Source organism: Streptomyces sp. NPDC046261 (genome assembly GCF_040646235.1).
Classification (GTDB): Bacteria; Actinomycetota; Actinomycetes; order Streptomycetales; family Streptomycetaceae; genus Streptomyces.
In genome coordinates, this window is sequence record NZ_JBEYZU010000006.1 from 236142 (window position 1) to 293270 (window position 57129).

Annotated in this window: 49 protein-coding genes and 1 tRNA gene (2 of these 50 running past the window's edge); 39 read left to right on the forward strand and 11 right to left on the reverse strand. The window is 73.1% G+C overall.

What is annotated here, in order from left to right; translation table 11 throughout:
- Positions 1–2024, forward strand: partial view of a penicillin acylase family protein gene (locus ABZ956_RS14385; protein WP_361892035.1) — the 3' portion only. 895 nt of this gene lie to the left of the window's left edge; the window shows 2024 of its 2919 coding nt (coding positions 896–2919); its start codon lies off the left edge, out of view; the stop codon is at positions 2022–2024.
- A gap of 7 nt (positions 2025–2031) precedes the next feature.
- Here the strand turns inward: ABZ956_RS14385 and ABZ956_RS14390 are convergent, their stop codons facing one another.
- Positions 2032–2646 carry a 5-formyltetrahydrofolate cyclo-ligase gene (locus tag ABZ956_RS14390; RefSeq protein WP_361892038.1) on the reverse strand — a complete coding sequence of 205 codons (615 nt, stop codon included), beginning with the start codon at positions 2644–2646 and terminating at the stop codon, positions 2032–2034.
- An 81-nt stretch (positions 2647–2727) separates the two neighbouring features.
- Between ABZ956_RS14390 and galU the strand changes: the two genes are divergently transcribed.
- The 9 genes from galU to ABZ956_RS14435 all read left to right on the forward strand — a co-directional run bounded on the left by galU (position 2728) and on the right by ABZ956_RS14435 (position 10685).
- On the forward strand, positions 2728–3630 hold the full coding sequence (galU, locus tag ABZ956_RS14395) for a UTP--glucose-1-phosphate uridylyltransferase GalU (RefSeq protein WP_361892040.1): 903 nt from the start codon (positions 2728–2730) through the stop codon (positions 3628–3630).
- 4 nt (positions 3631–3634) lie between these two features.
- The gene (glp, locus tag ABZ956_RS14400) at positions 3635–4948 is read left to right on the forward strand and encodes a gephyrin-like molybdotransferase Glp (RefSeq protein WP_361892042.1); all 1314 of its coding nucleotides are present in this window, start codon (positions 3635–3637) and stop codon (positions 4946–4948) included.
- Between the two features lie 65 nt (positions 4949–5013).
- Entirely contained in the window at positions 5014–5517 is a 504-nt protein-coding gene (gene moaC, locus ABZ956_RS14405; protein WP_361892045.1) for a cyclic pyranopterin monophosphate synthase MoaC, read from the forward strand.
- Complete coding sequence (locus ABZ956_RS14410) at positions 5514–6041, forward strand: MogA/MoaB family molybdenum cofactor biosynthesis protein (RefSeq protein WP_361892048.1); 528 nt, start codon at positions 5514–5516, stop codon at positions 6039–6041. The genes moaC and ABZ956_RS14410 overlap by 4 nt, the downstream gene beginning before the upstream one ends.
- Complete coding sequence (locus tag ABZ956_RS14415; RefSeq protein WP_361892051.1) at positions 6038–6688, forward strand: GNAT family protein; 651 nt, start codon at positions 6038–6040, stop codon at positions 6686–6688. The genes ABZ956_RS14410 and ABZ956_RS14415 overlap by 4 nt, the downstream gene beginning before the upstream one ends.
- A 146-nt stretch (positions 6689–6834) precedes the next feature.
- Positions 6835–7908, forward strand: a complete 1074-nt coding sequence (gene glpR, locus ABZ956_RS14420) for a gephyrin-like molybdotransferase receptor GlpR (RefSeq protein ID WP_361892054.1) — start codon at positions 6835–6837, stop codon at positions 7906–7908.
- Between the two features lie 111 nt (positions 7909–8019).
- Positions 8020–8093: transfer RNA gene (locus ABZ956_RS14425), tRNA-Ala, on the forward strand.
- 256 nt (positions 8094–8349) lie between these two features.
- The gene (locus ABZ956_RS14430; RefSeq protein WP_361892057.1) at positions 8350–8934 is read left to right on the forward strand and encodes a dihydrofolate reductase family protein; all 585 of its coding nucleotides are present in this window, start codon (positions 8350–8352) and stop codon (positions 8932–8934) included.
- A 290-nt stretch (positions 8935–9224) separates the two neighbouring features.
- Positions 9225–10685, forward strand: coding sequence for a hypothetical protein (locus tag ABZ956_RS14435; RefSeq protein WP_361892060.1), 1461 nt, complete (start codon positions 9225–9227; stop codon positions 10683–10685).
- A 75-nt stretch (positions 10686–10760) separates the two neighbouring features.
- Here the strand turns inward: ABZ956_RS14435 and ABZ956_RS14440 are convergent, their stop codons facing one another.
- A complete protein-coding gene (locus ABZ956_RS14440; protein WP_361892063.1) occupies positions 10761–12950 on the reverse strand; it encodes an alpha-N-acetylglucosaminidase in 2190 nt (729 codons plus the stop codon).
- 252 nt (positions 12951–13202) lie between these two features.
- Between ABZ956_RS14440 and ABZ956_RS14445 the strand changes: the two genes are divergently transcribed.
- The 3 genes from ABZ956_RS14445 to ABZ956_RS14455 all read left to right on the forward strand — a co-directional run bounded on the left by ABZ956_RS14445 (position 13203) and on the right by ABZ956_RS14455 (position 15505).
- Positions 13203–13640 carry a hypothetical protein gene (locus ABZ956_RS14445; protein ID WP_361892065.1) on the forward strand — a complete coding sequence of 146 codons (438 nt, stop codon included), beginning with the start codon at positions 13203–13205 and terminating at the stop codon, positions 13638–13640.
- A gap of 97 nt (positions 13641–13737) precedes the next feature.
- Positions 13738–14967, forward strand: a complete 1230-nt coding sequence (locus ABZ956_RS14450; RefSeq protein WP_361892068.1) for a HAMP domain-containing sensor histidine kinase — start codon at positions 13738–13740, stop codon at positions 14965–14967.
- A 37-nt stretch (positions 14968–15004) separates the two neighbouring features.
- The gene (locus tag ABZ956_RS14455) at positions 15005–15505 is read left to right on the forward strand and encodes a DUF1269 domain-containing protein (RefSeq protein WP_361892071.1); all 501 of its coding nucleotides are present in this window, start codon (positions 15005–15007) and stop codon (positions 15503–15505) included.
- 7 nt (positions 15506–15512) lie between these two features.
- On the opposite strand, the gene ABZ956_RS14460 is transcribed toward ABZ956_RS14455, so the two are convergent.
- Positions 15513–15995 (reverse strand): GNAT family N-acetyltransferase, encoded by a 483-nt coding sequence (locus ABZ956_RS14460; protein ID WP_361892074.1) that lies wholly within the window; start codon positions 15993–15995, stop codon positions 15513–15515.
- Positions 15996–16063: 68 nt separating this feature from the next.
- Here ABZ956_RS14460 and ABZ956_RS14465 point away from each other — a divergent pair, with 68 nt between their 5' ends.
- Entirely contained in the window at positions 16064–16855 is a 792-nt protein-coding gene (locus ABZ956_RS14465; RefSeq protein ID WP_361892077.1) for an exodeoxyribonuclease III, read from the forward strand.
- Positions 16856–16930: 75 nt separating this feature from the next.
- Here ABZ956_RS14465 and ABZ956_RS14470 read toward each other — a convergent pair whose 3' ends face one another.
- Positions 16931–17119 carry a hypothetical protein gene (locus ABZ956_RS14470; protein ID WP_361892080.1) on the reverse strand — a complete coding sequence of 63 codons (189 nt, stop codon included), beginning with the start codon at positions 17117–17119 and terminating at the stop codon, positions 16931–16933.
- 97 nt (positions 17120–17216) lie between these two features.
- Positions 17217–18431 carry a helix-turn-helix transcriptional regulator gene (locus ABZ956_RS14475; RefSeq protein ID WP_361892083.1) on the reverse strand — a complete coding sequence of 405 codons (1215 nt, stop codon included), beginning with the start codon at positions 18429–18431 and terminating at the stop codon, positions 17217–17219.
- A gap of 219 nt (positions 18432–18650) precedes the next feature.
- Between ABZ956_RS14475 and ABZ956_RS14480 the strand changes: the two genes are divergently transcribed.
- Positions 18651–19292: a hypothetical protein gene (locus ABZ956_RS14480; protein WP_361892086.1), complete on the forward strand. Its 642-nt coding sequence runs from the start codon at positions 18651–18653 to the stop codon at positions 19290–19292.
- Between the two features lie 7 nt (positions 19293–19299).
- On the opposite strand, the gene ABZ956_RS14485 is transcribed toward ABZ956_RS14480, so the two are convergent.
- A complete protein-coding gene (locus ABZ956_RS14485; RefSeq protein WP_361892468.1) occupies positions 19300–19992 on the reverse strand; it encodes a MerR family transcriptional regulator in 693 nt (230 codons plus the stop codon).
- Positions 19993–20184: 192 nt separating this feature from the next.
- Here ABZ956_RS14485 and ABZ956_RS14490 point away from each other — a divergent pair, with 192 nt between their 5' ends.
- The 3 genes from ABZ956_RS14490 to ABZ956_RS14500 all read left to right on the forward strand — a co-directional run bounded on the left by ABZ956_RS14490 (position 20185) and on the right by ABZ956_RS14500 (position 22846).
- Positions 20185–21705 carry an NAD(P)/FAD-dependent oxidoreductase gene (locus ABZ956_RS14490; RefSeq protein WP_361892089.1) on the forward strand — a complete coding sequence of 507 codons (1521 nt, stop codon included), beginning with the start codon at positions 20185–20187 and terminating at the stop codon, positions 21703–21705.
- Positions 21702–22586 (forward strand): SDR family oxidoreductase, encoded by an 885-nt coding sequence (locus tag ABZ956_RS14495; RefSeq protein WP_361892092.1) that lies wholly within the window; start codon positions 21702–21704, stop codon positions 22584–22586. The genes ABZ956_RS14490 and ABZ956_RS14495 overlap by 4 nt, the downstream gene beginning before the upstream one ends.
- Before the next feature lie 77 nt (positions 22587–22663).
- Positions 22664–22846 (forward strand): hypothetical protein, encoded by a 183-nt coding sequence (locus ABZ956_RS14500; RefSeq protein ID WP_361892095.1) that lies wholly within the window; start codon positions 22664–22666, stop codon positions 22844–22846.
- 90 nt (positions 22847–22936) lie between these two features.
- On the opposite strand, the gene ABZ956_RS14505 is transcribed toward ABZ956_RS14500, so the two are convergent.
- Entirely contained in the window at positions 22937–26266 is a 3330-nt protein-coding gene (locus tag ABZ956_RS14505) for a S41 family peptidase (RefSeq protein ID WP_361892097.1), read from the reverse strand.
- A gap of 119 nt (positions 26267–26385) precedes the next feature.
- On the opposite strand from ABZ956_RS14505, the gene ABZ956_RS14510 reads away from it, so the two are divergent.
- The 3 genes from ABZ956_RS14510 (at position 26386) to ABZ956_RS14520 (ending at position 30660) form a co-directional block, all read left to right on the forward strand.
- Positions 26386–26985 (forward strand): TetR/AcrR family transcriptional regulator, encoded by a 600-nt coding sequence (locus ABZ956_RS14510; RefSeq protein ID WP_361892100.1) that lies wholly within the window; start codon positions 26386–26388, stop codon positions 26983–26985.
- A gap of 110 nt (positions 26986–27095) precedes the next feature.
- Positions 27096–29315 carry an MMPL family transporter gene (locus tag ABZ956_RS14515; protein WP_361892102.1) on the forward strand — a complete coding sequence of 740 codons (2220 nt, stop codon included), beginning with the start codon at positions 27096–27098 and terminating at the stop codon, positions 29313–29315.
- Between the two features lie 148 nt (positions 29316–29463).
- The gene (locus tag ABZ956_RS14520; RefSeq protein ID WP_361892105.1) at positions 29464–30660 is read left to right on the forward strand and encodes a MarP family serine protease; all 1197 of its coding nucleotides are present in this window, start codon (positions 29464–29466) and stop codon (positions 30658–30660) included.
- Positions 30661–30676: 16 nt separating this feature from the next.
- On the opposite strand, the gene ABZ956_RS14525 is transcribed toward ABZ956_RS14520, so the two are convergent.
- A complete protein-coding gene (locus tag ABZ956_RS14525) occupies positions 30677–31753 on the reverse strand; it encodes a DUF1524 domain-containing protein (RefSeq protein WP_361892108.1) in 1077 nt (358 codons plus the stop codon).
- A gap of 117 nt (positions 31754–31870) precedes the next feature.
- Positions 31871–33907: an MDR family MFS transporter gene (locus ABZ956_RS14530; protein ID WP_361892111.1), complete on the reverse strand. Its 2037-nt coding sequence runs from the start codon at positions 33905–33907 to the stop codon at positions 31871–31873.
- A 255-nt stretch (positions 33908–34162) separates the two neighbouring features.
- On the opposite strand from ABZ956_RS14530, the gene ABZ956_RS14535 reads away from it, so the two are divergent.
- The 7 genes from ABZ956_RS14535 (at position 34163) to ABZ956_RS14565 (ending at position 42380) form a co-directional block, all read left to right on the forward strand.
- The gene (locus tag ABZ956_RS14535; protein WP_361892114.1) at positions 34163–35206 is read left to right on the forward strand and encodes an energy-coupling factor ABC transporter permease; all 1044 of its coding nucleotides are present in this window, start codon (positions 34163–34165) and stop codon (positions 35204–35206) included.
- A 1-nt stretch (position 35207) separates the two neighbouring features.
- Positions 35208–35972, forward strand: coding sequence for a cobalt ECF transporter T component CbiQ (cbiQ, locus tag ABZ956_RS14540; protein WP_361892117.1), 765 nt, complete (start codon positions 35208–35210; stop codon positions 35970–35972).
- Entirely contained in the window at positions 35957–36727 is a 771-nt protein-coding gene (locus ABZ956_RS14545) for an ABC transporter ATP-binding protein (protein WP_361892119.1), read from the forward strand. The genes cbiQ and ABZ956_RS14545 overlap by 16 nt, the downstream gene beginning before the upstream one ends.
- An 82-nt stretch (positions 36728–36809) precedes the next feature.
- Entirely contained in the window at positions 36810–37982 is a 1173-nt protein-coding gene (locus ABZ956_RS14550) for a serine hydrolase domain-containing protein (RefSeq protein ID WP_361892122.1), read from the forward strand.
- Between the two features lie 10 nt (positions 37983–37992).
- On the forward strand, positions 37993–38775 hold the full coding sequence (locus ABZ956_RS14555; RefSeq protein WP_361892124.1) for an SDR family oxidoreductase: 783 nt from the start codon (positions 37993–37995) through the stop codon (positions 38773–38775).
- Positions 38776–38865: 90 nt separating this feature from the next.
- A complete protein-coding gene (locus tag ABZ956_RS14560) occupies positions 38866–40638 on the forward strand; it encodes a phospholipid carrier-dependent glycosyltransferase (protein WP_361892127.1) in 1773 nt (590 codons plus the stop codon).
- A 116-nt stretch (positions 40639–40754) separates the two neighbouring features.
- Positions 40755–42380, forward strand: a complete 1626-nt coding sequence (locus ABZ956_RS14565; RefSeq protein WP_361892129.1) for a penicillin-binding transpeptidase domain-containing protein — start codon at positions 40755–40757, stop codon at positions 42378–42380.
- Between the two features lie 74 nt (positions 42381–42454).
- On the opposite strand, the gene ABZ956_RS14570 is transcribed toward ABZ956_RS14565, so the two are convergent.
- The gene (locus ABZ956_RS14570; RefSeq protein WP_361892132.1) at positions 42455–42949 is read right to left on the reverse strand and encodes a hypothetical protein; all 495 of its coding nucleotides are present in this window, start codon (positions 42947–42949) and stop codon (positions 42455–42457) included.
- A gap of 198 nt (positions 42950–43147) precedes the next feature.
- Here ABZ956_RS14570 and ABZ956_RS14575 point away from each other — a divergent pair, with 198 nt between their 5' ends.
- From ABZ956_RS14575 to ABZ956_RS14610, 8 genes are all read left to right on the forward strand, one after another.
- A complete protein-coding gene (locus ABZ956_RS14575) occupies positions 43148–43999 on the forward strand; it encodes a DMT family transporter (RefSeq protein WP_361892134.1) in 852 nt (283 codons plus the stop codon).
- Between the two features lie 134 nt (positions 44000–44133).
- Positions 44134–44622, forward strand: coding sequence for a DUF6299 family protein (locus ABZ956_RS14580; RefSeq protein WP_361892136.1), 489 nt, complete (start codon positions 44134–44136; stop codon positions 44620–44622).
- 35 nt (positions 44623–44657) lie between these two features.
- On the forward strand, positions 44658–45518 hold the full coding sequence (rsmI, locus tag ABZ956_RS14585; RefSeq protein ID WP_361892139.1) for a 16S rRNA (cytidine(1402)-2'-O)-methyltransferase: 861 nt from the start codon (positions 44658–44660) through the stop codon (positions 45516–45518).
- Positions 45519–45699: 181 nt separating this feature from the next.
- Positions 45700–46212, forward strand: coding sequence for a hypothetical protein (locus ABZ956_RS14590; protein WP_361892142.1), 513 nt, complete (start codon positions 45700–45702; stop codon positions 46210–46212).
- Positions 46213–46271: 59 nt separating this feature from the next.
- Positions 46272–47246 carry a TatD family hydrolase gene (locus ABZ956_RS14595; RefSeq protein WP_361892471.1) on the forward strand — a complete coding sequence of 325 codons (975 nt, stop codon included), beginning with the start codon at positions 46272–46274 and terminating at the stop codon, positions 47244–47246.
- Positions 47247–47339: 93 nt separating this feature from the next.
- Entirely contained in the window at positions 47340–48797 is a 1458-nt protein-coding gene (locus ABZ956_RS14600; protein WP_361892144.1) for a ubiquitin-like domain-containing protein, read from the forward strand.
- On the forward strand, positions 48794–49675 hold the full coding sequence (rsmA, locus tag ABZ956_RS14605; protein ID WP_361892147.1) for a 16S rRNA (adenine(1518)-N(6)/adenine(1519)-N(6))-dimethyltransferase RsmA: 882 nt from the start codon (positions 48794–48796) through the stop codon (positions 49673–49675). Before ABZ956_RS14600 ends, rsmA begins: the two co-directional genes overlap by 4 nt.
- Positions 49672–50580, forward strand: a complete 909-nt coding sequence (locus ABZ956_RS14610; protein ID WP_361892150.1) for a 4-(cytidine 5'-diphospho)-2-C-methyl-D-erythritol kinase — start codon at positions 49672–49674, stop codon at positions 50578–50580. The genes rsmA and ABZ956_RS14610 overlap by 4 nt, the downstream gene beginning before the upstream one ends.
- An 83-nt stretch (positions 50581–50663) precedes the next feature.
- Here ABZ956_RS14610 and ABZ956_RS14615 read toward each other — a convergent pair whose 3' ends face one another.
- Complete coding sequence (locus ABZ956_RS14615; RefSeq protein WP_361892152.1) at positions 50664–52247, reverse strand: FG-GAP-like repeat-containing protein; 1584 nt, start codon at positions 52245–52247, stop codon at positions 50664–50666.
- A 289-nt stretch (positions 52248–52536) separates the two neighbouring features.
- Between ABZ956_RS14615 and ABZ956_RS14620 the strand changes: the two genes are divergently transcribed.
- From ABZ956_RS14620 to ABZ956_RS14630, 3 genes are all read left to right on the forward strand, one after another.
- The gene (locus ABZ956_RS14620; RefSeq protein WP_361892155.1) at positions 52537–54156 is read left to right on the forward strand and encodes an FG-GAP-like repeat-containing protein; all 1620 of its coding nucleotides are present in this window, start codon (positions 52537–52539) and stop codon (positions 54154–54156) included.
- Positions 54157–54284: 128 nt separating this feature from the next.
- Positions 54285–56087 (forward strand): ABC-F family ATP-binding cassette domain-containing protein, encoded by a 1803-nt coding sequence (locus ABZ956_RS14625; protein ID WP_361892158.1) that lies wholly within the window; start codon positions 54285–54287, stop codon positions 56085–56087.
- Positions 56088–56304: 217 nt separating this feature from the next.
- Positions 56305–57129, forward strand: the beginning of a protein-coding gene (locus tag ABZ956_RS14630; protein WP_361892161.1) for a PQQ-binding-like beta-propeller repeat protein. 1023 nt of this gene lie beyond the right edge of the window; 825 of the gene's 1848 nt are visible here — the first part of the coding sequence; the start codon lies at positions 56305–56307; its stop codon lies beyond the right edge, outside the window.

Genomic DNA, 57129 nt, shown 5'->3' on the forward strand with positions numbered 1-57129 from the left:
CGCTGCTGGGCCCCAGCGGCAACGGCATCGGATCCAACTCCTGGGTCGTCTCCGGTCAGTACACGACCACCGGCAAGCCGCTGCTGGCGAACGACCCGCACCTCGCGCCGCAGATGCCCTCGCTCTGGTACCAGATGGGCCTGCACTGCAACAAGACCAGCGCGCAGTGCCCGTTCGACGTGGCCGGCTACACCTTCTCCGGCATGCCGGGCGTGGTCATCGGCCACAACCAGGACATCGCCTGGGGCATGACCAACCTCGGCGCCGACGTCTCCGACCTGTACCTGGAGAAGGTCACCGCCGACTCCTACCTCTACGACGGCAAGCAGCAGCCCTTCACCATCCGCAAGGAGACCATCAAGGTCGCGGGCGAGAAGAGCCGTGAGATCACCGTCCGCGAGACCAACAACGGCCCGATCGTCTCCGACCGCAACGACGAGCTCGTCAAGGTCGGCGAGAAGGCGCCCGTGAAGGACCCGGCGCCGGACCGCGGCGAGGGCTACGCGGTCGCGCTGCGCTGGACGGCGCTGGACGCCGGCAAGACCATGGACGGCCTCTTCGCGCTGAACCAGGCGAACGACTTCGGCTCCTTCCGCAAGGCCGCGGCCGACTTCGAGGTGCCCGCGCAGAACCTGATCTACGCCGACACCAAGGGCAACATCGGCTACCAGGCCCCCGGCCGCATCCCGGTCCGCGGCAAGGCCGCCAAGGGCGAGGAGCCGGCCGGCCGGACCGGCACCGGCAACACCCCGAAGATCGACGTCAACGGCGACGGCAAGGTCGACGCCAAGGACGAGGCGGCCAGGGCGGACGGCAGGACGGACGGCAAGAACGAGGCCGCCCCCGTCGCAGACGGCCGCTACCCGGCCCCCGGCTGGGACCCCGCCTACCAGTGGACCGACTTCGTGCCGCAGTCCGCGATGCCCTGGGACTACAACCCCAAGCGCGGCTACATCGTCACCGCCAACCAGGCCGTCGCCGACAAGAAGTACCCCTACCTCCTGACGCAGGACTGGGGCTACGGCGCCCGCAGCCAGCGGATCAACGACCTCATCGAGTCGAAGATCAAGGACGGCGGGAAGATCTCGACCGACGACATGCGGAAGATGCAGCTGGACAACAGCAGCGAGATCGCCAAGCTGCTCACGCCCTACCTGCTCAAGATCGACGTCAAGGGCGCCAACGAGCGCGAGACGAAGTACGTCCGCGAGGCGCAGAAGCTGCTGGAGGACTGGGACTACAACCAGGAGGCCGACTCGGCGGCCGCCGCGTACTTCAACGCGGTCTGGCGCAACACCCTCAAGCTGGCCTTCGGCAACAAGCTCCCCAAGGAGCTGCGGGTCAAGGACCAGTGCCTGCGGGTGCGCCCGGCCGACGGCTCCCGCCCCCAGGAGGACCTGGACGGCACCACCCGCCTGGTCGTGGAGTGCGGCGAGCGCGAGCCCGACAACGCCCAGCCCGACGGTGGCGACCGCTGGTTCGAGGTCGTCCGCGGCATCCTCGAAAAGCCCGAGAACGCGTGGTGGAAGACCAACGGCACCCGCGCCAACCCGGACGAGCGCACCCGTAACCGCGACGAGCTGCTGGCCCGCGCGATGAAGGACGCCCGCTGGGAGCTGACCTCCAAGCTCGGCAAGGACGTCACGCAGTGGAGCTGGGGCCGTCTGCACCAGCTGACGCTGAAGAACCAGACGCTCGGCAAGGAGGGCCCGGGCATCGTCAAGTGGATGCTCAACCGCGGGCCCTGGAACCTCGCCGGCGGCGAGGCGGCCGTCAACGCCGCCGGCTGGAACGCGGCGGGTGGCTACGACGTGATCTGGGTGCCGTCCATGCGGATGGTCGTCAACCTCGGCGACCTCGACAAGTCCCGCTGGATCAACCTCACCGGCGCCTCGGGCCACGCCTACAACGCCCACTACTACGACCAGACCGACAAGTGGGCCAAGGGCGAGCTGCTCCCCTGGGCCTACAGCGCGGACGCGGTCAAGAAGGCGGCGGAGGCGACGCTGACGCTCAAGCCGTAACCGGCCCCTACGGCCGGAAGCGGCGCACCCCGCCAGGGGTGACCACCGCGTGCACGGGGTGGTCGTGCGGTTCCTCCGGGACCCGCGCGACCACCTCGTCGTCGTAGAGGAGCACCACCCGCGCCGGGTCGGCCCCGGCCCGGTCCAGGCGGGCCAGCACCCGGTCGTACGAGCCGCCCCCGCGCCCCAGCCGCAGCCCGCGCCCGTCGACGGCCAGCCCCGGCAGCAGGACGGCGTCGGCCCGCGTCACGGCGTCGGGGCCCAGCCGCTCGCCGTCGGGCTCCAGCAGGCCCTTGGTGGCCCGTACGAGGTGGTCGGCGCCCCGGTAGAGCCCCCAGTCGAGATCGTTGTCGGGGAGCAGCACCGGCAGCAGGACCCGCACGCCCCGCGCGCGCAGCGCGTCCAGCAGTGCGCGGGTGCCCGGCTCGCCGCCGACCGAGACGTAGGCGGCCACCGTCCCCGCCCCCGCCAGCTCCGGCAGCTCCAGCGCCCGCCGCCCCAGCGCGGCCTCCGCCGCCCGGATGTCATCCTTGGTCAACCCCGCCCTCACCGCCAGGAGGGCCCGCCGCAAGGCGGCTTTGCTACGGTCGGCGGGGCCGGGTGCGCCGGCGGACTGGATCATTGTTCGTACAAACTCCTTGTCTCGGGTCATACTCGGCGGAGTCACATCTTCCGCTCAATCTCAACGGATAGTGTTCGGCCCATGACTCAATCCCGCCCTCGGATCAGCAAGGCTGTCATCCCAGCCGCCGGGCTCGGAACGCGTTTTCTCCCCGCCACCAAGGCCACGCCCAAGGAGATGCTGCCGGTCGTCGACAAGCCGGCGATCCAGTACGTGGTCGAGGAGGCGGCCCACGCGGGGCTGTCGGACGTCCTCATGATCACCGGCCGCAACAAGCGCCCGCTGGAGGATCACTTCGACCGCAATTACGAGCTGGAAGAGGCCCTGCGCCGCAAGGGCGACGACTCCCGGCTGGCCAAGGTCCAGGAGTCCAGCGACCTGGCCACCATGCACTACGTCCGCCAGGGCGACCCCCGGGGCCTGGGCCACGCCGTGCTGTGCGCGGCCCCGCACGTCGGCGACGAACCCTTCGCGGTGCTGCTCGGCGACGACCTGATCGACTCCCGCGACCCGCTGCTCTCCCACATGGTCGAGATCCAGCGCAAGCACGGCGGCAGCGTGATCGCGCTCATGGAGGTCGAGCACGCCCAGATCGGCCTCTACGGCTGCGCGGCGGTCAAGCCCACCGACACCGACGGCGTCGTCCAGGTCACCGGCCTGGTCGAGAAGCCCGACCCCGACGAGGCGCCCAGCAACTACGCCGTGATCGGCCGCTACGTCCTCGACCCGGCGATCTTCGACGTGCTGCGCGAGACCGAGCCCGGCCGCGGCGGCGAGATCCAGCTCACCGACGCCCTCCAGGCCCTCGCCGCCGAACCCGGCCTCGGCGGCCCCGTGCACGGCGTGGTCTTCAAGGGCCGCCGCTATGACACCGGGGACCGTGGTGACTATCTGCGTGCCATTGTCAGACTGGCATGCGAACGTGAAGACCTGGGCCCCGACTTCCGGGCCTGGCTTCGAAGTTACGTCACCGAGGAGATGTAGCGCTTTGAGCAGGACCGCCGGCACGGCCGCCAGGGGAGACCGCCTCTGGTCGGTGGACGAGCACCTCGACGACATCCTCGGGAAGATCCGCCCGCTGGAGCCGATCGAGCTGCAACTCCTGGACGCCCAGGGCTGTGTGCTGGTGGAGGACGTCACCGTCCCCGCCGCCCTGCCCCCCTTCGACAACAGCTCCATGGACGGCTATGCCGTCCGGGTCGCCGACGTCGAGGGCGCCAGCGAGCAGTTCCCGGCGGTGCTCACCGTGGTCGGCGACATCGCGGCGGGCAGCGGCGAGCTGCCCGCCGTCGGCCCGGGCGAAGCCGTCCGCATCATGACCGGCGCCCCGATGCCGCCCGGCGCCGAGGCCGTCGTCCCCGTCGAGTGGACCGACGGCGGCACGGGCGGCGGCGCCGTCACCGCCATGGCCGCCGGGCCCGGCGCGGACGACGCCGCCGGCGGCGAGGTCCGCGTCCACCGCCCCGTCGCCCCCCGCGCCCACATCCGCGCCCGCGGCAGCGACGTCGGCGCCGGCGAGATCGCCGTACGGGCCGGCACGGTCCTCGGCCCGGCCAGGATCGGCCTGCTGGCCGCCATCGGCCGCGCCACCGTCACCGTCCGCCCGCGCCCGCGCGTGGTCGTCCTGTCGACCGGCAGCGAGCTCGTCCCGCCCGGCGAGAAGCTCGCGGACGGGCAGATCCACGACTCCAACAGCTTTATGCTCACCGCCTGCGCCCGCGACGCCGGAGCCATCGCCTACCGCGTCGGAGCCGTCGAGGACGACCCGCACACCCTGCGCGCCACCCTCGAGGACCAGCTCATCCGCGCCGACGCGGTCGTCACCAGCGGCGGCGTCAGCGTCGGGGCGTACGACGTGGTCAAGGAGACGCTCTCCGGCCTCACCGGCGAGGAGGGCAGCGTGGCCTTCCGGCGGCTGGCCATGCAGCCCGGCAAGCCCCAGGGCTTCGGCCGCATCGGCCCCGACCGCACCCCGCTCTTCGCCCTGCCGGGCAACCCCGTCAGCTCCTACGTCTCCTTCGAGCTCTTCGTGCGGCCCGCCCTGCGCGCCCTGATGGGGCTCGAGCCCTTCGCCGACCGCCAGACCGTGCGGGCGGTGTGCGCCGGGGGCGTCGAGTCCTCGCCCGAGGGGCGGCGCCAGTACCTGCGCGGCCACTACGCGGACGGCACCGTCACCACGGTCGGCGGCGCGGGATCACACCTGGTCAAGGCACTCGCCGACGCCAACGCACTGATCGTCGTCCCCGAGGACGTCACGTCCGTCGCGCCGGGCACCGAACTGGACGTGGTGCTTCTCGACTGACCGGCCGCCCCGCCGGGTACGGTGGCTGCCCACAACCACCGCAGGGGCCCCGCACCGGGAGAACGATGAGCAGCGCGCAGGAGCATCTCACCCACCTCGACGACGCGGGCGCGGCCCGCATGGTCGACGTCTCGGCCAAGGAGATCACCGCCCGCACCGCCCGGGCCAGCGGCCGGGTGCTCGTCGCGCCGCGCGTCGTGGAGCTCCTGCGCGGCGAGGGCGTCCCCAAGGGCGACGCCCTCGCCACCGCCCGCATCGCCGGGATCATGGGCGCCAAGCGCACCCCCGAGCTGATCCCGCTCTGCCACCCCCTCGCCCTGTCCGGGGTCACGGTCGACCTCACCGTCGCCGACGACGCCGTCGAGATCCTGGCCACCGTGCGCACCACGGACCGTACGGGCGTGGAGATGGAGGCGCTGACCGCCGTCGGCGTCGCCGCCCTGACGGTCGTCGACATGGTCAAGGCCGTCGACAAGAGCGCCGTCATCACCGACATCCGGGTGGAGGAGAAGACCGGCGGGAAGTCCGGCGACTACGTGCGCTCCGCGCCCGCGGGCGGCGCCGCGTGAGCCCCCGCCCGGACACCGCCGCCGCACCGCAGGCCAGGGCCTACCGCGCGCTCGTGGTGACGGCCTCCAACCGGGCCGCCGCCGGGGTCTACGAGGACAAGGGCGGCCCCCTCCTCGCCGAGGGCCTGACCCGGATGGGCTTCACCGTGGACGGCCCGCGCGTCGTCCCCGACGGCGACCCCGTGGAGGCCGCCCTGCGGGAGGCGGTCGCGGCCGGTTACGACGCCGTCGTCACCACCGGCGGCACCGGCATCTCGCCCACCGACCGCACCCCGGAGGCCACCCGCCGCGTCCTGGACCACGACATCCCCGGCATCCCCGAGGCCATCCGCGCCGAGGGCACGGCCAAGGTGCCCACGGCGGCGCTCTCCCGGGGGCTGGCCGGAGTGGCCGGACGGACGCTGATCGTCAACCTGCCCGGCTCGACGGGCGGGGTGCGCGACGGCCTGGCCGTCCTGGAGCGGCTGCTCGTCCACGCCGTGGACCAGGTGCACGGCGGCGACCACCCACGTAGCCCCGCATGAACATCTGGCCCGTCGAGCTGACGGACGGCGACATCCGGCTGCGCCCGATAAGGCTGCGCGACCAGCGCGCCTGGCGCGAGGTCAACCGGCGCAACCGCGACTGGCTGCGCCCCTGGGAGGCGACCGTCCCCCCGCCGCCGCCCGGCAGCCCGCCCGCCCAGCGCCCCACCTACCGGCAGATGGTCCGCCACCTGCGGGCGGAGGCGCAGGCCGGGCGGATGCTGCCGTTCGTGATCGAGTACCGGGGCGAGCTGGTGGGCCAGCTGACCGTCGCCGGGATCACCTGGGGCTCCATGTGCTCGGCCCACGTCGGGTATTGGGTGGACGAGGCGGTCGCGGGCCGGGGCGTGATGCCGACGGCCGTCGCGCTGGTGGTGGACCACTGCTTCCGCACCGTGGGGCTGCACCGCGTCGAGATCTGCATCCGGCCCGAGAATCTGCCCAGCCGCCGGGTGGTGGAAAAGCTCGGTTTCCGCGAGGAGGGGCTGCGGCCGCGCTATCTGCACATCGACGGCGCCTGGCGCGATCACCTGGTCTACGCGCTGACCGCCGAGGAGGTCCCCGAGGGGCTGCTGAGCCGCTGGCGGCGGTCCCGTCCGGTCGACGGAAGCGGGGCCGGGGCGGGCGGCTCCGCAGAAATAAAATAAACGTTCGAATTTGACTGTCAATTGACGGTATTCGTTGACTTCCGGTCTCAACAATCACAAAAAAAGTTCGAGATATCAGCCGGATCGTGCGACACACCGCGCCAATTGGCGGAATCCGCCGCGCGTCCCCCTCTACCGTTGGACGGGTGAGCAGCAGCGGCCTGATCTACGCAGTCATCGTCGGGGCCTGGGCCGCCTACTTGGTGCCGATGTGGCTCCGTAGGCAGGACGAGCTCAATGAAGCCCGTCCGACGGAACGCTTCAGCACGGCCATCCGGTTGCTGTCCGGACGGGCGGGCATGGAGCGCCGTTACGCCAAGGACCTCGAGGGGCGCGCCCCCGCCGAGGCGCCGGCCTCCACGGAATCCGTGGAGCCGGAGCCGGAGCCCCGCGCGCCCGAGCCGGACGTCGCGACCGAAACGGTCGACGCCCGGTCCTTCGGCGCGCCCGCCCCCGGGGCGGCGCAGGGCCCGGCGGCGGCCTCCGCCCCCGCGCCGGGGTCGGTGTCCGCGCAGACGGCCGCCGAGCGCGCCCGCCGCTCCAAGGTCCTCGCCCGCAGGCGCCGGACCACCGTGCTGCTCTTCCTCGCCTTCACCGTCGGCGCGATCGTCGCGGGCGTGGGCGGCCTGGCCTTCCTGTGGGCGCCCGCCGTCCCGGCGGCGCTCCTGAGCGCCTACATCTGCTACCTGCGCATCCAGGAGCGGCGCCGGTTCGCCTTCACCATGGACCAGCGCCGCGCCGAGCTGGCGGCCCAGCGGCTGCGGGAGGGCCGGCCGCGCCCTCACGCGGCGGCCCCGGAGGAGCGCGAGGGCGGGGCCGCCGCTGACACGGTGATCCACCGCCAGGCGCCCGGCCCCGGCGACGCGTCGCCGCACAGCGCGGGCCGCCGCGCCCTGGTGGAACAGACCGACCACGCGGAGTGGGTCGACCAGCAGCGCGACCGCGGTGCGGGGGAGGGCTGGGAGCCCGTGCCCGTACCGCTGCCGACGTACGTCTCGGCGCCGGTCGCCCCCCGCGCCGGTGCCGGCGTCGACCTGGGCGGCCCGGACACCTGGAGCTCCGCCCGCTCGAGCACCGCCGAGCCGACCGCCGACCACGGGCAGCCGGCCCCCGAGGAGCGCCGCGCGGGCCGCTACCGCCGCCGCCCCCGCGAGCGCGGCCGCACCCCGCTGTTCGACCAGTACGCCGACGACGACCGCCCCCGCGCCGCCAACGAGTGAGCCGGCCGGTCCCGCCGGTCGCACCTGCCCGCACCGCGTCGACCAGCGGCGGGGCAGGGGAGCGGATTTCCGGGCACCCCGATGGGGATGCTAGAGTTTCACTCGTTGCAAGGGCCTGTGGCGCAGTCCGGTAGCGCACCTCGTTCGCATCGAGGGGGTCAGGGGTTCAAATCCCCTCAGGTCCACCGCAACAACTGTTCTTGAGTCAGCTCAGGGATGGTTGACGAGATCCCGTCCGATCATCAGATCGGGCGGGATCTTTGTGTTTCCCGGGGTCGGGCGCCCCGTCGAACTGAAGCCCCCTCAGAGACCTCTTCCGGAATCCCTCTTCTCACTTCTATGCGGGGGCTTGCGTAACCACTACAGGCGGAGCACTATGTGCGAAGTGGTTTCGCCCCCGGGGGCGTGACCGCCCGGACCGCCTAAGAAACGAGGACCACCTTGCGCAAGCTCACCTACTTCGTCGCCTGCTCGATCGACGGCTTCATCGGCGACCCGAGTGGTGACGCATCGTCCATGTTCCAGTTCGTGACCGAGGAGTTTCTGGACTTCCTGAAGACGGAGTACCCGGAGACCATCTCGGCCGAGGGGCGGAAGGTCCTCGGCTGTGAGGGCCTGGGAAGCCGGCACTTCGACACGGTGATCCAGGGGCGGGCCAGTTATCAGCTCGCCCTGGACGTCAACATCACCAGCCCGTACGGGCATCTGCGCGAGTACGTCGCGTCGCGGAGCCTGGAGGAGTCGCCCGACGCGAACGTCCGGCTCGTCTCCGGCGACCTGGTCGGCGCCGTCCGTGAGCTCAAGGCGGAGGACAGCGAGCTCGGCATCTGGCTCTGCGGCGGCTCGCAGCTCGCGGGTGAGCTGATCGACGAGGTCGACGAGCTGGTGATCAAGACCTATCCGCAGGTGTACGGCTCGGGCATGCCGATGTTCGGCACCCACTTCGCGGTCACCGACTTCACGCTGGAGTCCGTCCGCTCGTTCGACAACGGGGTGCTGGTCAGGACGTACAGCCGCAAGCGGTAGTGGTCCGCGTCCGCGCCGCCGTCCCGTCCCGCCCCGCCGGCATCCGTGCCGGCGGGGCGGTTGCGTGCCGGTCCTGGTGCGGACCAATGATCATTTTGTGATCCAGATCATGTTTCCCGGGGCGGTGAAACGGTTCTGCGGATATGTGGGGCCATGACACGATCATGCCGATCGTCTACCTCGGGTAATCCCGCGAGGCGCGATCGCCGCTCTTCCCGTTGCCGTGTGACGCGACCTTGGGGTGTCAACTCCCCCGGGGCGCCCCCACCTCACGCTCCCGAGGATCAACTGTGCGCAATACCACCAGGTATGCCGTTTTACCTGCTCTGACCGCCGCGTCCCTGCTCGCCGTCACGGGGTGTGCCGGTGGGAGCCCGTCCGCCGCCGGTAAGGCCGGGGACGCCGAGCCCGTGGCCGCCAGCTCCGCCGCCGGGGCCTCGCCCCAGCTCGCCGTGGCGGCCGCCCCGGCCGGGCAGGCGGCCCCGAGCGCCGTGGCCTCGCCGGCCAAGGGCACGGGTCCCAAGGCGGCCAAGTCGTCCCTGAAGGTCGCCTCGTTCGACCAGCGCAGCGGACGGGCCGTCATCTCCGGTGCCCCGGCGGCCAAGAAGCCCAAGGGCGTCGCCCCCCGGCCGTCCGGCTCCCCGTCGGCCCCCTCCGACCGGCAGACGAACGTGACCGTCGGCGACGTGATCGCCAGCGCGCCCGCACCCGGCGCTCCCCACGGTGTCCTGGCCAAGGTCACCCAGGTGCTCGGCACGACCGAGCGGGGCACCGAGGTCAACACCGCCCCGGCCACCCTCGACGCGCTGCTCGGGGACTCCGAGGCCAAGGGCAAGGTGGCCGTCGACCCGTCCGCCGTCACCGTGGACCCGCTCGTCGAGGGCGTGAAGGTCTCCTGGGCCAGGCCCGGGGGCGTCCACGTGGGCCCGCAGGGCGCCAAGGTGCCGCTGGGCAACCTGCGGCTCGACGTCGGGGCCTCCATCCCGACGCCCAAGGACTCCCCGGTCCAGGCCGAGGCGTCGGCCCGGGGCTTCGTCCAGCTGGCGCCCGAGGTCGACTTCTCCTACGACGGCAAGGGCTTCGGCTCGGGCCGCGGCCCCGGCACCGCGTCGCTGGCGCTGTCCGGCGAGCTGACCTCCGCGTGGGAGCTCAAGGGCCAGGCGGCGGCGACCACGGCGGACAAGCCGTACCGGCTGCCGTTCGCCAAGCTGCACGCCGATCCGGTCATCCAGGTCGGTCCGGTGCCGGTCGTCGTCAACCTCGACCTCACCTGCTATCTCCAGGTTGACGCCGAGGGCAAGCTCAGCGTCGACGTCAAGCAGGACCTGAAGGGCGACTTCAAGGTCGGCGGCTCCTACACCTGGGGCAAGGGCTGGACCCCCGTCAGCAAGGCCGAGATGAACGCCAGCCCGGTGCGCGCCACGGCGACCGCCTCGGGCAAGGTCAAGGCCGCGCTGGGCGCGGAGGCGTCCGTGGGGCTCTACGGCGCGGTCGGCGTGAGCGCCAACCTCTCGCCGTACCTGCGGGCCGAGGGCGAGGGGACGGCCACGGCCGCCACCGACGGCTCGGCGTCCGCTTCCGGGAAGTGGGCGGCCTACGGCGGCGTGGATCTGACCGGTGCGCTGCAGGCGCAGCTGAAGATCTTCGGTACGCCGTTGTTCGAGCGGCGCCTTCCGTTCGACATCTTCCACAAGGAGTGGAAGCTCGGTGGAGGTGAGGGGGCCGTTTCCGTGCCGCCGAAGAAGCGGTAGGCAAGCCCCCGTTCGCAACGCCCGAACGCCGTACGAGCCGCCCTGCGGCTCGTACGGCGTTCGGGCGTTCGGCGTTCACAGCAGTGACGCCACCGTCCTCGCCACGCGGACGATGTCGCCCGTCGGGCGGGTCCGGGTGGCGGGGGGCCGGCGGGTCCAGCGGTCCTCCAGGGTGTACCAGTCGAGCGGTCTGGGCTTGCGGCCCTCTTCCAGGGCCGCGTCCAGTTCGGCGAAGTAGGTCTTCCAGCGCAGCCGGTAGAGGCCGCCGACCAGGCCGGCCCACTCGCGGTTGGCGTAGTCGTGGAGCTTGCCGGCGTCGGCCGAGGCGCGGGGGCCCCAGACCGTCAGCAGGGACAGGGCGTCGTCCTGCAGCCGGTCGCGTTCGGCGTCCGTCGAGCCCCAGGCGCGGGCGCCGGCGATCCAGCGGCCCAGCAGGTGGCGTTCGTCCGTGGCGACGATCTGCTCGAGCAGGTCCGTCCACTCCAGCCACTGCCGGGTCAACTCGCCGAAGCGGGTGCGGTCCCCGGCGTCGTAGGCCGCCTTGATACGGGGCAGCAGCAGCCGGCTGCGGTTCGCCACGCACTGGCGGGTGACGTCGAGGAGGTCGTAGCGGTAGGCGGAGCTGCCGCGCAGCGCCGGGGCGACGGACAGCAGCGCGGGCAGCGCCTTGTCGAACTCGGCGGCGTCGTAGCGCAGTGCGCGGGGCGACCAGGTGGCGCCCCGGTTGGCCGTGAGGTCCGGGCGGGCGCCGAAGAGGCCGTCGGCCTGCTCGCTCCAGCCGTCGGCGCGGGTGGTGCCGTAGGCGGTGCGGCGCAGGACGTCCCAGGCGCGGGCGGCACCCGCGTCGCGGGCCCCGTAGCGGCTGACGGGCCACCGCTCGAACCAGGACTTGAGATCCACGGGCCCGTCCGTCCAGGCCAGGTCGGAGAAGAGGGCGAGGGCGGCGGGGTTGTTGTCGGCGGCCTCGGGCATGGCGGCGATGCCCCGCAGCGCGCTGCCGGGCTTCGTGCGCCAGCGGTGGTAGAGCTGGGCCCAGTCGGGGGCGTTGGCGCCCAGCGCGGTGTGGCCGCCGAAGTTCCAGATGGTGCCGAAGGTGTAGGGGGTGCCGCCCCAGTCGGCCTCGCGGTCGGTGATGGTCGCCTTGCGGTCGGAGAGGCCGTCGAGGATGAGCATCCGGGAGCGGTCGACGGCGTCGACGATCTCCCGCCGGGGGTTCTGCTGCCAGCCGAGAATGGCCCAGATGGCGCCCGGGTGGGCGGCGCGCAGGGCCTTCTCCACGGCCCGGGCGGCGTCGCCGACCGGTACACCGCCGGGGGAGCCGCCCTCGTGCAGCAGGTCCATCTTGTACAGCGAAGTGGCGCCGTACAGCTCCTGTTGCGTGCGGTAGAAGGTGCGGGCGACGGCGGCGAAGTGGGGGGTGCGGGGGTCGAGCCAGTCGGGGCGGGGGAAGCCGCCCCAGTCGCCCTGCGGGACGATCCGGGCGCCCTTGTTGCGCTCGGCGAAGCCGGGCGGCACGGTGCCGTAGTAGCCGGGCAGGACGGGCGTCATGCCCAGCTCGCGCAGCCGCCGTACGATCTTCTGGCCGAGGCCGGTGCGGCGGTCGAGGAGCTCGCGGGAGACGGGCCCGCCGAAGGAGGCCATGTTCTGCATGAGCCACCACGGCTGGTGCGCGGGGCCGGGAATCCACCGGCGGATCTCGGCGTCGGTATAACCGTGCTGGAGGAAGGTGCGGTGGTAGACGGCGTCGGCGCCGGCGTAGACGAGGACTTCGTTGAAGCCGTGCAGGGCCAGGACGTCGATCTCGCGTTCCCAGTACGCCCAGTCGTGGTACGGGCCGGTGTAGCCGTCGTTGGTGTCGTTGAGGGCGAAGCGGTGGACGGCGTTGGAGGTGCCGGTCACCGGGGCGCCGACGGCGGGGAGGCGGCCGGGCAGGGCGGTCTGCTCGCCGTTCCAGGAGATGTGGGCGTGGGCGACCTGCCGCAGGTACCGGTGGAAGCCGGCGAGCTGGACGGCCGGGGTGGTGCCCTCGACGGTGATCCGCCCGCTCGCCCCCGACACCCGGAAGACGTCGTGGCCGCCCCGCCGCGGGATCGTGCGGAAGGCGACCTGGGCGTGGTGCCGGGGCAGCAGCCGGGCCAGGGCCGCGGCGGCGGCACCGCCCGCCGCCGGGGCGGCTCCCGCCGCTCCGGCGGGGGGAACGCCCACCGCGCCGAGTGCGGCGGATCCGGCGAGGGCGCCGAGGAGCGTACGACGGGCGATGTGCATGAGTGACCTCCGGGGCCGTGGCACTGCGGCGACGGGCTGGACTGGACCACTTGAGCGCGGAGATCCTATGAGTCGGCGACAGGAATCGGTCAAGGGCACGGGCGGCTTACCAGCCACGCCGGTTACATTTGGCACGAATGGCCCCACCGACCGGTCCCGACCTGCTAAGTCCGCCCCACGCACGCCCGTTCCGCCCGCCCCACCCGTCCTGCCCGTACCGCCCCTTCCGGTCCCCCTGGCGTGAGGAATTCCGTGCGACCACTCCACGCGACGCTCGGCGCCGCGGCCCTCGCCGCCGGGCTGCTGTGCGGACTGCTCTGCGGGTGCGCCGACCCCGGCGGGCTCAAGGTCGCCGGCCCCGCCCACACCCCCTCGCCCACCGCCGGCCCCGTCTACGTCGTCGAGGGCCCGGGCCGGCCCCCGCTGCGCGGCCCGGCCTCCCTGGAGGCCGGCGGCTCCGTCCGCCTCACCGGCCTGCGCTGGCGCTCCTGGGGCGGGCCGGCCGCCGAGGCCACGGGCACGGTGAGCAGCGGCCGGGACACCCCGTACCAGGCCAGGGTCACGCTGAGCGGGCTGGTCCGGAAGGACCGTTCCGCCTACTACAGCAGGGCCACGGTCGTCGCCGCGGAACTCCCGCCCGAGCGGCAGCGCGCACTGCGCGACCTGTGGCTCTTCGTCCCCGGGCACTAGCCGCGCACCCCCGCCGCCCAGCCGACCGACAGCCGACCGACAGTCGGGCGACCGCCAAGCCAGCCGAGCGATAGCCGCCGCCGAGGAGTCTTTGCCGATGGGTCTGCGCACGAAGATCGGTGTGGCGATCACCGCCACCGCCGCGCTGGTCGCCGTCCTCATCGGACTCGTCGTCCATCACCGCACGGCCGTCAACCAGTTGGAGACCGCGCGCGAAAGCCTCGACCAGCGGCTGGTGTCGGCCGCCGAGGACCACGCGGCCGGCGTCGACCGGCCCCGCCTGATTCTCAACCCCTACCGCATGCCCGAGCCCCTGCGCCGGGCGGCGGACCGGGGGCAGCGCGCCACCTATCTGGACCGGTCCGGGCCCGAGCCGATGCTGTGGGCGGCGATGCGCGTCGGCGACGACACCGTCGTCCTCAAGCACTCCTACCGCCGGCAGGCCCGCAACCTCCGGGGCCTGGACGAGGACCTCTGGCTCGCCGGCGGGGTCGGCACCGCGCTGGCCTGCGTCGTCGGCGTGGGCCTCGCGACCATCGCCGGCCGCCGGCTGACCGCCTCCGCCCGTACCGCCGAGCGCATCGCCGACGGCGACCTCACCGCCCGGCTGCGGCCCCGGGGCGGCAAGGACGAGATCGCCCGGCTCATCCACGCCGTCAACACCATGGCCGACGCCCTCGCCGCCCGCCTCCAGGCCGAGCGCGAGGTCACCGCCAACATCGCCCACGAGCTGCGCACCCCCGTCGCGGGCCTGGTCGCCGCGGCCGAGCTGCTGCCCCCGGGCCGCCCCGCCGAGATGGTGCGGGAGCGGGCGCGGCGGGTGCGGTCCCTGATGGAGGACGTCCTGGAGGTGGCCCGCCTCGACGGGGACGCCGAGCGGGCCGATACGGACCTGCGGGCGCTGGGCGAGCTGACGCGGCGGGCGGTACGCGCGGCGGCCGGCCACGGCGAGGGGAACGCGGAGGTACGGATCGTGCGCGACTGCCTGGTCGAGACGGACGCCCGCCGGGTCGAGCGCATACTCGCCAACCTCGTCACCAACGCCTTCCGGCACGGCGGCGGGCCCGTCGTGGCGGAGGTCGACGGCGGTGTCATCCGCGTCCGCGACCACGGCCCCGGCTTCCCGGCGCACCTGCTGGCGGGCGGCCCGCAGCGCTTCCGTACGGGCTCGGGCGCCGGCCTCGGCCTGGGGCTGACGATCGCGGCCGGGCAGGCGCGGGTGCTGGGCGGGCGGCTGGCCTTCGCCAACCCGGCGGGCGGGGGAGCGCAGGCGACGCTGGACCTGACGGGCGCGGTGCGGCCGGCTCCGCCGGAGGGCGGCGACTGAGGTGCGGTGGTGGCCGACAGGCCCAACAGTGGAAGCTGTGAACGACAACGTCCTGTTCCTCAATGCCGACAGCCCGCGGAAGGGCCACCAGGCGCTGGACGCCCTGCGCCAGGCGCACGCCGACGGCGACATCACCCTGCGAGAGGGCGCGGTGATCGCACGGGACGCGGAGGGCGCCCTGGACTTCCCCGACGCCGCCGACAACACCGGCGGGGCGCCGGCCTTCGCCATGGGCGGCCTGCTCGGCGGACTCCTGGGCATCCTCGGCGGGCCCCTCGGGGTCCTCGTCGGCTTCGGGGCCGGCGGCCTGATCGGCGGCATCCACGACGCCCGGGCGGCCACCGCCTCGAACGCCGCCCTGGAGATGCTGGCCGCCGAGGTGCCGCCCGGCAGCACCGTACTGATGGCCGAGGTCCGCGAGGAGAGCCCGGAGATGGTCGACGACGTCCTCGCGCCCTTCGGCGAGGTGCGGCGCTACCCGGCGGAGCGGGTGCGCGCGGAGGTGGAGGCGGCGATCGCCGCCGGCCACCACAAGTAGCCTCCGCTCAGCGCAGGCGTTTGCCGAAGCAGCGGCTGCTGTCGTAGCAGCGGTAGAGGCCGAACTTGGGCACGACGGGCTCGTATCCGCTGGAGAGGTACAGGGCGATGGCCTCGGGCTGCCGGTTCCCCGTCTCCAGCACCATGCGTATCCGCCCGGCCTCCCGCGCGCTGTCCTCCAGCGCCGCCAGGATCCGCCGCGCCAGCCCCAGCCCCCGCGCCCGCGGCACCACGTACATCCGCTTCAGCTCCGCGTCCCCGTCCGCGTAGCCGCCCTCCCCGCCGGAGTCCACCGACCGCCAGCCGCCGGTGGCGACCGGCGCGCCGCAGGCGTCGTACGCGATGAGATACAGGCCACGCGGCGGGGCGAACTGCGCCGGGTCCATCGGGGTGAGATCGCCGTCGCCGTACCGCTCGGCGTACTCCGATTGCACCTGGTCATCGAGCTTCACGGCGTCGGGATGGTCGTAGGCGACCGGCATGATCTCCATCCCACGGATCGTACGGGCGGCCCGCCGCCACCCGGCAGGGGGCGGTGGAAGTCGGTTATCGTGCCCGGATGCTGACCGTAACGACCGCAAATGTGAACGGGCTGCGCGCCGCCGCGAAGAAGGGCTTCGTCGAGTGGCTCGCGGGCACCGAGGCCGACGTCGTGTGCCTGCAGGAGGTGCGCGCCGAGCCCCACCAGCTGCCCGACGAGGTGCGCGAGCCGGAGGGCTGGCACGTCGTGCACGCGCCGGCGGCGGCGAAGGGCCGCGCGGGCGTCTCCCTGTACTCCCGGCGCGAGCCGGACGCGGTGCGGATCGGCTTCGGCTCGGCGGAGTTCGACGGCAGCGGCCGGTACGCCGAGATCGACCTGCCGGGCGTCACGGTCGCCAGCCTCTACCTGCCCTCGGGCGAGGTGGGCACGGAGCGCCAGGACGAGAAGGAACGCTTCATGGCGGAGTTCCTCCCCTACCTGGTGGGCCTGAAGGCCCGCGCGGCGGCGGACGGCCGCGAGGTCGTGGTGTGCGGCGACTGGAACATCGCCCACACCGAGGCGGACCTGAAGAACTGGAAGGCCAACCGCAAGAGCGCCGGCTTCCTGCCCGAGGAGCGGGAGTGGCTGACCAAGGTCTTCGAGGAGTACGTGGACGTCGTCCGCGCCCTGCACCCGGGCGTCGAGGGACCGTATTCCTGGTGGTCCTACCGGGGCCGCGCCTTTGATAACGACTCGGGCTGGCGCATCGACTACCTCGTCGCCACGCAGGGCCTCGCGCAGCGGGCGCTGAAGGCCCGCGTGGAGCGGGCGGCCACGCACGCGGAGCGGTGGAGCGACCACGCGCCGGTGACGGCGGTCTTCGGGGCGTAGGCACGCGGCGGCGAGAGGCCCCACCTGTGCGTCCTCCGGGGGAGGAACGCGTGGGCGGGGCCGAGCCGGGACGACTCAGACGAGGCTTACCCCGGCCTGAGCTTTGATGGTCTCCACAGCGTCGCTGGTGAGCCACCGAAGCGGCACGACCGTCCAACGGTCGCCCTTGCGCATGATCACGGCGTTGCCGTCCTTGGTGCGCCCGATGTGGATAAATCCATGGTCGCGACGTAGGTCTTTCGCCAGGTGCTCGCCGTGGATCATGCGCTACTTCCCTTCGCGCTCCTCGTCGTCGGCCATGCTGCTGTAGACGTTACCGTTCTGCGCGACCTGCGTATCGGGGTCGGTGACCTGGTCCCTGCTATTCGGCGACCCCAAGGAACTGCGCCAGCTTGCGGAGCCCAGCGGGCCTCGCGGAGCGGGCCCACAGATCACTGACAATGGCCACGGCCAAAGTGTGGTGCCGCATCCAGGCGGGGGCGACGCGTCGTAGCGCTTCAAGGGCTTTCACCGCGCCCTCGGCGTCCCCCACGTCAGTGTGGGCGCGCGCCACGTCCAGCAAGAGCCACGTACGCCACGAGGGCGGCGTGTCGGCGCTCAGCCTTATGCCCTTGGCCAGCGACAGGGCTTCCTCGGGCCGCTCGTGCTGGACAGCGAGCCGGACCCGCTCGATGCGCACGGACGACCGGCTGAACACCGACACGAGCCGACCGTCCGCAGGGGGCGGCAACTTGGCCAGACGGCCGGCCGCGCGCTCCGCAGTACGCATCATCGCGTTGGCCGTGTCGTAGTCGTCGCTCCTGGCGTACGACGTGGCGGCGGACATCAGGAGGCCACCCCACACGCGGACGCCTTCCGCCGTGCCCGCCTGCTCCCGCTCCACTGCGTCAGCGGCATGTACGGCAAGGTTCCGCGCGTCGTCCAACCGTGCTTGCCGCTGGTACGCCCATGCCACGGAGTTCGACACCATCGGGGCGAGCAGCGGGTCCGAGGAATCCCCGGCGGCCGCGTAGGCACGCTCCAGCGCGGTGAGGGCGAGATCTGTCTTACCGAGACGGATGGCCAGGTGGCCCCCCAGTTGCAGCGCCTTGCCGAGTGCTGCCTGGCCCGCTGCCTTCTGATCGGCGTTGCCCACGGCAGCGAGGAGGCGGGCGTCGGAAATGATGCCCGGCAGTACGTCCATGAGACGGCCGAACTCCGCCGAGTGGTACAGAGTCCAGCCCTCGGCGAGTTCGGCCCTCACAAGGGGCAGGGACAGCTGCTCCGCGCCCGTGGGCTCGACGGGGGGAGCGAAGAGAGGCGGCATGATCGCGCGCCGGACGGCAACGAGCCGGGGTGGGTCCGCGTCGCCACTTGAGGGGACGGCCGGCGGGTCGCCCAGAAGGGCCGTCAGCTCCACACCCAGCCCCTTGGCGAGTGCGTGCAGCGTCGGCAGTCGTGCGCTGTGCTTACGGCGCTGCTCCAACTTCCGGATCACGTCAACGGACACCCCGGACCGTTCGGCCAGTCCCTCTTGGGTCAGATCAGCGAGACGGCACAGCCGGGCAATGCGATCGCCCATGTGCTCAGTAGCCATGCCTCAGAAGCTACGCCGGGTGGTCCGTCCATGTGATCGATCCGGGAACCCGTACAGGTCCTTCGGCGCCGCCTGAGGTCATCCCGCAGGGCGAGGCGCCTTCGCCGCGTGGTGGAGGCGGTTCCGTCCGGGGGTGGATGGCGGGGGAGGGGCGTTCGAGAACGATGGGTTCAGGCGGTCGCCGTTCGGGGCCGTCTTCTTCCAGAACCCGGAGTTCCCATGGCATCCCTGTCCCCGCGCAAGGCGGCGGCCGTGCTCGTGGCGCTCGCCGCGACCGTGACCCTGGGCGGCGCCACCACCGCCTCGGCCGGTACCGACCACGCGACGTCGCGGCAGCAGCCCGAGCTCGCGAGTGTGAAGGGGGCGGCGTCCTTCATGCTGCCGTTCTTCCCGGACGACGACGTCCGCTCGTTCACCTTCGACGCGCAGGCCGCCCCCTATAGCAAGCCCCTGCCGGGGGTGCCCACCGGGCTGCCCACCGATGCCCGCGGCACGGTGAAGGTGTCCCACTACTTCGCGAAGACGGGAGTCACCGCCACGGCGGAGGGCACGGTGGACTGTCTGGTCACCGGGCCGCGTACGGCGACGCTGACGGCGGTCATCACCAAGGTCGGCCCCGGCGGGCCGGACTGGGTGGGCATGCGGCTGGGGTTCAGCGTCCTGGACGGCGGCAAGGACAAGGGCACCTCGAAGGACCGGGTGGGGTTCTCCTGGGCGGTGGCCAACATGGTGCCGCACGGGGACAAGGAGCCCACGTCGGCCGAGGTCGGCACGTGCATGGCCCCGGCGCCGTACGCCCCCGTCACCAAGGGCGGGTACACCGTCGAGCACGCCGAACTGCCGGTCATGCCGAAGCGCTGACGCCGCGTCAGTGGCGGTCCGGCCGGGTCCGGAGCTCCGCGCGGACGCGGCGGTCCATCGCCAGGGAGAGCTCCGCGTCGACGACGGTCTTGGCGATGGGCCGCAGCCGGTCCAGCACCTCGCCCACCCGGTCCGGCCCGTCCGCCGCCGCGGCCGCAAGGACGTGGGTGCGGATCAGCGCGGTGAATGCCTCCGCGAGGGCGTCGGCGTGGGCCCGTACCTCGCGGGCCGTGGCGAGGACGGCGGCGAGGGGGACGCCCTCGCGGACGAGGGTCGTGGAGGCGTCGAGGAGGCGGCCGCTGATGTGGACGATCTCGTCGCCGTCCGCCGCGAGGTAGCCGATGTCGAGGGCGGCGGTGAGGTTCTCCGGCGTGACCTCGCCCTCGAAGCGGTCGGCCAGCTCCTCGGGCGTCAGACGGACGGCCGTCTCCTGCGACCAGGGGGTGGTGATGGCGGCGCCCGCCAGCCCCAGCAGCTCCCCCACGTCACGGCCGCACTCGAAGGCGGCCAGCAGCTCGGCGATGCCGCCGAGGGTGTGCCCCCGCTCCAGCAGGGCCGCGATCGTGCGCAGCCGGGCGAGGTGGTGCTCGCCGTACCAGGCGATGCGGCCCTCGCGGCGCGGTGGCGGGATGAGCTTGCGCTCGCGGTAGAAGCGGAGCGTGCGGACGGTGATGCCGGCCTCCTCGGCCAGCTCCGCCATCCGGAATTCGCGCTTCCCGCCGCTCGCGCCCGGGGCCCTCTCGTCGTTCGCCACGCCGGAAGCCTACGGGTGAACGGCCGGGTAACTTCCTTGCCTCGCGCCTCTATCGCCCCGGCCGCCGCCTGCCGTACGCTCCCACCGTGCCAGCGAACACTGGCACGGTCGACGGAACGCAGGCTCCCAGGAGGCGGCATGGTCGAGCACGGACGGCGGCGGCACGTACGGGTGGCGGTGATCGGATCGGGGTTCGGCGGCCTGGGGGCGGCCATCCGGCTGCGCCGCGAGGGCATCACCGACTTCGTCGTCCTGGAGCGCGCCGACGCCGTCGGCGGCACCTGGCGCGACAACACCTACCCCGGCTGCGCCTGCGATGTGCCCTCCCACCTCTACTCCTTCTCCTTCGCCCCCAATCCCGCGTGGCCGCGCAACTTCTCCGGCCAGCCGCACATCCGCGCCTACCTGGAGCGGATCACCGACACCTTCGGCCTCCGGCCGCACCTGCGCCTGAACTGCGAAGTACGCGGCATGCGCTGGGACGGCGACGAGCTGCGCTGGGAGATCGCCACCACGGATGCCGCCTACACCGCCGACGTCGTCGTCTCCGCCACCGGGCCGCTCTCCGACCCGAAGGTCCCCGACATCCCCGGGCTGGCCGGCTTCACCGGCCCCGTCTTCCACTCCGCCCGCTGGGACCACGGCTACGACCTGCGCGGCAAGCGCGTCGCCATGGTCGGCACCGGGGCCTCCGCCGCCCAGATCGTGCCCGCCATCCAGCCGGACGTCGCCCGCCTCACCCTCTTCCAGCGCACCCCGCCCTGGGTGCTTCCGCGCGCCGACCGCCCGATCAGCGCCGCCGAGCAGTGGCTGCACAGCCGCGTGCCGGCCACCCGGGCGCTGCGCCGCGGACTGCTGTGGGGGGTACGGGAGTTGCAGGTGGGCCTCTTCACCAAGTGGCCCGACCGGCTCGGGCTCGTGGAGCGCGTCGCCACGGCCCACCTGGACAAGGCCGTCAAGGACCCGGCGCTGCGCGCCAAGCTGCTGCCGGACTACCGCATCGGCTGCAAGCGCATCCTGCTGTCCAACGACTACTACCCCGCGCTCACCCGCCCCAACGTGGACGTCGTCGCCTCCGGCCTCGCCGAGGTGCGCGGTTCCACGCTCGTCGCCGCCGACGGCACCGAGGCCGAGGCCGACGCGATCGTCTTCGGCACCGGCTTCCAGGTCACCGACATGCCGATCGCCGAACGGGTCACCGGCGCGGCCGGCACGACGCTCGCCGAGGAGTGGAAGGACGGCATGGCGGCCCTGCGCGGCGCCAGCGCCGCCGGCTTCCCCAACTTCCTCACCATCATCGGCCCCAACACCGGCCTGGGGAACAGCTCGATGATCCTCATGATCGAATCCCAGCTGAACTACCTCGCCGACTACATGCGCCAGCTCGCCACCCTCGGCGGCCGGGTCGCCCTCGACGCCCGCCCCTCCGCCGTACGCGCCTGGAACCGCAAACTCCAGCAGCGCATGACCCGCACCGTCTGGAACACCGGCTGCACCAGCTGGTACCTGGACGCCAATGGCCGCAACACCACCGTCTGGCCCGGCACCACGGCCGAGTTCCGCAAGGTGACCCGGCGCATCGACTTCGCCGAGTACCAGGTGCTGCGCCCGCCCGGCCGGACCTCCCGGCCGGCCGCCCGCGCCGAGGCGGCACGATGAGGGCGCGCACCGGCCTGGCCGGCCAGGTGGCGGTCGTGACCGGGGCCGCGCGCGGGGTGGGGGAGTCGCTCGCCCGCAAGCTGGCCGCACGCGGGGCGAGCGTGGCCCTGGTGGGGCTGGAGCCCGACAGACTGCGCGGTCTCGCCGGCTCGCTGGGGGAGCGGGCCGCCTGCTGGCACGCCGACGTCACCGACCAGGAGGCGATGACACGGGTGGCGCGCGAGGTCAGGGCGCGCTTCGGCGCCGTGGACGTGGTCGTCGCCAACGCCGGCGTCGCCACCGGAGGTCCGCTGGCCGCCTCCGACCCGGACGCCTGGCGGCGCGTCGTCGAGGTCAACCTCATCGGCAGCGCCGTCACCGGCCGCGCCTTCCTGCCCGCCCTCGCCGAGAGCCGCGGCTACCTCCTGCAGATCGCCTCCCTGGCCGCACTCGCCCCGGCCCCGCTGATGAGCGCGTACTGCGCCTCCAAGGCGGGCGTGGAGGCGTACGCGCACAGCCTGCGGGCCGAGGTCGCGCACCAGGGCGTACGGGTGGGGGTGGCGTATCTGAGCTGGACGGACACCGACATGGTGCGCGGCGCCGACGCGTACGAGGTGATGCGCGAGATGCGCCGCCGGCTGCCGTGGCCCGCCGGCCGCACCTACCCCCTCGGCCCGACCGTCGACCGCCTGGTGACGGGCATCGAACGGCGCTCGGCGCACGTCTACGGACAGCGCTGGCTGCGCGGCTTGCAGCCGGTGCGCGGCCTCCTGCCGGCGCTGGCCGCCGCGGGCGGGCCCCGCGAGATGCGGCGGGCCGAGCCCGGCCTGGCAGGGGTGCGCCCGGGGCTGGTGGGGCCGGGCGGAGCGGCGGACATGAAGACGAGCACGGAGCGTCATTGATCGAAATGCGCGGTATGTCCGGGCGTGTGAGGCTGGTCGGGGCCCACCCACCCGATCTCCCCGAGGAGTGACCACGCATGGGCATCAAGGACCAGATGCAGAACAAGGCCCAGCAGGCCAAGCAGAAGGCCGAACAGGCGAAGGAGAAGGCCCAGCAGAAGGGCCAGGAGACACAGGACCGGCTCAAGGAACGCAAGGGGCAGCAGGAGAACCGCCAGCAGTCCTTCGACGACCTCCGGGACGAGACGGACGACCGCTGACGGACGACCGCTGACCAGGCCCGCACACGAGGGGCGCACCCGGATCCGGGTGCGCCCCTCGCTCGTACGCCCGCTGATGTCCGGGGGCGTTCAGCGCGGCGGCAGTTCGGGGCGGCGCAGGTCCGGCACGTCCGAGTAGTCCGGGGGCTCGGCGGTGCCGCGCCGCTCCAGCAGGTCGAGCGCGACCCGTACCGCGTCGTCCAGTTGCCGGTGACGGCCCTCGGCCCAGTCCAGCGGCGTGCGGTCCACCTCGATGTCGGGCTCCACGCCGTGGTTCTCCACGCCCCAGCCGTACGCGCCGAACCAGGCCGCGTTCATCGGCACCGTGATCGAGGTGCCGTCGACCAGGCGGTGCCGCCCGGTCATGCCGACGACGCCGCCCCAGGTGCGCAGGCCCACGACCGGCCCGATGTCCTGGAGCTTGAACGCGGCGGTGATCATGTCGCCGTCGGAGGAGGTCATCTCGTCCGCGATGGCCACGACCGGGCCGCGCGGGGCGTTGCTGGCGTACGACACCGGCTGGGCGTCGCGCGTGAGGTCCCAGCCGATGATGGTGCGGGTGAGCTTCTCGACGACGAGCTCGCTGATGTTGCCGCCCGCGTTGCCGCGGACGTCGACGATCAGGGCCGGGCGGGACATCTCCATCCGCAGGTCGCGGTTGAACTGGGCCCAGCCCGAGCCGCCCATGTCGGGGATGTGCAGATAGCCGCACCGGCCGTCGCTCAGCTCGTGGACGACCGCGCGGCGCTTGGTCACCCAGTCCTGGTAGCGCAGCGGCCGTTCGTCGATCAGCGGCACGACCGCGACCCGGCGCGGATGCCCCTCGCCCCCGGGCGCGTCGAAGCTCAGCTCCACGGTCGTGCCGCCGGCCGCCGCCAGCAGCGGGTACGGTCCTGCGACCGGGTCCACCGGGCGCCCGTCGACATGGGTGAGCACCCAGCCCTCGCGGATGCCCGAACCGGCCAGCGGCGAGCGGGCCTTGGAGTCGGAGGACTCACCGGGCAGCACGCGCCGCACGGCCCAGGTGCCGTCCTTGCGGTGGGTGAGGTTGATCCCGAGCAGGCCGATGGCGCGCTGGTAGTGCGGCGGGCCCTCGTTGCGGCGCGCCGGGGTGACGTACGCGTGCGAGGTGCCCAGCTCGCCGAGGACCTCGCGCAGCAGATCGGCGAACTCGTCGGGGGAGGCGACCCGTTCGACCAGCGGACGGTACTGCTCCAGCACCGCGTCCCAGTCGACGCCGCACATGCCGGGCTCCCAGAAGTACGCCCGCACGATGCGGCCCGCCTCCGCGTAGGCCTGGCGCCACTCGGCGGCGGGGTCGACCTCGTGGAGGATGCGCCGCATGTCGACGTAGACGGTCGAGTCGGCGTCCGCCGGGTCCGTGGCCGGCACCACCCGCAGGTCGCCCTCGTCGTTGACGACGAGGCGGGTGCCGTCACCGCTGACCGCGTACCAGTCCAGGGAGGCGGTCAGCTCGGTGCGCTTGGCCTTGACCAGGTCGAAGTGTTCCAGCGTCGGGCGCCCCGAGGTCTCGGCCGGGTTGGCGAACGTCTCGCCGAGCGCGCCGGAGATCGGCCAGCGCAGCCACACCAGGCCCCCGCCGCTGACCGGATGGAGGGAGGAGTACTTCGACGCGGCCACCGGGAACGGCGTCACCCGGTTCTCCAGCCCCTCCACCTCCACCGTCACCGCCCCGCCGTCGGCGCTCTCCCCGCCGGTGTCCAGGTCCAGCCCACCGCCCGCCGGCCGGCCCTCGGTCGACAGGGCGAACGGCGAGGGCGTCACCGACGACAGCGGTACGAGATAGGGGCGGCAGCCCAGCGGGAAGGACAGGTCGCCGGTGTGCACGTCGTAGACCGGGTCGAAGCCGCGCCAGGAGAGGAAGGCCAGATAGCGGCCGTCGCGGGTGAAGACCGGCTGCTCGTCCTCGAAGCGGCCGTTGGTGACGTCCACGATCATCCGGTCGGACAGTCTGGCGATCTTGATCTGGCGCAGCGAACGCCCGATCACCGGGTGCGACCAGGTCAGCCACGCCGAGTCGGGCGAGAAGGCCAGGTCGCGCACGGGCCCGTTGGCCGACCGGATCAGCTCGTCGGCCTCCCTGGCTGTACCTGCCCCACCTGCCCCACCTGCCCCGCCCGCTCCTCCCTCTTCGTCGGGCGAGGCGTCCACCAGCAGCAGCCGCCCGTCGTGCGCGGCCACGGCCAGCCGCCGGCCGTCCGGCGAGGCGAGCAGCTCGTGCACCCGCCCGATGCGGCCCGCCGCCAGCCGCCGCGGCCCGGAGGGGCCCGCGGCGCGCGGCAGCTGGGCGATCTCGATGGCGTCCTCGCCCTCCGCGTCCGTGACGTACGCGACCCGGCCGGTCGCCCCCAGCATCTCCGGCAGCCGGACCCGTACGCCCGGGGTGTCGGCCAGGGCGCGGGCCGGCCCGTCACGATGGGTCAGCCAGTACAGACTGCCGCGCACCTGCACCGCGCTGGCCCGGCCCGTGCCGTCCACGCTCAGCGACTCGACGTGCCGGGCGGCCTGCACCTGGTACGTGCGCCGGCCCGCCCGAGGCCCGCCCAGCCGCAGGTCCAGCCGGCGGGGACGGCCCCGGGGGCCGAAGTCCTCGGCCAGCCACACCTCGCCCGCGCACTGGTAGACCACGCGCGAGCCGTCCGTGGACGCGTGCCGGGCGTAGAAGTCCGCGTGATCGGTGTGGCGGCGCAGGTCGGAGCTGTCGGGGCGGCAGGAGTAGAGGTTGCCGACGCCCTCGTGGTCGGAGAGGAAGGCGATGCGGTCGCCGACGAACATCACCGAGTCCAGATGGCCGCGCAGCTCCGGCAGCAGCCGGTCGCACTGCAGCCACAGCCGCCCCATGGCGCCGCCCCGGTAACGCTTCCAGGACGCGGGCTCGTGCGGCGGCTTCCCGGTGAGAATCAGCGTCCTGTGCTCGCCGCCCACGTCCGCGACGGCGATGTCGGACAGCGGGCCCCAGGGCAGCTGGCCGCCGGGACCGCCGTCGGTGGGCACCTTGTACGCCCAGGAGAAGTACGAGAACGGCTGGCCGTGCGAGCTGACCGCCAGAATGTGGGACACCCCCTCCTCCGGGGGCGTCCAGCCGCAGACCCGCGTGTCGGTGCTGCCCCAGTAGGTGAGCCGGCGCGCCGGGCCGCCCTCGACCGGGGCGAGGTGGATCTCCGGGTCCAGACTGCGCCAGCTGGTGAAGGCGATGTGCCGCCCGTCGGGCGAGAAGCGCGGATGCCCCACCCTGGTCCGGTCCACGGTCAGCCGCCAGGCCCGCCCGGCGCCGGCCCCGGGCGCGGTCAGCGGGGCGAGCCACAGGTCGTCCTCCGCCGCGAAGCAGAGCAGATCGCCGTGCAGATGAGGAAAGCGGATGTAGGCATCGCTCACCCACCCATGGTTTCGGCCCCGCATCCCCCCGGCAACTCGGTCCGTGACGCAGAACACCATCGAAACGATGCCGTTTCGATCGCCGCCTCACGTACGCTGCTGTACGAAACCGTTTCGTACGACTCGTGTGAAGGGAGGCGCGGATGCCCACGGAACCACCCAAGCCGGCGGGGCGCCGCACCCGACTGACCCCCGAACGCGAGGGCGAGCTCTACGACGCGGTGCTCGCGCTGCTGCGCGAGGTCGGCTACGACGCCCTGACCATGGACGCCGTGGCCGCGCGCACGCACTCCAGCAAGGCCACCCTCTACCGCCAGTGGAGGGGCAAGCCCGAGCTGGTCGCGAGCGCGCTGCGGCACACCAAGCCGGTCAGCCTCGCGGACATCGACACCGGCACGGTGCGCGGTGACCTCCGGGCCATGGTGTGCGACGCCGACGAGGAGCGGATGGAGCGGGACGCCGCCCTCATGCGGGGGCTGCAGCGCGCCATCCACGACCACCCCGACCTCAACCGGGCGCTGCGCGAACTGCTCATCGAGCCGGAGATCGCCGGGCTCGAGGCGATGCTCAGGCGCGCGGTCGACCGGGGCGAACTCGCCGCGGACAACCCCGCCCTCGGGCTCGTCGCACACATGATGTTCGGCGCGTTCATGGCCCGGCCGCTGGTCGAGGACCGGCCCGCGGACGGCGAGTACCTCGCCCGCGTCATCGACGCCGTGATCCTCCCCGCTCTCGGCGTATGACCCCGTTATTCACAGCCCCCCACCGAGGCTCCACCTGACGCACCGCTCTCGTCGGGCTGGTTCCCATACCCGGTTCCTTACGTTTCCGACCCGACGGGAGCACCACACTCGTGGCCACGTTCCTCTACAAACTCGGCCGGCTCGCCTTCCGGCGCCGCTGGTACGTCTCCCTGATATGGGTGGCGCTGCTGGTCCTCGCCGGCGCGGGCGCCGCGTCCGCGCCCAAGGCGACCGACAACTTCTCCATACCGGGCACGGAGGCGCAGCGCGCCTTCGACCTGCTGGAGCAGCGCAACCCGGCCATGAAGGCGGACAGCGCCACCGCGCGCATCGTCTTCAAGGCCCCCGGTGGCCAGAAGGTCACCGACCCGAAGAACAAGGCGGCGGTCGACAAGGTCGTCCGTGAGCTGAACGGCCCCCAGGTGGCGGCCGTCGCCGACCCGTTCACCGCGGGCGCCGTCAGCGCGAACGGCGACATCGCCTACGCCTCCGTCACCTACAAGGTCAAGGCCAACGACCTGACGGACGAGACGCGCGAGGACCTCAAGGCCGCTCCCACGGCCGGCCGCGACGCCGGGCTGACGGTGGAGACCGGGGGCAGCGCCCTCCAGTCGATGCCCGAGGGCGGCTCCACCGAGATCATCGGCATCATCATCTCGGCCGTCGTCCTCATCATCACCTTCGGTTCCCTGGTGGCCGCCGGGCTGCCGCTGCTGACCGCCATCATCGGCGTGGGCATCGGCGTCTCCTCCATCGCGGCGCTCGCCTCCGCCCTGGACCTGGGCAACAACACCGCCACCCTCGCCACGATGATCGGCCTCGCGGTCGGCATCGACTACGCGCTCTTCATCGTCTCCCGCTACCGCGCGGAGATCGCCGAGGGCCGCGAGCCGGAGGAGGCCGCCGGACGGGCGACCGGCACCGCCGGCTCGGCCGTCGTCTTCGCCGGCCTGACGGTCGTCATCGCCCTGGCCGGCCTCGCGGTCGTCAACATCCCCATGCTGACGAAGATGGGCGTGGCCGCCGCCGGCACCGTCGCCATCGCCGTGCTCATCGCGCTCACCCTCATCCCCGCCCTGCTGGGCTTCGCCGGCCGCAAGGTGCTGGCCCGCAAGGTGCGCAAGGCCGCGCCCGGCGCCGCCGCCGAGGACAAGCCCAACCTGGGCACGCGCTGGGCCCGCCTCGTACTGCGCCGCCCGGTCGTGGTGCTGCTCGTCGGCGTGCTGGGCCTGGGCGCGATCGCCGTGCCCGCCGGCTCGCTGATGCTGGGCCTGCCCGACGAGGGCTCCCAGCCCAAGAGCACCACCCAGCGCAAGGCGTACGACCTGCTGTCCGAGGGCTTCGGCCCCGGCTTCAACGGCCCGCTGCTGGTGCCGGTCGACGTGGCGGGCAGCAAGGACGCCAAGGCGGCCGTCGACCACGTGGCCACGACGGTCAAGGGCCTGGACAACGTGGCCATGGTGACCCCGCCGGCGTTCAACCAGGCCGGCGACCTGGCGACGATCACCGTTGTGCCGAAGTCGAAGCCGAGCGGTGAGCGGACCGAGGACCTGGTCCACGCCATCCGCGCCGAGCGCGCCTCGATCGAGTCCAAGACCGGGGCCAAGGTCCTGGTCACCGGCACCACGGCCGTCAACATCGACGTCTCGCAGAAGCTGAACGACGCCCTGCTGCCCTACCTGGCGCTCGTCGTGGGCCTGGCCTTCCTGCTGCTGATGGTCGTCTTCCGGTCCGTGCTGGTGCCTCTGAAGGCGGCGCTCGGCTTCCTGCTGTCGGTGGTCGCGGCCCTGGGCGCCGTCGTCGCCGTCTTCCAGTGGGGCTGGCTCGGCTCGCTCTTCGGCGTCGAGGAGACCGGGCCGATCATGAGCATGATGCCGATCTTCATGGTGGGCGTCGTCTTCGGCCTCGCGATGGACTACGAGGTCTTCCTCGTGACCCGGATGCGGGAGGCGTACGTCCACGGGGAGCGGCCCGGCCAGGCCATCGTGACCGGCTTCCGGCACGGGGCCCGGGTCGTCACCGCGGCCGCCGTCATCATGATCAGCGTCTTCGCGGGCTTCATCGGCTCCTCCGAACCGATGATCAAGATGATCGGCTTCGGGCTCGCCATCGCCGTCTTCTTCGACGCGTTCGTGGTGCGCATGGCCATCGTGCCGGCGGTGCTCGCCCTGCTCGGGCGCTCCGCCTGGTGGCTGCCCGGATGGCTGGCCAAGGTGCTGCCCAACGTCGACGTCGAGGGCGAGCGCCTGCAGCAGCGGCTCGCGCCCGCCGGTACCGTCGCGGACGCCGACCCGGACCCGGACACCGTCCGCGAGCCGAGCCGCGTCTGACGCCGCGGGCGGCGCCGGGCGCAGCCACAACGTGGCGTACGCCATGAATTCGGCATGAATGGGAACCGCCGGCCTTCGGGCCGGCGTTTTCCTTAGTCCACGCCTGTGGGCGCGATCGGGGGACGCGTGTGAAGGAAAGGGCTCCGCGTTGAACCTGCTCGATGTGCTGCTGATGCTTGTCGTCCTCGGCTACGCCGTGTCCGGCTACCGCCGGGGACTGGTGGCCAGCGCCGTGCTGCTCGCCGGGTTCCTCGGCGGCGCCGTGCTGGGCGTGTGGGCGCTGCCGTACGCGCTGGAGCCCTTCGAGGCCGGGACGCGGGCGGCGGCCGTCGTCGCCGTGCTCGTGGTCCTCATACCCGCCGCCGTCGGCCACGCCCTGGCCGGGCGGCTCGCCTGGCGGCTGCGGTCCAAGCTGACGTGGGCACCGGTGCGCGGCGTCGACGGCGTGGGCGGCGCGGCCGTCAACTCGCTGGCCGTGCTGCTGGTGGGCTGGGTGGCGGCGAGCGTGCTCGTCTCGGCGAACTCGACCCTCCTGACCCGGGAGATCAAGGACTCGGCGCTGCTGGGCGCGGTGCAGCGGGCCATGCCCGAGCAGGCGCCCACCTGGTTCAGCCGCACCACCGACGCGCTGTCCGGCGCGGGCTTCCCCCAGGTCTTCAACCCCTTCGAGAACGAACCCGCCACCAGCGTCCCCAAGCCGTCCGGCGACGCGGTCACCGCCGCCGCGGCACAGGCGGCCCGCGACAGCGTCGTCAAGGTCGAGGGCGTGGCCAACGTCGGCGACGGCCGGCGCGGCCAGGAGGGCAGCGGCTTCGTCTACGCCCACGAGCACGTGATGACCAACGCCCACGTGGTGGCCGGCGTCAGCGACCCCACCGTCAAGGTCGGCGGCGTGGGGCGCGCCTACCGGGCCAAGGTCGTGCTGTTCGACCCCAGGTCCGACGTCGCCGTCCTGGACGTCCCCGGCCTGGCCGCGCCCGTGCTGCCCTTCGACAAGAGCGCCAAGCGCGGCGACGCGGCCGTCGTCGCGGGCTTCCCCGAGAACGGCGGCCTCGACCTGCGCGCGGCCACCGTCGCCAACGAGCTGCGCGCCAAGGGCCAGGACATCTACGGCGACGGCATCACCACCCGCGAGGTCTACTCCGTGCGCTCCACGATCCGCCCCGGCAACTCCGGCGGCCCGCTGCTGACCCCCACGGGGAAGGTCTACGGCGTCGTCTTCGCCCGCTCCACGGCCGACGAGGAGACCGGTTACGTGCTGACCGCCGACCAGGTCGCCGACGCCGCGCAGCGCGCAGCCCGGGCGACGGCACCGGTGAGCACCGGGAGCCGGGCGGCGCTGTAGCGCCGCCCGGCCGTGGTCAGTCGCACTTGCCCAGGACCTGCCGCAGCTTGTCCTTCTCGGCCTCGGTGACGCTGAGGCCGTAGTAGTCCTTCACCGCGATCCACGCCCGGCTGTACATGCACTCGCCGCCCGACGGCATCCACTTGTCCGGCGCCTTGTCGCCCTTGCGGCGGTTGCTCCAGGTGGACACCACGATCAGCTGCGGGGAGGCGGTCAGGTCGTTGGCGAACTCCTGACGCTTCGCCGCCGGCCAGCTGCTCGCCCCGGAACCCCACGCGTGCCGCAGCGGCACGATGTGGTCGACGTCGACGTGCAGCGGATCGTTCATCGTCCTGTTGTCGTACTCGCTGTGCCACTGGCCGCCGACGACCTTGCACTTGCCTTCGAGCCTCGCCGGCACGATGGACTGGATCTTGAGGGCCATCTCGCGGGTCGTGCAGCGGTTGACGCCGTGCCGGACCCAGCAGGCCGCACCGCCGAAGTGCCTGCGGTCGTAGCCCTTGCTGTTGAAGGTCCTGACCTCGAGCTCGTCCAGCATGCGCGCGGCGTCGTCGCGGTCCGGGATGTTCTTGGGCCACTTCAGCGGGAGGCCGCGGTGGCTGGCGGGCCGCACGCCCGACGGCGCGGGCCTGGCCCCGGGCTTCTGGGCGGCCGGGGCCTTGGGGTGCCCAGGTTCCTTGGCCGGCTGGGCCTTCGGCTGCTCCGGCTTCCTGGCCGGCTCGGCCTTCGGGTGGTCAGGCTCCTTCGCCTGCGGGGTCTTCGCGTGGTCCGCGTCCCGGGCGGGCCGGCCCTTGGGGCGATCCTGGGGCGGCTTCCCCTTCGGCTGCTCGGCGTCCTCCTCCTTCGTCGGCTGCCCGGTCACGGGGGGCCGGGTGTAGACGTCGCCGTCCCCTTCCGCCGGGCCCTCGCAGTCGGTCTCGTCGTAGTCCGCCGGGCTCGCCGTGTGCCGCTGGTGCGCCGGAGCCGGCCCGAGCTGTGGCGCGGCGAACGCGGCCGCGCCCGGCAGGGCCGTACCGCTGATCGCCAGGGCCACCGTGATGGCGGACGGCAAGGTCAGCCGGTGACGGCGCGTGACTATCTTCTCCGGTCGCATGGAACCTCCATTCGGTCCACGTCCACTCCGACGTGGCCCTCAGGGAGTTGACCGAATGCGTCATTACATGCTCGTGTTTGCCGTGATTCACCCCATTGGCTTTCGGCGGGGACGGCCTCACACGCCCGTGCGCTCCCGCGCGTGCTCGTCCTCCTCCAGCAGCCGCTCCGCCAGACCGTCCAGGGCGCGGTCCATGCGGGCGCGGTCCTCCGGATCGCCGGCGTCCCAGTCCTCCAGATGGGTGGCCAGCCAGGAACGCCAGGCCGCGCTCAGCCGCTCGAGCTCCGCCTCGCCGGCCGGGGTCAGGAACAGGCGGTCGCCCTCCCGGCGCGCGTACCCCGCCCGCGCCGTACGGGCGAACGCGGGCTCGAGCACCTCGGCCGGCATCCGATGGGCGGCGGCCACCTGCGACAGCGTGGCATCGCCGCGCAGCCGCAGGCGCCAGTGGATCTGCCCGAGCGTCCACGCCTGGAGGGAGTCGAGCGTGCTGCCGGACGCGTCGAGGATCTGCCGGCTGACCGGGCCGCCCCCGGCCTTGCGCATCACGCTCGCCACCGCCCGCTCCAACTGCCGGTCCGCCTCGCCCGAGTCCGGCGCCGCGAACGCCTCGCCCATGTCGGAGGCCCCCGCCCGCGCGCTGTCGCGCAGCGGCACCTCCTTGAGGAACCAGGCAGCGACGAAGCCCACCAGGGCGACCGGCACCACCCAGAAGAAGACGTAGTTCACGGTCTGCGCGTAGGCGTCGACGACCGGCCGCGCCACCTCCTCCGGCAACCGGCCCAGCGCCTGCGGGCTCTGCACCGCGGCCGGCGGCACCCCGGGTGAACGTGCCAGCGCCTCCGTGAGGTTGGGGATCAGCTGGTTGGTGTAGAGCGTGCCGAAGATGGCCGTGCCGAAGGCGCTGCCGAGCGTACGGAAGAACGTCACGCCCGAGGTGGCCGTGCCCAGCTCGTGGTACGGCACGGTGTTCTGCACCGCGATCGTCAGCACCTGCATGGCCAGCCCGATGCCGGCCCCGAGCACGAACATGTACAGCGACTCCAGCCACGCCCCCGTCGACGCGCCCATCGTCGACATCAAATACAGCCCGAGCGCCATCACGGCCATGCCGGCGATCGGGAACACGCGATAGCGGCCCGTACGGCTGACCGCGATGCCCGACAGCATGGACGCGCCCAGCAGCCCGGCCACCATCGGCAGCGCCCGGACACCCGACATCGTGGCCGACACCCCGTCCACGTACTGCAGATACGTCGGCAGGTACGTCAGCGCGCCCAGCATCGCGAAGCCCACGATGAAGCTCAGCGTCGAGCAGACGGTGAAGACGGGATTGCGGAAGAGATGCATGGGCAGCATCGGTTCCGCCGCCCGCAGCTCCACCATCACGAAGCCCGCCAGCAAGGCGATCGCGCCCGCGAACAGGCCCACGATGACGGCCGAGTCCCAGGCGTAGGTGTTGCCGCCCCACTGCAGGCCCAGGACCAGCCCGGAGGAGCCGGCGGCCACCAGCGCGATGCCCAGGTAGTCGATGACCGGGCGCACCGCCGAGCGGATCACGGGAATGGTCCGGGCCGCCATGGCCACCATCACGATGGCGACGGGCACGTTGACGTAGAAGCACCAGCGCCAGGTGGCATGGTCGGTGAAGACGCCGCCCAGGGTCGGGCCGACGACCGTGGTCACCCCGAAGACCGCGCCCAGCGCGCCCTGGTACTTGCCCCGTTCGCGCAGCGGGATGACGTCCGCGATCAGGGCCATGGCCGTCACCATCAGACCACCGCCGCCGACGCCCTGCAGGGCGCGGGCGGCGATCAGCATCGCCATGGAGTTCGCGGCGCCCGCGAAGACGGAGCCGCCGGTGAAGACGACCGCGCTCAGCTGGAAGACCACCTTGCGGCCGAAGAGGTCGCCGAACTTGCCGACCAGAACGGTCGCGACCGTCTCGGTGAGCAGATAGGCCGTCACCACCCAGGCCATGTGACCGCCACCGCCCAGGTCCGCGACGATCGTCGGCAGCGCGGTGGAGACGATCGTCTGGTCGAGGGCGGCCAGCAGCATGCCGAGCACGATCGTGACGAAGACGAGATTCGTACGCCGCCGGCTCAGCACGGGCGGGGCCGGGGCCTGTGGGGCGGGCGCGGTGGCCGTGGTCATGGTGACGTACCTCCCGTGCCCAGCATTTGGGGAGTTGCCCCGACTCGCCACCTCTGGCAGGCGTGGAGCCGGGTGAGGGGCGCGCAGTCGCATCTCACACGCTCTTGCCACTCGTTCGCAGGCCGCCCCTATCATCGAGCGGTTCAGCGCTGAACCAAACGGCTGAACCCAATGGCTGAACCAAAAGGCTGAACCCAACGGGCTGGATCACACGGCTGAACCGCACGCGCGACGCACGAACGGACGGAGCTCGCCATGCACGTACCGGACGGTTTCATCGACGCCCCCGTATCCCTGGCCGCCGGGGCCGTCGCCGCGGCGGCCGTCGCGGTCTGTCTGCGCGGGGCGCGCAGAGAACTGGACGAGAAGACGGCCCCCCTGGCGGGGCTCGTGGCGGCCTTCGTCTTCGCCGTCCAGATGCTGAACTTCCCCGTCGCGGCCGGCACCAGCGGCCATCTGCTGGGCGGCGCGCTGGCGGCGATACTCGTCGGCCCCTACACCGGAGTCCTCTGCATATCCGTGGTGCTGCTGATGCAGGGCGTGCTGTTCGCGGACGGCGGGCTCACCGCCCTCGGCGTGAACATCACCGACATGGCCGTCGTCACCACGGTCGTCGCCTACGCCCTGTTCCGGCTGCTGGTCACGGCCCTGCCCCGGCGCCGCCCGGCCGTGACCGCCGCCGCCTTGACCGCCGCCCTGGTCTCCGTACCGGCGGCAGCCGGCGCCTTCACCCTCCTCTACGCCCTGGGCGGCACCACCGACGTGCCCCTCGGCAAGGTCTTCACCGCGATGGTCGGCGTGCACATCCTCATCGGCATCGGCGAGGCGGCCATCACCGCCCTCACCGTGAGCGCGGTGCTCGCCGTCCGGCCCGACCTCGTCCACGGCGCCCGCGGCCTGGCCAAGCCGCTCCAGCTGCGCGCCGCCGACGGGACGGTGATCGAGCCCGTCGTGTCCACGGCCGCCCCGCGCCCGCTCCGCCGGATCAGGGCCGTCGCCCTCCTCGCCGCCCTCGCGCTCGCCGGATTCGTCAGCCACTACGCCTCCACCAGCCCCGACGGCCTGGAGAAGGTCGCCCACGACAAGGGCATCGACAGCAAGGCCGAGGACCACGCAGCCAAGGACTCACCGCTGGCCGACTACCAGGTCAGGAACGTCACGGACGAGTGGATCGCGGGCGGGCTCGCCGGGGTGATCGGGGTCGGCGCGACGCTGGCGGCCGGCACCGGCGTGGTCGTCGTCCTGCGCCGCCGCCGGGCCTCCGCCCAGGCGCGGGCCTCGTCCCCCGGCACGGTCTGACATGGGCGCCGGCCATACCCACAAGCTCTACCGGCACGCCCGATCACCGGTCCACGCCCTGCCCCCGCACTGCAAGATCGCGGCCGTCTTCTGCTTCGTGCTGGTCGTGGTCTCCACACCGCGCACCGCCGTGTGGGCCTTCGGCCTGTACGCGCTGCTGCTGGCGGCCGTCGCCGCCGCGGCCCGCGTACCGGCCGCCTTCCTGCTGCGCCGGCTGCTGATCGAGGTGCCGTTCGTCGCCTTCGCGCTGCTCATGCCGTTCGTGGCCCAGGGCGAGCGCGTCCACGTCCTGGGCCTTTCGCTCAGCCACTCCGGCCTGTGGGGCGCCTGGAACATCCTCGCCAAGGGCACACTCGGCGTCGCCGCGTCGGTGCTCCTCGCCTCGACCACCGAGCTGCGCGCGCTGCTGCTGGGCCTGCAGCGGCTGCGGCTGCCGCCGCTGCTCGTCCAGATCGCCACCTTCATGATCCGCTACGGGGACGTCATCGCCGACGAGATGCGGCGCATGCGCATCGCCCGCGAATCGCGCGGCTTCACCGCCCGCGGGGTGCGCCACTGGCGGGTGCTGGCCACATCCGCGGGGGCGCTGTTCATCCGCTCCTACGAGCGCGGGGAACGCGTCCACCTGGCGATGGTCAGCCGCGGCTACGCCGGCACCATGCCCGTGATCGACGAGGTGAGCGCGTCACGTGCGCAGTGGACGTACGCGGCCGCCCTGCCGCTGGCCGCGCTGGCGGTCCGCCTGACCGGATGGATGCTGACATGACCCCTGTGGTGCCCTCCCTCGAGGTCCGCGGCCTCGCCTTCGCCTACCCCGACGGCCACCAGGCCCTCTTCGGCGTCGACCTGACCGTCGGGCGCGGCGAACGCGTCGCCCTGCTCGGCCCCAACGGCGCCGGCAAGACCACGCTCGTCCTCCACCTCAACGGCATCCTCGGCGGCGGCGCGGGCTCCGTGCGCGTGGCCGGGCTGCCCGTCGAAAGGCGCCACCTCGCCGAGGTCCGCCGCCGCGTCGGCATCGTCTTCCAGGACCCCGACGACCAGCTGTTCATGCCCACCGTGCGCGAGGACGTCGCCTTCGGCCCGGCGGCCGCCGGACTGCGCGGCGCCGCACTGGAGACGTGCGTGGGCGAGGCCCTCGCCCAGGTCGGCATGGCCGGCTTCGCCGACCGCCCCCCGCACCACCTCTCCTTCGGGCAGCGGCGCCGGGTGGCCGTGGCGACCGTCCTGGCCATGCGGCCCGAGATCCTCGTCCTCGACGAGCCCTCCTCCAACCTCGACCCCGCCTCCCGCCGCGAGCTCGCCGGCATCCTGCGCTCCCTGGACGTCACCGTGCTGATGGTCACGCACGACCTGCCGTACGCCCTCGAGCTGTGCGAGCGGTCCGTCGTGCTGAGCGACGGCGTCATGGCGGCCGACGGCCCCACCCGTCAGCTGCTGTGCGACGAGGAGCTGATGCGCGCCCACCGGCTGGAGCTGCCGTTCGGCTTCGACCCGCGGTCGGCGGCCGTGCGGGGATGACCCCCTGGTCCGGAGCACCCGCGATCACGATGCACCATGGTGGAGGGATTTGTAGCGATCGGCACAGTGGGAGCGGAAAACAGTGGTGGACGTCCAGGGCACGGTGGCGGACGGTTTCGGACCGGTCCGGGACGCCTTCGCGGAGAACTTCGCACGGCGCGGCGAACGGGGCGCGGCCGTGGCCGTCTACCGGGACGGACGCCGCGTCGTCGACCTGTGGGCCGGCACGAAGGACGCGGGCGGCTCCGACCCGTGGACCCGGGGCACCGCGCAGGTCGTGCGCTCCGCCACCAAGGGCGTGGCCGCCGCCGTCCCGCTGCTCCTGCACCAGCGCGGCCAGGTGGACCTGGACGCGCCCGTCGGCACGTACTGGCCGGAGTTCAAGGCCGCCGGCAAGGAACGGGTCCTCGTACGGCACCTGCTCTCGCACCGCGCCGGCCTGCCCGCGCTCGACACCCCCCTCACCCCGGCCCAGGCGGTCGACGGCGTCAGCGGCCCCGCCGCCCTCGCCGCGCAGCCGCCCGCCTGGGAGCCCGGCACCGACCACGGCTACCACGCCCAGACCTACAGCTGGCTGATCGGCGAGCTGGTCAAGCGCGTGACCGGCCGGTCCATCGGCACCTGGGTCGCCGAGGAGATAGCCGGGCCGCTGGGCCTGGACCTGTGGCTGGGCCTGCCGGAGGCCGAGCAGGACCGGGTGGGCCGCATAGCGGACATCGAGGCCCCGGCCGCCGCCGCGTCCGCCGGGCTGCGCGTGCGCCCCAAGGCGGCGGTCACCGACGCCTACGGCGACCCGTCCTCGCTCACCCGCCGTGCCTTCGCCGCGATCACCCCGCACGCCGACGAGAACGACCCCGCCTACCGCGCCGCCGAACTCCCCGCCTCGGCCGGCATCGCCACCGCGGACGCGCTCGCCCGCTTCTACGGCTCCCTCATCGGCGTCGTGGACGGCGGCCGCCGCCTCTTCGCCCCCGCGACGCTCACCATGGCCCGCACGGAGGAGTCCGCCGGCCCCGACCGCGTCCTGGTCGTCAACACCCGCTTCGGCCTCGGCTACATGCTCCACGGCCCCGCCTCGCCCCTGCTGGCCCCCGGCTCCTTCGGCCACCCCGGCCGCGGCGGCTCCCTGGCCTTCGCCGACCCCGCCTCCGGCATCGCCTTCGGCTACGTCACCAACGGCATGCAGAAGAACGTCACCGCCGACCCGCGCGCCCAGGCGCTGGTACGGGCGGTTGCCAGGTCCCTGGCGGGGTAATGCTGCCCGCATGCGCTTCGAGGGGTACGCGGTACTGATCACCGGCGCCGGCCGGGGCATCGGCGAGGCCACGGCCCGCCGCCTCGCGTCGGAGGGCGCGCGGGTGCTCCTGACGGACGTTGACGGCGAGCGCGCGCGGAAGGCGGCCGCGGCGCTGCGCGCGGACGGCCTGCCGGCCGAGGCGGCGACGTGCGACGTGGCCGACAGCGCGGCCACCGAGGCGGCGGTGGCGCACGCCGTGGACCGCTTCGGCCGCCTCGACGTGCTGGTCAACAACGCCCTCTCCTGCCACCCGGACCCGCCGCTGGTGGAGGACTACGCGGACGGCGAATGGGCCCGCGACCTGGACATCACCCTCACGGGCGCCATGCGGTGCGTCCGGGCGGCGATGCCCCACCTGGCCGCCGCCGGGGGCCGCGCCGCGATCGTCAACATCGGCTCCGTCAACGCCGAACAGGACTTCGGCAACCACGCCTACAGCGCCGCCAAGGCCGGCCTGGCCAGCCTGACCCGCACCCTGGCCGGCCACTGCGCCGCCCGGGGCGTCCGCGTGAACCTCGTGGCCCCGGGCACGGTCCGCACGCCCAACTGGGACGGCAGGGAAGCGGCCTTGGACCGCGCGGCGGAGCACTACCCCCTGGGCCGCGTCGGCCGCCCGGAGGACATCGCGGCGGCGGTGGCCTTCCTCGCCTCGGCGGACGCCGCGTGGATCACCGGGGTGACGCTGCCGGTGGACGGCGGAATCCTGGTGGGCAACGTGGGCCTGCGGCGGGCGCTGCGGGGGGAAGGCTGAGACGGCCGGGGACCGGGCCCCCGCTCACGCGCGCGGCGCTCCGCGCGGCGCCCCCAGGACTCCCACAGGGTCGTTCCCTACGATGGCGCGGTGACCAGTGACACCGCGACGCACGCCCAGCAGGGCCCGACGGCAGACGAGCAGCCGCCTCCGTGGCAGCGCAGACTCCGCCGTTTCGGCTATGCGGGCCCCAGCCACGGGAAGGCGCTGTCCGATGTGCGGGAGCGGCTCGTACCGCCGTTTCCCGAGCCCGGGACGCGGCTGTGGGCGGCGGCGGGGGCCGGTCCGAGAGCGGCGACGCTGCTGGCGCGGTCGACGGGGTGGCTCGGGCCGCTGCTCGTCGCGCTCTTCGCCGGGGGCATCCGGTTCTGGAACCTGGGCAGCCCCAAGGCGGTCATATTCGACGAGACGTACTACGCCAAGGACGCCTGGGCGCTGTGGAAGTACGGCTACGAGGTCGAGTGGCCCAAGGAGGCCAACGATCAGATCATCGCCGGGAACACCGCCGTCGGTGACGCCGCCTCGTACGTCGTGCACCCGCCCGTCGGCAAGTGGGTCATCGGCATCGGCGAGTGGCTGTACGGGCTGAACCCTTTCGGCTGGCGCTTCATGGTGGCCGTGCTCGGCACCCTGTCCGTGCTGATGCTGTGCCGCATCGGGCGGCGGCTGCTGCGGTCGACGTTCCTGGGGTGCCTGGCGGGGGCGCTGCTGGCCGTGGACGGTCTGCACTACGTCATGAGCCGGACGTCGCTGCTCGACTCGGTGCTGATGTTCTTCGTCCTGGCCGCCTTCGGGTGCGTGCTGGTCGACCGGGACAAGGCCCGGGCCCGCCTGGCGGCGGCGCTGCCGGAGGGTGAGGACGGGGTGGCGCTGCCGGACGCCGTGGTCGGCGACCGGACCCGGCTGGGGTGGCGGCCCTGGCGGATCGCCGCCGGGGTCTTCCTCGGGCTGGCCTTCGCCACGAAGTGGAACGGCGCCGTGTATCTGGCGGCGTTCGGGCTGCTGGTGGTGTTGTGGGACGTCGGCGCCCGGCGGCTGGCCGGGGCCCGGCACCCGTGGCGTTCGGCGCTGCGGCGCGACGTGCCGTGGGCGTTCGTCTCGACCGTGCCCGTGGCCGTGGGCGTGTACCTCGCCTCCTGGACCGGCTGGTTCGTCAACAGCGGAACCTACAGCCGCACGGAGGGCTGGCGGCACAGCGGCTTCTACCGGCACTGGGCCGAGACCGAGGGCGGGCACAGCCCGGACGGGTTCCTCGCCGGGGTGCTCAATCCGCTGCGCAGCCTGTGGCATTACGAGCAGCAGGTGTGGCAGTTCAACACCACGCTCTCCTCGCCCCACACCTACCAGTCCAACCCGTGGAGCTGGCTGGTCCAGTCCCGCCCGGTCTCCTACTTCTACGAGTCCCCGAAGGCGGGCCAGCAAGGCTGCCCGATGGACGCGGCCGACAAGTGCGCGCGCGAGGTCCTCGCCCTGGGCACACCGCTGCTGTGGTGGACGGCGTGCTTCGCGCTGCTGTACCTGCTCTACCGGTGGGCGCTGCGGCGCGACTGGCGTGCGGGGGCCGTGCTGTGCGCGGTCGCGGCCGGCTATCTGCCGTGGTTCATGTGGCAGGAGCGGACGATTTTCGTCTTCTACGCGGTCGTCTTCGTGCCGTTCCTGTGCCTGGCCGTGGCCATGCTGATCGGGGCGATCCTCGGCCGGCCGGAGTCCTCGGAGCGGCGCAGGGTCGTGGGGGCGGTGGGCGCGGGCACGCTGGTCCTCTTCATCGTCTGGAACTTCATCTACTTCTTCCCGATCTACACGGGCCAGGCGATTCCCATGGACGCGTGGCGGAACCGGATGTGGTTCGACACCTGGATCTGATGTGACGTCAGGCCGGGGGCGGGCGGCGAGGCCGGAATCGCTCCATGTGTCACCTCCCTCCCGTAGAGTGCCACCGAGGTTTTAATCAGGTGATTAAAACCAGGAGGGGGCAAGACATGCGCACTGGTGTGAAGATCGCCGCAGGCGTCGTGGGCGCCGCGGTAGTGGGGGCGGCGGGGCTGGGGGCCTACAACCTGGTCGACGCCGTCGCGGACGGCGGCTCGGGCGCGAGAACCAAGGCGGCACCCGTGCCGACGGGGCCGCCGTCGGCGAGCGAGACGGAGAGGACCGCGCGCGACTTCCTCGCCGCGTGGGCGGCGGGCGAGACGCGCAAGGCCGCGGACCTCACCGACAACGCGGAGGCCGCCACCACCGCGCTGACCGGCTACCGCGAGGCGGCGCACGTGGAGAAGGTGGCGTTCAAGCAGGGCGCGGCCACGGGCGCGAAGGTGCCGTTCTCCGTCACCGCCGAGGTCGTCCACGGCAAGCAGCGCTCGACGTGGACGTACGACTCCTCGCTGGCCGTCGTCCGGGGCCAAACCAGCGGCCGTCCGCTGGTGGACTGGCAGCCCACGGTCGTCCACCCCGAGCTCACCGAGGGCCGGTCGCTGCGGACCGGCACCACACAGGCGGCGCAGATCACCGCCGTCGACCGCGACGGCACCGAGCTGAAGGTCTCGGACTTCCCCTCGCTGGCGTCCGTCCTGCCCGAACTGCGCAAGCGGTTCGGGGAGAAGGCGGGCGGCGAGCCGGGCGTGGAGGTCCGGGTGGAAGGCGGCCCCGCGGGCAGCGGTGACGGTCAGGCCAAGACCCTGCACGTGCTCTCCCCGGGCAAGCCCGGCAGGCTCCGCACCACGCTCAGTGCCGCCGCGCAGCGCGCCGCCGAGGCCGCGGTGGCCAAGCACGACGACGCCTCGGTGGTGGCCGTGAAGCCGAGCACCGGCGAGATCCTGGCCATCGCCAACGCCAAGAAGACCGAGTTCAACCCGGCGCTCTCCGGCCAGACCGCCCCCGGCTCCACGATGAAGGTCGTCACCTCCGCCCTGCTGCTGGAGAAGGGCAAGGCGTCACCGGGCAAGCCGCTGCCCTGCCCGAAGAACGCCACGTACGGCATGACCTTCCACAACGTGGAGGAGAGCGAGAACCCGGGCGCCACCTTCGCCCAGGACTTCGCCGCCTCCTGCAACACCGCCTTCGTCCAGCTCGCCGGGCAGATCCCCGACGACGCCCTCGCCACCGAGGCGCGTGACGTCTTCGGCCTCGGCCTGGAGTGGAAGGCCGGCGTCCCCACCTTCGACGGCAGGGTGCCCACCGACAGCGGCGCCGGCAAGGCCGCGGCGATGATCGGTCAGGGCCGCGTGCAGATGAGCCCCCTGAACATGGCCTCGGTCGCCGCGACCGTCCGCAGCGGCTCGTTCCACCAGCCCTACCTCGTCGACCCCGCCCTGGACGGCCGCGAACTGGCCAAGGCCCCCCGCGCCCTGTCCCCGGCGGCCGCCCGCGACCTGCGCTCGATGATGCGGCTCACCGCGCTCTCCGGTACGGGCGCCGGCGCGATGGCCGGGCTCGGCGGCGACGTCGGCGCGAAGACCGGGTCGGCGGAGGTCGACGGCCAGAGCCGGCCCAACGGCTGGTTCACCGGCTACCGCGGCGACGTGGCGGCCGCCGCGGTCGTCCCGCGGGGCGGCCACGGCGGCGACTCCGCCGGCCCCATCGTCGCGGCGGTCCTGCGCGCGGGGTGAACGGCACCCCGGCCGCCGCCCGCCTCCGCCACGGGAGACCCCGCGAAGGGTCTCCCGGCGCAGGGCCGCGGTCGTCAGCCGGCCGAGACCGACGTGCTCGTGGAGCAGCCCGGGTCGGTGCTGCCGGAGGGACAGTTGCTGCCCGCGGTATCGGAGGTGACCTTGTTGCTGAGCTGCTTGTTGCCGGTGGCGGGGTGGCTGACCTTCACCGAGTACGTGAGCGTGGCCTTGGCCCCCGGCGCCAGGTCGCCCGTCCAGGTCAGGTCGGGCGAGCTGAACGCGGTGGTGCCGGCGTCGGCGGCGGCGTCGTGGTTGTAGGTGGCGTCGTCCAGGACTCCCGAGAGGTTGTCGGTGATCTTCGCTCCGGCGATCGGGTTCGAGCCGCTGTTGGTCACCGTCACCTTGTAGTGCACGGTGTCCCCCGGGTGCGCGGAGGAGCGGTCGGCGGTCTTGGCGATCTGCAGCGTGGCGGGCGTCGGGGTGTCGCCGGCCGCGACGGCCGTGCCCCCGGTCGCGACCGCGCAGAGGCCCAGTGCGGAGAACAGGATCCTGGTCAGGTGATGGCGCATGGCAGTGGTCCTTTCTGTGATCAACTGCCTTCTCGGCCACATGCCTTGCACCGTTTGGCGCACTCCAATGCGCAAACCACCTGATGGGGTGAGGTGAGGTACGGGAGATGCGGGTGATGGACACAACATCGCGTGGTCCATGCAACTACCGCTAGCGTCAGCCGTTGTGAAGACACCCGTACACATATGGCGTCACGCATGACACCCACCGTCGCCGCCGCCGTCCTCATCGCCGCCGTCACGCACGCCAGTTGGAACGCGATAGCGCACGGCATCAAGGACCAGCTCCTCGCCTTCACGCTGGTGGGCGGCGGGGGCGCGGTCTGCGGGGCGGCGCTGCTGCCGTTCGTCGCGGCGCCCGCCGCCGGGGCGTGGCCGTACCTCGTCTTCTCGGCCGTGCTGCACGTCGTCTACCAGGCGCTGCTCATGCGCTCGTTCAGCCTCGGCGACTTCGGGCAGATGTACCCGATCGCGCGCGGCACGGCCCCGCTGGCGGTGACCGCCCTGGCGGCGGTCTTCGCGGGCGAGTTCGCCGGTGGCTGGCAGCTCGCGGGCGTCGCGGTGGCCTCGGCGGGGCTCGTGGGCCTGGCGGTGTGGGGCATCCGGGGCTCGGGGGCCCGGCCGCAGTGGGCGGCGATCGGGGCGGCCGTCGCGACGGGGCTGGCCATCGCCGCGTACACGGTCGTCGACGGCCTGGGCGTACGGGCCTCCGGCTCGCCGCTGGGCTACATCGGCTGGCTGATGATCCTGGAGGGCGTGGTGATCCCCGCCTGGGCCCTGACCGCCCGGCGCGGCCGCTTCCTGGCGGAGATCCGCCCCTTCGCCGCACGGGGGCTGCTCGGCGGACTGCTGTCCGTCTTCGCCTACGGGCTGGTGCTGTGGGCCCAGACGAAGGCGGCGCTCGCCCCGATCGCGGCGCTGCGCGAGTCCTCCATCCTCGTGGGCGCGGCCATCGGCGCGCTCTTCATGAAGGAGCGCTTCGGCACCCCCCGGATCGTGGCGGCCGCGCTGATGGTCGCCGGCATCGGGCTGATGCTGCACTCCGGCTGAGCAGGGGCGAACGGGCGGCTCCCGGACCCCTGACGCGCCCCCGACCGGGTGAGGTGCGGACACCCCGCCGGTGCGGTCGGGTATTCCTGGCACGTCGTCACGTCATGCAGCCCGACAAAGGGATACCGACCCCCATGCGCATCCGCACCCGCGTCCGGAAGGCGACCGCCGTCGCCGTCACCGCGCTCGGCGCCGTGGCCCTGACCGCCGCCGCCCCCGCCCCCGCGCCCGTCGCCGGGGCCACCGCCGCGCCCCCGCCGCCGCCCCGCAACATCCTGGCCATCGACCCCGTCGCCCACATCGCCCCCGACGGCACGATCACCATGACCGGCAGCTACCGCTGCACCCTCCTGCCCGGCGACCCCACGGGCACCGTGCTCGTCGCCACCAACCTCATGCAGGGCGGCCGGGTCACCGGCATCGGCGGCAGCGCGGCCGTCTGCGACGGCAACCCGCACCGGTGGCGGAACTCGGCCCGCCCGTACCGCGCGGAGTACCGCCCCGGTCCGGCACGGGCCGACGGCACGCTGATGCAGTTCAGGAAGAACAAGAACGGGATCCTGCTGCCCCGCTTCCTCGCCGTCGCCAAGAAGCGGGACATCACCCTCGCCACCCGGCCGTAGCCGCCCCGCCCCGGCGGCCCTGCGAGGATGGAGGCGTGACTGGAACGCTCGTACTCGCAGGAACCCCCATCGGCGACGTGGCCGACGCGCCCCCGCGGCTGGCCGCCGAGCTCGGTGCCGCCGAGGTGATCGCCGCCGAGGACACCCGGCGGCTGCGCCGCCTGACCCAGGCGCTGGGGGTGCACACCACCGGCCGGGTCGTCTCGTACTTCGAGGGCAACGAGTCGGCCCGCACGCCCGAGCTGGTCGAGGCCCTGCGGGGCGGGGCGCGGGTGCTGCTGGTCACGGACGCCGGCATGCCGTCGGTGTCCGACCCCGGGTACCGGCTGGTCGCGGCGGCCGTCGAGCACGGCATCAAGGTGACGGCCGTGCCGGGGCCCTCGGCGGTGCTGACGGCGCTGGCGGTGTCCGGGCTGCCGGTCGACCGGTTCTGCTTCGAGGGCTTCCTGCCGCGCAAGGCGGGGGAGCGGCTCGGCAGGCTGCGGGAGGTGGCCGGCGAGCGGCGCACCCTCGTCTACTTCGAGGCCCCGCACCGGCTGGACGACACCCTCGCCGCGATGGCCGAGGCGTTCGGCGCCGACCGCCGGGCCGCGGTGTGCCGGGAGCTGACCAAGACGTACGAGGAGGTCAGGCGCGGCCCCCTCAAGGAGCTGGCCGAGTGGGCCGCCGAGGGCGTGCGCGGCGAGATCACGATCGTCGTGGAGGGCGCCGCCGAGCGCGGGCCGCAGGAGCTGGACCCCGCCGAGCTGGTCCGCCGGGTGCGGGTCCGGGAGGAGGCCGGCGAGCGCCGCAAGGAGGCGATCGCGGCCGTGGCGGCGGAGGCGGGCCTGCCCAAGCGCGAGGTGTTCGATGCGGTCGTAGCGGCAAAAAATGCCACACAGCCGGACCGATCGTAAAGTAAAGGGCTAACCTGAAAAGCAAAGCTTGGGCATGGCAGCCGGTGCTTTAGGGCATGACGTCGCCAAGTTTGTCCCAATTCGCGGGTCAGGCTGCTGCGCCATCGCCGGGAAGGGCGTTCCCTGGATGTGGGACGTCCGGTCCCGGAGAGACTTGTCCAGCGGACAAGAGGGAGCTGCCATGAGCGAGATCGCAGGGGCTTCGAGCGGTGCCCAGCCCGCGACACGAACGCACACCATCACCCGGACGAGTGCATCGGCGTTCGAGTCGGCCCATGAGTCCTACTCCTTCGCATGCATGCGATGCGGGCACGGCTGGGAACAGTCGTACGAAATACGGCACTACACCGACGCCGAAGGCCGGCCCTTCGTCACCTACTACGCGGACGGCCGGCGCGTACCGTCCCCCCTGGCCCGTCCGACCTGCGTGAACTGCGGCGAGCACGTGGTACGGATCATGCGCTCCGGGCAGGTGTCCGAAATCGCCGATGCCCTCCACCTGTCCGGGCGCACCGCCGTCCCGGCCACCCTGCAGGCGGCCGCCGGACCGCTGAACTTCGGCGGCTCCCACGAGCCGCGCGGAGCCAGGGCCCACGAGGAACGGCACGAGGCGGGCGGCGAGCGGAGCGAGACGAAGCCCCGAGAGCACCACTGGCACCTGTCGGACCTGCTCAGGGCCTTCCACCGCAAGTAAACCCACGGGCGGGCCCGGCGTGCGCGAAACCTACAATCGCGTGCATGGCAGCACAGGCGATGGCATCGAACAGCGGCCCGGCTGACGGCGGGCGGAAGAAGAACGACGACAGGGACGTCCCCCCGCCGCTCCCGGCGCCGCTGAACGTGCCCGTCGCCGACTCCCACACCCACCTCGACATGCAGGCGGGCACCGTCGAGGACGCCCTGGCCAAGGCCGCGTCCGTCGGGGTGACCACGGTCATCCAGGTGGGCTGCGACCTGGCCGGATCCCGCTGGGCGGCCGAGACGGCCGCCGCGCACGACGCCGTCTGGGCCACCGTTGCCCTGCACCCGAATGAGGCACCCCGCATCGTGCACGGGGTGGAAGGCTCTTCCGGGGGGCAGGCCCCCCAGGCCCCCGGTCAGCAGGCTTCGCCGCTGACCACACCCCAGCGGTCGAGCCGCCTCGATCCTCGTCCGGCCGGAGGCCAGGCGGCCCTCGACGCGGCCCTGGACGAGATCGATCACCTGGCGGGCCTGCCGCAGGTACGGGGCGTCGGCGAGACCGGCCTCGACTACTTCCGCACCGGCCCCGAGGGCATGGCCGCCCAGGAACTGTCCTTCCGCCGCCACATCGACATCGCCAAGCGCCACGGCAAGGCCCTGGTCATCCACGACCGCGACGCCCACGACGACGTCCTGCGCGTCCTGGAGGAGGAGGGCGCCCCCGAGAGGGTGGTCTTCCACTGCTACTCCGGCGACGCCGCGATGGCCAAGGTCTGCGCCGCCGCCGGCTACTACATGTCCTTCGCCGGGAACATCACCTTCAAGAACGCCCAGCCGCTGCGCGACGCCCTCGCCGTCGCCCCCCTGGACCTGATCCTCGTCGAGACCGACGCACCCTTCCTGACCCCGATGCCGTATCGCGGACGGCCCAACGCGCCCTACCTCATTCCGGTCACCTTGCGGGCGATGGCCGAAATGAAGGAGATCGACGAGGACGCCCTGGCCACGGCAGTCGCCGCGAATACCGCACGCGCCTTCGGGTACTGACCCCCGAAATCGCGACACCCTGTGACCATACGACTTTGGTCGGTGATGGTGGCTCCGCTACAGTCCCGGGCCTAGCCGGACCCCGGGAGTGTCGTGAGTCATGCACAGGGCAGCCCCCACGCTGCACCCCGCGCCGCGACGGAGACGCCGCCGCCGTACGACCCGTACGCGCGGCCCGATCCGTACGGCTCCGAGCCGTACGGACTGTACGAGCCGTACGAGACCCCCGCCGCGCCGTACGAGGCGTACGAGCCCTACGAGGCGTACGACGCGTACGAGCCCTTCGGGCAGCCCCAGCTGCCCCGTCAGGCCGTCGCCCCCGTGGTCCTGGACGACACCGCCCCGCCCTACGACGAGCCCGGCACGGGCGCCGACGACGCACCCGGCACCGGCGGCCGGGCCGCCGCGCGCCGGGCCGCCGCCGGGGAGCGCCGCAAGCGCACCGGAACCCGCGAGCGGACCGAGCCGCTGCGCCGGCTGCTCCCGCAGGCCCTCGTCGTCGCCTTCCTCGCCGGCGGCACCTCCGCCTTCATCGCCAGCGACAAATCCGTCCAGCTCAGCGTCGACGGCAAGGCCCGCACCCTGCACACCTTCGCCGACGACGTCGAGGAACTACTGGCCGACGAGGGCATGGCGGTCGGCGAGCACGACATCATCGCCCCCGGCCCCCACCACGACCTGGCCACCGGCGACCGCGTCATCATCCGCTACGGCCGCCCCGTCGCCCTCACCCTCGACGGCGAGCGCCGCCAGGTGTGGACCACCGCCCGCACCGTCGACGGCGCCCTGCGCCAGCTCGGCGTGCGCGCCGAGGGCGCCTACCTCTCCGCCTCCCGCTCCGCCCGCATCGGACGCCAGGGCCTGGACCTCGACGTCCGCACCGAGCGCAGCGTCACCTTCATGGCCGACGGGCGCGAGCGCACCATCCGCACCAACGCCGCCACCATCCGCGAGGCCATCGAACAGGCCGGCATCACCCTGCGCGGCCAGGACACCACCTCCGTCGACCCCGACAGCTTCCCGCGCGAAGGCCAGACGATCTCCGTCATGCGCATCACCGGCAGCCGCGAGGTCCGCGAGGAGCCCATCGGCTTCACCTCCGAGCGCCGCGAGGACCCCACGCTCCACAAGGGCACCGAGGTCGTCGTCCAGCGCGGCGAGAAGGGCGTCGAGCGCGTCACCTACGAGCTGCGCACCGTCAACGGAGTCCAGCAGAAGCCCAAGCGGATCTCCTCGGAGACCGTCAGAGAGCCCCGCACCCAGATCGTGAAGGTCGGCACCAAGGCCCGCCCCACCTCCGTCCAGGGCGCGGACGGCCTGAACTGGGCCGGACTCGCCCGCTGCGAGGCCGGCGGGCGGCCCCACGCCGTCGACCCCTCCGGCACCTACGGCGGGCTGTACCAGTTCGACGTCCGCACCTGGCACTCCCTCGGCGGCAGCGGCCGGCCCCAGGACGCGTCCGCCGAGGAACAGACCTTCCGGGCCAAGAAGCTGTACATCAGCCGGGGGGCGAGTCCGTGGCCCGTGTGCGGCCGTAAACTTCACGGGTGAGCTCCAGCCCCAGCACAGACGATTCCGGCGCCCTGCTCGGCCCGGCCGACATCCGCGAACTGGCCGCCGCCCTCGGGGTCCGCCCCACCAAGCAGCGCGGCCAGAACTTCGTGATCGACGCCAACACGGTCCGGCGCATCGTACGGACCGCCGAGGTGCGGCCCGACGACGTGGTCGTCGAGGTCGGGCCGGGGCTCGGGTCGCTGACCCTCGCCCTGCTGGAGGCCGCCGACCGGGTCACGGCCGTCGAGATCGACGACGTGCTCGCCGCCGCCCTCCCCGCCACCATCGCCGCGCGCATGCCCGCCCGCGCCGACCGCTTCGCGCTCGTCCACAGCGACGCCATGCGCGTCACCGAGCTGCCCGGCCCGCCGCCCACCGCGCTGGTGGCCAACCTGCCCTACAACGTCGCCGTGCCGGTGCTGCTGCACATGCTCGAGCAGTTCCCCACCATCGAGCGCACCCTGGTGATGGTCCAGTCCGAGGTCGCCGACCGGCTCGCCGCCCGGCCCGGCAACAAGGTCTACGGCGTGCCCTCCGTCAAGGCCAACTGGTACGCCGAGGTCAAGCGGGCCGGCGCCATCGGCCGCAACGTCTTCTGGCCCGCCCCCAACGTCGACTCCGGCCTGGTCTCGCTCGTCCGCCGCGACAAGCCGCTGGAGACCACGGCCTCGCGCGAAGAGGTCTTCGCCGTCGTGGACGCCGCCTTCGCCCAGCGCCGCAAGACCCTGCGGGCCGCCCTGGCCGGCTGGGCCGGCTCCGCCGCGGCCGCCGAGGCCGCGCTCGTCGCCGCCGGCGTCTCCCCGCAGGCCCGGGGCGAGGCCCTGACCGTGCACGAGTTCATCGCCATCGCCGAGCAGAAGGGCGCCGCGCAGTGACCGCCGCCGTGACGGTACGCGTCCCCGCCAAGGTCAACGTCCAGCTCGCCGTCGGCCCGCCGCGCCCCGACGGCTTCCACGACCTGGCCAACGTCTTCCTGGCGGTCTCCCTCTACGACGAGGTCACCGTCACCCCGGCCGACGAACTGCGCGTCACCTGCTCCGGCCCGGACGCCGCCCAGGTCCCCCTGGACCGCACCAACCTCGCCGCCCGCGCCGCCCTCGCCCTCGCGGCCCGGCACGGCCGCGAGGCGAACGTCCACATCCACATCGCCAAGGACATCCCGGTCGCCGGCGGCATGGCCGGCGGCAGCGCCGACGGCGCCGGCGCGCTCCTGGCCTGCGACACCCTGTGGGGCACCGGCGCCTCCCGCGAGGAACTCCTGGAGATCTGCGCCGACCTGGGCAGCGACGTCCCCTTCAGCCTCGTCGGCGGTGCCGCGCTCGGGCGCGGCCGGGGCGAGCTGCTGACCCCGCTCGAGACCGGCGGCACCTTCCACTGGGTCTTCGCCGTCGCGGACGGCGGCCTGTCCACGCCGGCGGTGTACGCGGAGTGCGACCGCCTGCGGGCGGACACCACGGTCCCCGCCCCCGAGCCGTCGGCACCCCTGCTGGCCGCCCTGCGCACGGGCGACGCCGAGGCCCTGGCCGCCGCGATGACCAACGACCTGCAGGCCGCCGCCGTCTCCCTGCGGCCCTCGCTGACCGCGACGCTGACGGCCGGGACGGAGGCCGGCGCCCTGGCGGCGATGGTCTCCGGCTCGGGGCCGACGACGGCGTTCCTGGTGGCCGACGCCTCCGGCGCGCAGAAGGTCGCGGATGCCCTGCGCGACTCCGGCACGTGCCGCACGGTCCGGGTGACGTCGGGCCCGGCGCCGGGCGCGACCGTACTGCCCGCCGGCTGACGACGCGAGGACGTGGAGCGGCGCAGGCGCCCCGGGGGGTACCTGCGCCGCACTCCTTCGTCACCTCGCGTTCCGCCACAGGGTCAGATGCGGACCGTATAGCCGTAGCCCACACCCGCGGCGATGCGGCCCCAGCTGATCCAGCCGCCGCGGCCGTCGCCGCCGTTGTTGATCCACGCCTGGACGGCGCCGCTGTCCTCGACGACGGTGTAGTCGGCCTTGCCGTCGCCGTTGATGTCGGCGAAGCGCACCTTGTCGGCGGTCACGCCCACGCCGGACGCCATCTGGCCGTACTCGACCCAGCCGCCGCGGTTGTCGCCGCCGTTGTTGATCCAGGCGCGCAGCCCGCCCTTGTCGTCGACGGCGATGTAGTCGGCCTTGCGGTCGCCGTTGATGTCGGCGAGACGGATCTTGTCGGAGGTGGCGCCGACACCCGCCGCGATCGTGCCGTACTCGGTCCAGCCGCCGCGGTTGTCGCCGCCGTTGTTGATCCAGGCGCGCATTCCGCCCTTGGCGTCCATGGCGATGTAGTCGGCCTTGCGGTCACCGTTGATGTCGGCGAAGCGGACCTTGTCGGCGGTCACGCCCACGCCGGACGCGATCGTGCCGTACTCGGTCCAGCCGCCGCGGTTGTCGCCGCCATTGTTGATCCAGGCGCGCAGCCCGCCCTTGTCGTCGACGGCGATGTAGTCGGCCTTGCCGTCGCCATTGATGTCGGCGAAGCGGACCTTGTCGCCGGTGACGCCCACGCCCGCGGCGACGCGGCCCCAGCTGACCCAGCCGCCGCGGCCGTCGCCGCCGTTGTTGATCCAGACGTCGACGGCGCTGTTGTCGTCGACGACGACGTAGTCGGCCTTGCCGTCGCCGTTGAAGTCCACGCGGTAGTCGCCCAGCGGCGTCGGGCGGCGGCTCTCGACGGTCTTGCGGGCCCAGTCGGCCAGGTCGTCGGCACGGGTGTCGACGGCGCCAGTGCGGGTCTCGTTCGCGGGGATGCCCAGGCAGCCGCCGCGCCACGACCGGCTGTTGACGCCCACGAGCTCGATGCGGCCACCGGCCTCGCGGACCGCCGGACCGCCGCTGTCGCCCTGGCAGACGGCCGCGCCGGCCGACTTGCCGGCGAGGGTGACGGAGGTGGCGTTCACGGCGCCCACGGTGAAGGTCGCGGTGTGCAGGGCGTTGGGGACCCACTCGTCCTTGGTCCGCCCGTAGCCGGTCTTGCGCAGCTCCTCACCCGGAACCGGGGCGGTGGTGGCCAGGGTGACGGGGGTGACGCCGGTGACCGGGCGGGCCAGCTTGGCCATCACCAGGTCGCGGTCCTCGCGCGGCACGAGCTCGACGACGTCCACGACGCCGCCGGTCTCCTTCGACAGGTCCGTGCGGCCGACGGTGGCCGTCGTGCGGACCTTGGGCGCACCGGGGGCGACCTTCGCGTCCGGGGTGGCGGCGTCGGCGAAGCAGCTGCCGGCGGTGATCAGCCACTGCCGCTCGACCAGGGCGGCCGAGCAACTGCGCTTGCCGCCGATGTCCAGCTTCGCGGTGAACGCGTAGGGCTCCTTGGCCGTCTCTCCCACGATCGCGTGCGCGGGGGCGGCGGTCAGCAGGCCCGCCGTGGCCGCGCTCGCGAGGAGCCCTGTCACCCACGCGGCGCGCGGACGTCCAGCAGTCATGTGCTTTTTCTTTCTGGCTCGGAAATTCACTGCACGGTCGGAACCCCGGGAGAGGGCACGCAAAAATGGCGCCCATCAGGGGCGCGAGATCGACGTCCGGGTTCAGCGAGAACGTATCACCTGGTCTGCCCGTGCACACCGGGAGCGGGTGACGGAATGCGGAATGCGGAATTCCGTGTTCCGTAAAGCGAGTTGATCAAAGTTTGTGACAATGGGCTCCTCTGTGGCGAGAAAAGTCGCAGAGGAGGAATGGGCGCCGGAAAGGCGACCCCGAGACAGAGCCACGGACATGATTCGCGCAACTTCTTCCCGCCGCGTCATCGCGGCCCGGCTGGCCGTGCCCTTTGTGGCGGCCGCCCTGCTGGCCGGCCCGGTGGCTGCCGGCGCCACCGCCGTCGCCGCCCCGGCCGTACCCGCCGCAGGCGCCTCCCCCGCCGATCCGCAGAACTGGACGGTGCCGCGGCTGGCCGTGATGCCGCTGGGCGACTCCATCACCCGTGGCGCCGGCAGCTCCACCGGACACGGCTACCGCGCCGACCTCCGGAACCGGCTCGTCCCGCACACCGGAAACCTGCAATTCGTGGGTTCCGTACGGACCGGGGACGCCGACCACGAAGGGCATTCCGGCTGGCAGATCGGCGACCTGTCGGAAAACGTCGAACGGTGGCTCGCCGCCGCCGGGCCCAACGTGGTGCTCCTGAATATCGGCACCAACGACATGGACCGGAACACCGACGTCGACGCCGCCCCCGCCCGGCTCGGCGCACTGATCGACCGGATCACCACCGCGGCCCCGCACATGACCGTCCTCGTTTCCTCCTTGGTGCCCTCGCTGGACGCCCAAGGACAGAAAAGAGTCGAGAAGTTCAACGCGGCCGTACCCCACCTCGTCGAGGAACGACGGAAGAAGGGCCTGAACATCGGCTTCGTGGACATGGGGGCCGTCACCACCCGCGACCTCACCGACCGGCTCCACCCCAACGACGCCGGCTTCACCAAAATGGCCGACGCCTTCTACGCGGGCCTTTCCCGCGCCGCCGCCGACGGCTGGATCCACGAGCGCGTCGACGTCAAGCCCGCCCCCGCACACCCCCTCCCGGCCGGCGACCACCGGGTCGACATCAACGGCGACGGCCGGGCCGACTACCTGGTGGTCGGGCGCAACGGTGCGGTCCAGGCATGGGTGAACAAGGGAGGCGACGAGCGCGGCGGCTGGAGCGAGTACGGACAGATCGCCGCCGGCGTCGGCGTCCCCGGCGACAGAGTGCGCTTCGCCGACGTCGACGGCGACGGCCGGGCCGACTACCTCGCCCTCGACGACAACGGCGGCGTCCGTGCCTGGATCAACGAGGGCGGTGACGGCCGCGGCGGCTGGAAGAGCTGGGGCCGCGTCGCCGGGGGCGTGGGCGCCCCCCTCTCCCAGGTGCGCTTCGCCGACGTCAATGGCGACCGCCGGGCCGATTACGTCACCGTCGACGACAACGGCGCCGTCCGCGCCTGGATCAACAACGGTGGCGACGAGCGCGGCGGCTGGGCCGACTGGGGCCGCGTCGCCGGGGGCGTGGGCGCCGCCGGCAGCAAGGTCCGCTTCGCCGACATCAACGGCGACGGCAAGGCCGACTACCTCGCCCTCGACGACAACGGCGCCGTCCAGGCGTGGATCAACAACGGCGGTGACGGCCGCGGCGGCTGGAAGAGCTGGGGCCGCGTCGCCGGGGGCGTGGGTGCCCCCGCCTCGCAGGTGCGCTTCGCCGACGTCGACGGCGACGGCCGGGCCGATTACGTCACCGTCGACGACAACGGCGCCGTCCGTGCCTGGATCAACCGCGGTGGCGACGGGCGCGGCGGCTGGGCCGACCACGGCCGTATCGCCACCGGTACCGGCAGCGGCGCCGACGTCCGCATCTGAATCCGGCCGCCGCCGTCCCCGGGCCGCCGCCCCGGCGCCGGCCCGGGCCTGGGTCCGGGAACCGCCCCGGTCAGGGGCTCCGGCCGGGCGTGGGATCCTGGAGGGAGTCCCATAGAGCAAGGAGCGGCATGGCAGCCAACCTGGTCAATCTGGAAGCCGTCGAGAAGGTGTACGGCACGCGTGCGCTGCTCGACGGCGTCTCCCTCGGCGTGAACGAGGGTGACCGGATCGGCGTGGTCGGCCGCAACGGTGACGGCAAGACCACCCTCATCCGCATCCTCGCCAAGCTGGAGGACGCCGACAAGGGCCGCGTCACCCACGCCGGCCACCTGCGGCTCGGCGTCCTCACCCAGCACGACTCCCTCGACCCGGCCGCCACCGTGCGGCACGAGGTCATCGGGGACATGGCCGACCACGAGTGGGCGGGCAACGCCAAGATCCGCGACGTGCTCACCGGTCTCTTCGGCGGGCTCGACCTGCCGGCGTTCCCGCAGGGCCTGGACACCGTCATCGGGCCGCTCTCCGGTGGCGAGCGCCGCCGCATCGCGCTGGCCAAGCTGCTGATCGCCGACCAGGACATGATCGTCCTGGACGAGCCCACCAACCACCTCGACGTCGAGGGCATCTCCTGGCTGGCCCGGCACCTGCAGGCCCGCCGCTCGGCGCTGGTCTGCGTCACCCACGACCGGTGGTTCCTCGACCAGGTCTGCACCCGCATGTGGGACGTGCAGCGCGGCACCGTCCACGAGTACGAGGGCGGCTACAGCGACTACGTCTTCGCGCGGGCCGAGCGGGAGCGGATCGCCGCGACCGAGGAGGCCAAGCGCCAGAACCTGATGCGCAAGGAGCTCGCCTGGCTGCGCCGCGGCGCCCCGGCCCGTACCAGCAAGCCGCGCTACCGCATCGAGGCCGCCAACGAGCTGATCGCGGACGTGCCGCCGCCGCGCGACAGCGCCGAGCTGATGAAGTTCGCCAGCTCGCGCCTGGGCCGGACCGTCTTCGACCTGGAGAACGTCACCGTCCAGGCCGGCCCGAAGTCGCTGATCGAGCACCTGACCTGGCAGCTGGGCCCCGGCGACCGGATCGGCCTCGTCGGCGTCAACGGCGCCGGCAAGACCTCGCTGCTGCGCACGCTCGCCGAGGCGGCCCGCACCGACGGCGAGAAGCAGCCCGCCGCCGGCAAGGTCGTCGTCGGCAAGACCGTCAAGCTGGCCTACCTCTCGCAGGAGGTCGCCGAACTCGACCCCGCCAAGCGGGTCCTGGAGGCCGTGCAGCAGGTGCGCGACCGCGTCGACCTCGGCAAGGGCCGGGAGATGACGGCGGGCCAGCTGTGCGAGAAGTTCGGCTTCACCAAGGAGAAGCAGTGGACGCCCGTCGGCGACCTCTCCGGCGGTGAGCGGCGCCGGCTGCAGATCCTGCGGCTGCTGATGGACGAGCCCAACGTCCTCTTCCTGGACGAGCCGACGAACGACCTCGACATCGAGACGCTCACGCAGCTGGAGGACCTCCTCGACGGCTGGCCCGGCTCGATGATCGTCATCAGCCACGACCGGTACTTCGTCGAGCGCACCACGGACCGCGTCTTCGCGCTGCTGGGCGACCGGGCGCTGCGGATGCTGCCGCGCGGCCTGGACGAGTACCTGGAGCGCAGGCAGCGCGTCATCGACGCCGCCGTGCCCCCCGCCCCCGTCGTGGACGCGTCGGCCGCGAAGAAGCCCGCCGCCGACGCGCGTGCGGCCAAGAAGGAGCTGCAGAAGATCGAGCGCCGCCTCGACCGCATCAGCGAGCAGGAGGCCAAGCTCCACGCCCGGATCGCCGAGCAGGCGACCGACTTCGAGGCGGTCGCCAAGCTGGACGCCGAGCTGCGCGAACTGGCCGGCGAGCGCGAGGAGCTCGAGATGCGCTGGCTGGAACTGGCCGAGGACGCATGAGGGCGGGGCGGTGCGCCGCCCTGTTCAACTGACGGACCGTAAGGCGCAATAAGGCGCAACAGTCTCGTCACGGGCCGGTCTCAGGTGGTGGATACGTCTGAGATCGGCCCCTGGGCTGTCGGCGCCGGGTGGTACAAAGAACACCCGCTCGCCTGCCGCACACTGGCCGGATTCCTGCGGATTCAAGCCCTGGACCCGCGCGTAAAGAGGAAAGCTGATGTCACAGCCGCCCCAGCCACCCCAGCCACCGCAGGGCCCCCCGGCCCAGCCGGGCGGAGGCTTCGGCGCGCCACAGGACCCCTCCGGCCCGGTGCCCCCCGGCTTCGGCGCCCCGCCGCCCGCACAGCCCCCCGCCGCGCCCCCGGCCGGGCCCGCGTACGGCTACCCGCAGGCTCCGCCCCCGCCGCCGGGCCAGCCCGCGGCCGGTGCCGCGTACGGCTACCCCCAGGCCCCGCCGCCCCCGCCGGGCGCACCCCAGGGCCCGCCGCCGGCCGGCTACGGCTACCCGGCCCAGCCGGGCCCCGGCACCCCGGACATGGCCACGCAGGCCTTCGGCGCGGTCCAGCCGCCCCAGCCGCAGCAGTACGGCATGTACCCGCCCCCCGCGCCGTTCCCCGGCGCCCCGGGCGGTGCCGGCGGCGACGGCAAGGCCAAGCAGCGGATGGCCATCATCATCAGCGCCGTCGTGGCGCTGGTCCTGGTCGTCGGCGGCGGCGTCTGGTTCGCCACCCAGGGCGACGGCAAGGACGACGAGGCCAAGGGCACGACCGGCGGCCAGGACGCCGGCAAGCAGGGCGGCGCCGACGGCGGCGCCAAGGCGCCCGCGACCGTCGACGGCAAGCTGCTGTTCAGCGTCGACCAGCCCACGGTCGACGACCTGGTCGGCGTCAAGGGCCACTGGGTCACCGACCAGGTCTACGCCAAGGTCGACGTCTACAAGCTCGTCGGCTACGGCCTCTCCGGCGGCCAGAAGTGGGAGATCCCGCTCGACGGCGAGGTCTGCTGGGCCTCCCGCCAGGCCACGGCCGACGGCAAGACCGCC

Excerpts from the sequence above, each read along its gene's own strand:
- ABZ956_RS14465 (WP_361892077.1), top strand. The coding sequence starts at position 16,064 with ATGCTGACCGTAACGACCGCAAATGTGAACGGGCTGCGCGCCGCCGCG.
- ABZ956_RS14505 (WP_361892097.1), bottom strand. The coding sequence starts at position 26,266 with ATGCGGGGCCGAAACCATGGGTGGGTGAGCGATGCCTACATCCGCTTT.
- ABZ956_RS14575 (WP_361892134.1), top strand. The coding sequence starts at position 43,148 with ATGACACCCACCGTCGCCGCCGCCGTCCTCATCGCCGCCGTCACGCAC.
- cbiQ (WP_361892117.1), top strand. The coding sequence starts at position 35,208 with ATGGGCGCCGGCCATACCCACAAGCTCTACCGGCACGCCCGATCACCG.
- ABZ956_RS14615 (WP_361892152.1), bottom strand. The coding sequence starts at position 52,247 with ATGACTGCTGGACGTCCGCGCGCCGCGTGGGTGACAGGGCTCCTCGCG.
- ABZ956_RS14415 (WP_361892051.1), top strand. The coding sequence starts at position 6,038 with ATGAACATCTGGCCCGTCGAGCTGACGGACGGCGACATCCGGCTGCGC.
- ABZ956_RS14580 (WP_361892136.1), top strand. The coding sequence starts at position 44,134 with ATGCGCATCCGCACCCGCGTCCGGAAGGCGACCGCCGTCGCCGTCACC.
- ABZ956_RS14535 (WP_361892114.1), top strand. The coding sequence starts at position 34,163 with ATGCACGTACCGGACGGTTTCATCGACGCCCCCGTATCCCTGGCCGCC.
- ABZ956_RS14525 (WP_361892108.1), bottom strand. The coding sequence starts at position 31,753 with ATGCGACCGGAGAAGATAGTCACGCGCCGTCACCGGCTGACCTTGCCG.
- ABZ956_RS14570 (WP_361892132.1), bottom strand. The coding sequence starts at position 42,949 with ATGCGCCATCACCTGACCAGGATCCTGTTCTCCGCACTGGGCCTCTGC.
- ABZ956_RS14390 (WP_361892038.1), bottom strand. The coding sequence starts at position 2,646 with ATGATCCAGTCCGCCGGCGCACCCGGCCCCGCCGACCGTAGCAAAGCC.
- ABZ956_RS14510 (WP_361892100.1), top strand. The coding sequence starts at position 26,386 with ATGCCCACGGAACCACCCAAGCCGGCGGGGCGCCGCACCCGACTGACC.
- ABZ956_RS14500 (WP_361892095.1), top strand. The coding sequence starts at position 22,664 with ATGGGCATCAAGGACCAGATGCAGAACAAGGCCCAGCAGGCCAAGCAG.
- ABZ956_RS14590 (WP_361892142.1), top strand. The coding sequence starts at position 45,700 with ATGAGCGAGATCGCAGGGGCTTCGAGCGGTGCCCAGCCCGCGACACGA.
- ABZ956_RS14490 (WP_361892089.1), top strand. The coding sequence starts at position 20,185 with ATGGTCGAGCACGGACGGCGGCGGCACGTACGGGTGGCGGTGATCGGA.
- ABZ956_RS14565 (WP_361892129.1), top strand. The coding sequence starts at position 40,755 with ATGCGCACTGGTGTGAAGATCGCCGCAGGCGTCGTGGGCGCCGCGGTA.
- ABZ956_RS14495 (WP_361892092.1), top strand. The coding sequence starts at position 21,702 with ATGAGGGCGCGCACCGGCCTGGCCGGCCAGGTGGCGGTCGTGACCGGG.
- ABZ956_RS14555 (WP_361892124.1), top strand. The coding sequence starts at position 37,993 with ATGCGCTTCGAGGGGTACGCGGTACTGATCACCGGCGCCGGCCGGGGC.
- ABZ956_RS14440 (WP_361892063.1), bottom strand. The coding sequence starts at position 12,950 with ATGCACATCGCCCGTCGTACGCTCCTCGGCGCCCTCGCCGGATCCGCC.
- ABZ956_RS14475 (WP_361892083.1), bottom strand. The coding sequence starts at position 18,431 with ATGGCTACTGAGCACATGGGCGATCGCATTGCCCGGCTGTGCCGTCTC.
- ABZ956_RS14480 (WP_361892086.1), top strand. The coding sequence starts at position 18,651 with ATGGCATCCCTGTCCCCGCGCAAGGCGGCGGCCGTGCTCGTGGCGCTC.
- ABZ956_RS14545 (WP_361892119.1), top strand. The coding sequence starts at position 35,957 with ATGGATGCTGACATGACCCCTGTGGTGCCCTCCCTCGAGGTCCGCGGC.
- ABZ956_RS14460 (WP_361892074.1), bottom strand. The coding sequence starts at position 15,995 with ATGGAGATCATGCCGGTCGCCTACGACCATCCCGACGCCGTGAAGCTC.
- ABZ956_RS14595 (WP_361892471.1), top strand. The coding sequence starts at position 46,272 with ATGGCATCGAACAGCGGCCCGGCTGACGGCGGGCGGAAGAAGAACGAC.
- ABZ956_RS14530 (WP_361892111.1), bottom strand. The coding sequence starts at position 33,907 with ATGACCACGGCCACCGCGCCCGCCCCACAGGCCCCGGCCCCGCCCGTG.
- ABZ956_RS14450 (WP_361892068.1), top strand. The coding sequence starts at position 13,738 with ATGGGTCTGCGCACGAAGATCGGTGTGGCGATCACCGCCACCGCCGCG.
- galU (WP_361892040.1), top strand. The coding sequence starts at position 2,728 with ATGACTCAATCCCGCCCTCGGATCAGCAAGGCTGTCATCCCAGCCGCC.
- ABZ956_RS14470 (WP_361892080.1), bottom strand. The coding sequence starts at position 17,119 with ATGATCCACGGCGAGCACCTGGCGAAAGACCTACGTCGCGACCATGGA.
- ABZ956_RS14625 (WP_361892158.1), top strand. The coding sequence starts at position 54,285 with ATGGCAGCCAACCTGGTCAATCTGGAAGCCGTCGAGAAGGTGTACGGC.
- moaC (WP_361892045.1), top strand. The coding sequence starts at position 5,014 with ATGAGCAGCGCGCAGGAGCATCTCACCCACCTCGACGACGCGGGCGCG.
- ABZ956_RS14485 (WP_361892468.1), bottom strand. The coding sequence starts at position 19,992 with ATGGCGGAGCTGGCCGAGGAGGCCGGCATCACCGTCCGCACGCTCCGC.
- ABZ956_RS14620 (WP_361892155.1), top strand. The coding sequence starts at position 52,537 with ATGATTCGCGCAACTTCTTCCCGCCGCGTCATCGCGGCCCGGCTGGCC.